This is a genomic window from Flavihumibacter stibioxidans, from assembly GCF_014332695.1.
Taxonomy (GTDB): domain Bacteria; phylum Bacteroidota; class Bacteroidia; order Chitinophagales; family Chitinophagaceae; genus Flavihumibacter; species Flavihumibacter stibioxidans.
On record NZ_MBUA01000023.1, the window covers coordinates 115343 to 173013 of the forward strand.

50 protein-coding genes (2 of these 50 running past the window's edge) are annotated in these 57671 nt (G+C 47.0%); 25 read left to right on the forward strand and 25 right to left on the reverse strand.

Going from position 1 to position 57671, the window contains the following annotated elements:
• From BC349_RS11830 to BC349_RS11855, 6 genes are all read right to left on the reverse strand, one after another.
• Nucleotides 1-800, reverse strand: partial view of a RagB/SusD family nutrient uptake outer membrane protein gene (locus BC349_RS11830; RefSeq protein ID WP_187256976.1) — the 5' portion only. Its footprint begins 565 nt before the window's first position; 800 of the gene's 1365 nt are visible here — the first part of the coding sequence; the start codon lies at nucleotides 798-800; its stop codon lies beyond the left edge, outside the window.
• Nucleotides 801-842: 42 nt separating this feature from the next.
• Complete coding sequence (locus BC349_RS11835) at nucleotides 843-3896, reverse strand: SusC/RagA family TonB-linked outer membrane protein (protein ID WP_222840160.1); 3054 nt, start codon at nucleotides 3894-3896, stop codon at nucleotides 843-845.
• 276 nt (nucleotides 3897-4172) lie between these two features.
• Nucleotides 4173-5039 carry a hypothetical protein gene (locus tag BC349_RS11840; RefSeq protein ID WP_187256978.1) on the reverse strand — a complete coding sequence of 289 codons (867 nt, stop codon included), beginning with the start codon at nucleotides 5037-5039 and terminating at the stop codon, nucleotides 4173-4175.
• A 14-nt stretch (nucleotides 5040-5053) separates the two neighbouring features.
• Nucleotides 5054-6712: a SusD/RagB family nutrient-binding outer membrane lipoprotein gene (locus BC349_RS11845; protein WP_187256979.1), complete on the reverse strand. Its 1659-nt coding sequence runs from the start codon at nucleotides 6710-6712 to the stop codon at nucleotides 5054-5056.
• A 20-nt stretch (nucleotides 6713-6732) separates the two neighbouring features.
• The gene (locus BC349_RS11850; protein WP_187256980.1) at nucleotides 6733-9870 is read right to left on the reverse strand and encodes a SusC/RagA family TonB-linked outer membrane protein; all 3138 of its coding nucleotides are present in this window, start codon (nucleotides 9868-9870) and stop codon (nucleotides 6733-6735) included.
• 318 nt (nucleotides 9871-10188) lie between these two features.
• Nucleotides 10189-10875: a zinc metallopeptidase gene (locus BC349_RS11855; RefSeq protein WP_222840161.1), complete on the reverse strand. Its 687-nt coding sequence runs from the start codon at nucleotides 10873-10875 to the stop codon at nucleotides 10189-10191.
• Between the two features lie 549 nt (nucleotides 10876-11424).
• Between BC349_RS11855 and radA the strand changes: the two genes are divergently transcribed.
• The 6 genes from radA (at nucleotide 11425) to ricT (ending at nucleotide 18384) form a co-directional block, all read left to right on the forward strand.
• A complete protein-coding gene (radA, locus tag BC349_RS11860) occupies nucleotides 11425-12795 on the forward strand; it encodes a DNA repair protein RadA (protein ID WP_187256981.1) in 1371 nt (456 codons plus the stop codon).
• Nucleotides 12796-12848: 53 nt separating this feature from the next.
• The gene (locus BC349_RS11865) at nucleotides 12849-13559 is read left to right on the forward strand and encodes a ComF family protein (protein WP_187256982.1); all 711 of its coding nucleotides are present in this window, start codon (nucleotides 12849-12851) and stop codon (nucleotides 13557-13559) included.
• Nucleotides 13560-13601: 42 nt separating this feature from the next.
• Nucleotides 13602-14999 (forward strand): choice-of-anchor Q domain-containing protein, encoded by a 1398-nt coding sequence (locus tag BC349_RS11870; protein ID WP_187256983.1) that lies wholly within the window; start codon nucleotides 13602-13604, stop codon nucleotides 14997-14999.
• Nucleotides 15000-15038: 39 nt separating this feature from the next.
• Complete coding sequence (locus BC349_RS11875) at nucleotides 15039-15551, forward strand: glutathione peroxidase (RefSeq protein ID WP_187256984.1); 513 nt, start codon at nucleotides 15039-15041, stop codon at nucleotides 15549-15551.
• Nucleotides 15552-15563: 12 nt separating this feature from the next.
• The gene (locus tag BC349_RS11880) at nucleotides 15564-16796 is read left to right on the forward strand and encodes a DNA polymerase III subunit (protein ID WP_187256985.1); all 1233 of its coding nucleotides are present in this window, start codon (nucleotides 15564-15566) and stop codon (nucleotides 16794-16796) included.
• A gap of 136 nt (nucleotides 16797-16932) precedes the next feature.
• A complete protein-coding gene (gene ricT, locus BC349_RS11885; RefSeq protein ID WP_246456929.1) occupies nucleotides 16933-18384 on the forward strand; it encodes a regulatory iron-sulfur-containing complex subunit RicT in 1452 nt (483 codons plus the stop codon).
• Between the two features lie 72 nt (nucleotides 18385-18456).
• On the opposite strand, the gene BC349_RS11890 is transcribed toward ricT, so the two are convergent.
• Nucleotides 18457-19923 (reverse strand): amidohydrolase, encoded by a 1467-nt coding sequence (locus tag BC349_RS11890; RefSeq protein ID WP_222840162.1) that lies wholly within the window; start codon nucleotides 19921-19923, stop codon nucleotides 18457-18459.
• A gap of 33 nt (nucleotides 19924-19956) precedes the next feature.
• Between BC349_RS11890 and BC349_RS11895 the strand changes: the two genes are divergently transcribed.
• Nucleotides 19957-20805, forward strand: coding sequence for an alpha/beta fold hydrolase (locus BC349_RS11895; RefSeq protein WP_187256987.1), 849 nt, complete (start codon nucleotides 19957-19959; stop codon nucleotides 20803-20805).
• A gap of 38 nt (nucleotides 20806-20843) precedes the next feature.
• Here BC349_RS11895 and BC349_RS11900 read toward each other — a convergent pair whose 3' ends face one another.
• The 5 genes from BC349_RS11900 to BC349_RS11920 form a co-directional block, all read right to left on the reverse strand.
• Nucleotides 20844-21638 carry a TIGR00266 family protein gene (locus tag BC349_RS11900; RefSeq protein WP_187256988.1) on the reverse strand — a complete coding sequence of 265 codons (795 nt, stop codon included), beginning with the start codon at nucleotides 21636-21638 and terminating at the stop codon, nucleotides 20844-20846.
• Between the two features lie 60 nt (nucleotides 21639-21698).
• Nucleotides 21699-25319, reverse strand: coding sequence for an efflux RND transporter permease subunit (locus BC349_RS11905; RefSeq protein ID WP_187256989.1), 3621 nt, complete (start codon nucleotides 25317-25319; stop codon nucleotides 21699-21701).
• An 89-nt stretch (nucleotides 25320-25408) separates the two neighbouring features.
• Nucleotides 25409-26566 carry an efflux RND transporter periplasmic adaptor subunit gene (locus tag BC349_RS11910; RefSeq protein WP_187256990.1) on the reverse strand — a complete coding sequence of 386 codons (1158 nt, stop codon included), beginning with the start codon at nucleotides 26564-26566 and terminating at the stop codon, nucleotides 25409-25411.
• 30 nt (nucleotides 26567-26596) lie between these two features.
• The gene (locus BC349_RS11915; RefSeq protein WP_187256991.1) at nucleotides 26597-27958 is read right to left on the reverse strand and encodes a TolC family protein; all 1362 of its coding nucleotides are present in this window, start codon (nucleotides 27956-27958) and stop codon (nucleotides 26597-26599) included.
• 11 nt (nucleotides 27959-27969) lie between these two features.
• Nucleotides 27970-28593: a TetR/AcrR family transcriptional regulator gene (locus BC349_RS11920; RefSeq protein WP_187256992.1), complete on the reverse strand. Its 624-nt coding sequence runs from the start codon at nucleotides 28591-28593 to the stop codon at nucleotides 27970-27972.
• A gap of 195 nt (nucleotides 28594-28788) precedes the next feature.
• Between BC349_RS11920 and BC349_RS11925 the strand changes: the two genes are divergently transcribed.
• The 9 genes from BC349_RS11925 (at nucleotide 28789) to BC349_RS11965 (ending at nucleotide 37123) form a co-directional block, all read left to right on the forward strand.
• On the forward strand, nucleotides 28789-29433 hold the full coding sequence (locus BC349_RS11925) for a DUF502 domain-containing protein (protein WP_187256993.1): 645 nt from the start codon (nucleotides 28789-28791) through the stop codon (nucleotides 29431-29433).
• Between the two features lie 15 nt (nucleotides 29434-29448).
• Nucleotides 29449-30411, forward strand: coding sequence for a zinc dependent phospholipase C family protein (locus tag BC349_RS11930; protein ID WP_187256994.1), 963 nt, complete (start codon nucleotides 29449-29451; stop codon nucleotides 30409-30411).
• Between the two features lie 59 nt (nucleotides 30412-30470).
• On the forward strand, nucleotides 30471-31538 hold the full coding sequence (gene serC, locus BC349_RS11935; protein WP_187256995.1) for a 3-phosphoserine/phosphohydroxythreonine transaminase: 1068 nt from the start codon (nucleotides 30471-30473) through the stop codon (nucleotides 31536-31538).
• Nucleotides 31539-31557: 19 nt separating this feature from the next.
• On the forward strand, nucleotides 31558-32787 hold the full coding sequence (locus BC349_RS11940) for a DUF1015 domain-containing protein (protein WP_187256996.1): 1230 nt from the start codon (nucleotides 31558-31560) through the stop codon (nucleotides 32785-32787).
• Complete coding sequence (locus BC349_RS11945; protein WP_187256997.1) at nucleotides 32787-33809, forward strand: tetratricopeptide repeat protein; 1023 nt, start codon at nucleotides 32787-32789, stop codon at nucleotides 33807-33809. Before BC349_RS11940 ends, BC349_RS11945 begins: the two co-directional genes overlap by 1 nt.
• A 115-nt stretch (nucleotides 33810-33924) precedes the next feature.
• Nucleotides 33925-34569 (forward strand): YceI family protein, encoded by a 645-nt coding sequence (locus tag BC349_RS11950; RefSeq protein WP_187256998.1) that lies wholly within the window; start codon nucleotides 33925-33927, stop codon nucleotides 34567-34569.
• A 121-nt stretch (nucleotides 34570-34690) separates the two neighbouring features.
• Nucleotides 34691-36484, forward strand: a complete 1794-nt coding sequence (locus BC349_RS11955) for an AMP-dependent synthetase/ligase (RefSeq protein ID WP_187256999.1) — start codon at nucleotides 34691-34693, stop codon at nucleotides 36482-36484.
• Between the two features lie 48 nt (nucleotides 36485-36532).
• Entirely contained in the window at nucleotides 36533-36742 is a 210-nt protein-coding gene (locus BC349_RS11960) for a hypothetical protein (RefSeq protein ID WP_187257000.1), read from the forward strand.
• An 18-nt stretch (nucleotides 36743-36760) separates the two neighbouring features.
• On the forward strand, nucleotides 36761-37123 hold the full coding sequence (locus BC349_RS11965) for a YrdB family protein (protein WP_187257001.1): 363 nt from the start codon (nucleotides 36761-36763) through the stop codon (nucleotides 37121-37123).
• Here the strand turns inward: BC349_RS11965 and BC349_RS11970 are convergent, their stop codons facing one another.
• From BC349_RS11970 to BC349_RS11990, 5 genes are all read right to left on the reverse strand, one after another.
• On the reverse strand, nucleotides 37124-37681 hold the full coding sequence (locus BC349_RS11970; RefSeq protein WP_187257002.1) for a PepSY-associated TM helix domain-containing protein: 558 nt from the start codon (nucleotides 37679-37681) through the stop codon (nucleotides 37124-37126).
• Between the two features lie 21 nt (nucleotides 37682-37702).
• Nucleotides 37703-40279 (reverse strand): TonB-dependent receptor domain-containing protein, encoded by a 2577-nt coding sequence (locus BC349_RS11975; RefSeq protein ID WP_187257003.1) that lies wholly within the window; start codon nucleotides 40277-40279, stop codon nucleotides 37703-37705.
• A 110-nt stretch (nucleotides 40280-40389) separates the two neighbouring features.
• Nucleotides 40390-41103, reverse strand: a complete 714-nt coding sequence (locus BC349_RS11980; protein ID WP_187257004.1) for a LytR/AlgR family response regulator transcription factor — start codon at nucleotides 41101-41103, stop codon at nucleotides 40390-40392.
• A complete protein-coding gene (locus BC349_RS11985) occupies nucleotides 41103-42140 on the reverse strand; it encodes a sensor histidine kinase (RefSeq protein WP_187257005.1) in 1038 nt (345 codons plus the stop codon). The genes BC349_RS11980 and BC349_RS11985 overlap by 1 nt, the downstream gene beginning before the upstream one ends.
• Nucleotides 42141-42239: 99 nt before the next feature.
• Nucleotides 42240-43076: a CvfB family protein gene (locus BC349_RS11990; RefSeq protein WP_187257006.1), complete on the reverse strand. Its 837-nt coding sequence runs from the start codon at nucleotides 43074-43076 to the stop codon at nucleotides 42240-42242.
• Between the two features lie 129 nt (nucleotides 43077-43205).
• Here BC349_RS11990 and purU point away from each other — a divergent pair, with 129 nt between their 5' ends.
• Nucleotides 43206-44045: a formyltetrahydrofolate deformylase gene (gene purU / locus BC349_RS11995; RefSeq protein ID WP_187257007.1), complete on the forward strand. Its 840-nt coding sequence runs from the start codon at nucleotides 43206-43208 to the stop codon at nucleotides 44043-44045.
• A 113-nt stretch (nucleotides 44046-44158) separates the two neighbouring features.
• Entirely contained in the window at nucleotides 44159-44641 is a 483-nt protein-coding gene (locus BC349_RS12000; RefSeq protein WP_187257008.1) for a GNAT family N-acetyltransferase, read from the forward strand.
• On the opposite strand, the gene BC349_RS12005 is transcribed toward BC349_RS12000, so the two are convergent.
• Nucleotides 44631-45263, reverse strand: a complete 633-nt coding sequence (locus BC349_RS12005; protein ID WP_187257009.1) for a pseudouridine synthase — start codon at nucleotides 45261-45263, stop codon at nucleotides 44631-44633. The two genes, BC349_RS12000 and BC349_RS12005, sit on opposite strands and share 11 nt — an antisense overlap.
• Before the next feature lie 121 nt (nucleotides 45264-45384).
• Between BC349_RS12005 and BC349_RS12010 the strand changes: the two genes are divergently transcribed.
• The gene (locus BC349_RS12010) at nucleotides 45385-45708 is read left to right on the forward strand and encodes a DUF202 domain-containing protein (protein ID WP_187257010.1); all 324 of its coding nucleotides are present in this window, start codon (nucleotides 45385-45387) and stop codon (nucleotides 45706-45708) included.
• Nucleotides 45705-46751, forward strand: coding sequence for a flavin monoamine oxidase family protein (locus BC349_RS12015; RefSeq protein ID WP_187257011.1), 1047 nt, complete (start codon nucleotides 45705-45707; stop codon nucleotides 46749-46751). Before BC349_RS12010 ends, BC349_RS12015 begins: the two co-directional genes overlap by 4 nt.
• Nucleotides 46752-46759: 8 nt before the next feature.
• On the opposite strand, the gene namA is transcribed toward BC349_RS12015, so the two are convergent.
• On the reverse strand, nucleotides 46760-47824 hold the full coding sequence (gene namA / locus BC349_RS12020) for an NADPH dehydrogenase NamA (RefSeq protein ID WP_187257012.1): 1065 nt from the start codon (nucleotides 47822-47824) through the stop codon (nucleotides 46760-46762).
• Between the two features lie 113 nt (nucleotides 47825-47937).
• On the opposite strand from namA, the gene BC349_RS12025 reads away from it, so the two are divergent.
• Nucleotides 47938-49377, forward strand: coding sequence for a pyruvate kinase (locus BC349_RS12025; protein WP_187257013.1), 1440 nt, complete (start codon nucleotides 47938-47940; stop codon nucleotides 49375-49377).
• A 3-nt stretch (nucleotides 49378-49380) separates the two neighbouring features.
• Here BC349_RS12025 and BC349_RS12030 read toward each other — a convergent pair whose 3' ends face one another.
• Together BC349_RS12030 and BC349_RS12035 are read right to left on the reverse strand one after the other, a co-directional pair.
• Nucleotides 49381-50463: a glycoside hydrolase family protein gene (locus BC349_RS12030; RefSeq protein WP_187257014.1), complete on the reverse strand. Its 1083-nt coding sequence runs from the start codon at nucleotides 50461-50463 to the stop codon at nucleotides 49381-49383.
• A 9-nt stretch (nucleotides 50464-50472) separates the two neighbouring features.
• Nucleotides 50473-51279, reverse strand: coding sequence for a carbohydrate-binding family 9-like protein (locus tag BC349_RS12035; protein ID WP_187257015.1), 807 nt, complete (start codon nucleotides 51277-51279; stop codon nucleotides 50473-50475).
• A 143-nt stretch (nucleotides 51280-51422) separates the two neighbouring features.
• On the opposite strand from BC349_RS12035, the gene BC349_RS12040 reads away from it, so the two are divergent.
• Both BC349_RS12040 and BC349_RS12045 read left to right on the forward strand, forming a co-directional pair.
• Nucleotides 51423-52166 carry a hypothetical protein gene (locus BC349_RS12040; protein ID WP_187257016.1) on the forward strand — a complete coding sequence of 248 codons (744 nt, stop codon included), beginning with the start codon at nucleotides 51423-51425 and terminating at the stop codon, nucleotides 52164-52166.
• 51 nt (nucleotides 52167-52217) lie between these two features.
• Nucleotides 52218-52913: a RibD family protein gene (locus BC349_RS12045; protein ID WP_187257017.1), complete on the forward strand. Its 696-nt coding sequence runs from the start codon at nucleotides 52218-52220 to the stop codon at nucleotides 52911-52913.
• A 63-nt stretch (nucleotides 52914-52976) separates the two neighbouring features.
• On the opposite strand, the gene BC349_RS12050 is transcribed toward BC349_RS12045, so the two are convergent.
• The 3 genes from BC349_RS12050 to BC349_RS12060 form a co-directional block, all read right to left on the reverse strand.
• Nucleotides 52977-53768: a glucose 1-dehydrogenase gene (locus BC349_RS12050; protein WP_187257018.1), complete on the reverse strand. Its 792-nt coding sequence runs from the start codon at nucleotides 53766-53768 to the stop codon at nucleotides 52977-52979.
• 158 nt (nucleotides 53769-53926) lie between these two features.
• Nucleotides 53927-54532 (reverse strand): Crp/Fnr family transcriptional regulator, encoded by a 606-nt coding sequence (locus BC349_RS12055; RefSeq protein ID WP_187257019.1) that lies wholly within the window; start codon nucleotides 54530-54532, stop codon nucleotides 53927-53929.
• Between the two features lie 29 nt (nucleotides 54533-54561).
• The gene (locus tag BC349_RS12060) at nucleotides 54562-54891 is read right to left on the reverse strand and encodes a hypothetical protein (RefSeq protein ID WP_187257020.1); all 330 of its coding nucleotides are present in this window, start codon (nucleotides 54889-54891) and stop codon (nucleotides 54562-54564) included.
• Nucleotides 54892-55376: 485 nt separating this feature from the next.
• Between BC349_RS12060 and BC349_RS12065 the strand changes: the two genes are divergently transcribed.
• Together BC349_RS12065 and BC349_RS12070 are read left to right on the forward strand one after the other, a co-directional pair.
• Nucleotides 55377-55979 (forward strand): TetR/AcrR family transcriptional regulator, encoded by a 603-nt coding sequence (locus BC349_RS12065; RefSeq protein WP_187257021.1) that lies wholly within the window; start codon nucleotides 55377-55379, stop codon nucleotides 55977-55979.
• Between the two features lie 118 nt (nucleotides 55980-56097).
• Nucleotides 56098-56406: a hypothetical protein gene (locus tag BC349_RS12070; RefSeq protein ID WP_187257022.1), complete on the forward strand. Its 309-nt coding sequence runs from the start codon at nucleotides 56098-56100 to the stop codon at nucleotides 56404-56406.
• Nucleotides 56407-56523: 117 nt separating this feature from the next.
• Here the strand turns inward: BC349_RS12070 and BC349_RS12075 are convergent, their stop codons facing one another.
• Nucleotides 56524-57671, reverse strand: the 3' end of a protein-coding gene (locus BC349_RS12075; RefSeq protein WP_187257023.1) for a TonB-dependent receptor. The gene runs 1234 nt beyond the window's last position; the window shows 1148 of its 2382 coding nt (coding positions 1235-2382); the start codon falls outside the window, past its right edge — the gene reads right to left on this strand; its stop codon occupies nucleotides 56524-56526.

Below are 57671 nucleotides of genomic sequence, written 5' to 3' on the forward strand. Positions count from 1 at the left end.
CCTGCGTTGTCGATCATGGTGAACCACAGGTCTCCAAAACTTCCGGTTAATTCATACTCTCCGCTTTCAATCACCCTGTTGGCAGCATCTCTGGCGGCGGTATAATCTCCCTGCATGAGGGCAACCCTTGACAGCATGGCTGCTGCAGCTCCACTGGCGGCATAAATACCATTGGAAGCAGGCAGTAATGATTCGGCCCTGGTAAGGTCTGCCTTGATCTGCTCATACACCTGGGCAACACTGCTTCTGGGAGCATAGCTCTCTGGTGTAACACCTTCAGTACGGGTTAAAATCAGGGGAACTCCGGGATTGGTAGCGTTATCGCCATCACCCCAGGTTTTCGCAAACAGCTTCACCAGCTCAAAATACAGGGACCCCCGGATGAACAAAGCTTCACCTTCTATCCTGTTGCGCTCATCAGCCGAAGTGGTCACTTTGTCCAGTGCTGACAAAACATTATTAACCCGGTTGATGGTGTTATAGGCACCCTGCCAGGTATCCCTTGCAAAACTATTCTGCGTGGTAATCTCAAGGGCATGGATATCTGCCAGACCGGCAAAGGTTCCGGTGAAACGGATGTTCTCCGAATTACCGATTAACTCATTCATCACCTGGATATCGCCCCCATAAAGTGCCTCAGCCTGTAATCCGCCGTATGCACCGATAAGCGTCACCTTTACATCGCCTTCCGTTAACAGCGCATTTTCCTGAGAGATACTCTGGGTCGGACTCAGATCCAGTTTCTTTTCACATGCAGTTAAACCTGTTACTGCAAGTAGTATATATAATATTCTTCGCATAATAAACCAATTGTTTTTTATTAATGAACTGCTTTCACCCGATTACAATCCAATGTTTATACCAAACAGTATAGTCCTTGGCTGGGGAGAAGTATAAAAATCATTTCCCTTGGCAATATTGGAATCAAAATCATCCGCATTCACTTCAGGATCCCAATAAGGATAATTTGTAATTGTCAACAGGTTCTGACCACTTACATAAAAGCGCAGTTTTTCCAGTTTCAACCTCCTGGTTACAGAGGCAGGAAGATTATATCCCAGGCTGATATTCCTGAGCCTGATAAAATCACCGTCAACAATATACCTGCTGCTGATCTGGGCACCATTGTTACGATACAACCTTGCCTGAGGAATACTTGTTTTCTGTCCGGGTGTGGTCCAGGCATTCATCTGGTCGGCAGTCTGGTTATCTTCAAACCTGAAGTTAGCTGAAGAATAACGACCCATACCATAGATGTTGATCTGGTTGCCGGTTACACCGTTAAAGAATACGGAAAGATCGAAGCCTTTGTAGGAGAAGTTATTGGTGATACCAAAAACATAGTCGGGGTTCGGATCACCCACTACCACCCTTGAAGCTTGACCATAACCGCTGGCATTCACAGTTGTTTTATCAATCTGTCCGTTGTTGTCTGTATTCTTGTAGAAGAGGGCGTCACCGTTGTTGGGATCAACACCTGCATATTCCACAGCATAGAATACACCCACAGGCTGGCCTTCCATAACCCTGTTCATACTGCCCACGCCACCTTCAATCACCTGTCCGTCCAGATCATTCACTTTTCCTTTGTTACGGGCAATGTTGATGTTGGTAGACCACTTGAACTTACCGGTGAGGTTCTGTGTATTCAACACAAATTCAACACCCTTGTTTTCCAGTTTACCAACGTTCCTTACCTGGGAAGTGAAACCGGTGGTAGCAGGAATATTCACATTCAACAGCAGGCCGGAAGTATTCTTTACATAATAATCCAGTTCACCGCTAATCCTGTTGTTGAAGAAACCGAAATCAAGACCAATGTCAAATTGCTTGGTTGTTTCCCATTTCAGGTCGGGGTTAGCAATTTGGGAAGGACGCTGTCCGGCAGCACCGGCATAACCGGCATCACCAGTGAAAAGACCCAGTTGAGGGAAGTTGCCGATCTCAGCATTACCTACCACACCATAGCTCGCCCTTAATTTCAGGAAGGAAAGGACATCAACTTTAGACAAAAAGTTTTCATTGGACAATATCCAGCCTACTGATGCAGCAGGGAAATAACCTTCCCTGGAATTCTTACCAAAACGGGAAGAAGCATCCCTTCTCAGACTAAGAGAAAGCAGGTACTTGTCATCATACTTGTAGTTGGCCCTGGCAAAATAAGACAGGAAGGAGAATTGGGACTGGGAAGTGCTGCCACCTGAAATGGTCGCTGCACTCGCAATTTTCTGGTAGGAGTTGGAAGGGAAATCCTTTCCTTCCACCCTGCTGTAATTTGACGTGGCTTTCTGGTATTGCATACCCAGGGTTGCTTCCAGGTTGCTCTTTCCAAATTCCTTCGTATAGGTGAAATAGTTGTTGGTGTTATAGTTGAATACAAAGGCAGTATTGTACTCACCGATACCATTCGGCGCTTCGGTGTTCCTGTTGTTCTCGGAACCCCAGTATCCATCTTCCTGCTGAGCCAGGAGGTCAAGACCAAATTCAGACCTGAAATTCAGGCCCGGCAGGATTTTAGCACTTGCATAGGCATTACTGAAATTCCTGTAACCAGACTGAATATAACGGGCATACTCAATCGCAATAAAGGGGTTGAAATACAGAGCACGATATTCATCACCGGGAGGCGTTCCTGTCAGCAATCCGGTTTCCGGATCATTGAACGGAGTAATGGTTGGAATAGCTGAAGCCTGTACCGGGTTAGAGAAGGCGTTATCGCCGGGAAGACGGCGGGTTGTTGTACGGGACAAACTGCTGGTAAAGCCAACATTCAACCAGTCGTAAGCCTTGTGGTCAATTGTCAGACGGCCGGACAATCTCTTCAGGTTGTTACCAACAACGGTACCGATCTGATCCAGGTACTGCATGGAAGCATAAAACTTTGTCTTATCATTACCACCGCTCAGCTGGATATCAGCCTGGTTGTAGCTGCCTTTCTGGAAGGCCTTATCCTGCCAGTTATAAGTTTTGGTAGAAGAAGCAGAATATTCACCAAAACTATAATAATCCATGAACCAGTCTGCATAGGAAGTCCAGCTATCGGGATCCGCCGGATCAATACCATCAATCTGGTCACGAGCACCTGCAGACCTGTAGAACAATTCAGCATATTGCTGGGCATTCAGGAAATCAACCCTCCTGGTAGCTTCTGCAAAACCAGTCTGGAAGTTGGCTGAAATATTGGTCTTACCTGACTTACCTCTTTTGGTTGTGATGAGTACCACTCCATTGGCAGCCCTTGAACCGTAGATGGCACCAGCGGCAGCATCTTTCAATACCTCCATGGATTCGATATCATTGGGGTTCAGGTCAATCAGGGGGTTCATCGCACCGCCGTAAGAACTCTGGTCATCCGTTGTTACCGGTACACCATCCAATACATATAATGGCTGGCTGCTGGCACTGATAGAAGAGTTACCACGAACCCTTACGGTTACTGCCTGTCCAAGTTTACCGGACTGGCTGTTTACATATACACCCGCTGCCTTACCCTGCAAAGCGGCATCCACACTGGGTAAAGGAAGGTTTTCAAGATCTTTTGCCTTCACGCGGGCGATGTTACCGGTGAGGTCACGCTGGATCTGGGAACCATATCCCACAACCACCACTTCCGAAAGGGCACTCTGTCCCTGGGCCATTGAAACATTCACCGTTTCTGAAACAGCCACTTCCACATCCTTGTACCCCACTGATGTAATCACGAGAGTTGTGGCATTGGCAGGAACAGATAATTTAAACGTTCCATCGACCTCGGTAGAAGTCGAAATGGTGGTTCCTTTCACGGTCACTGTAGCCCCGATTACGGGCTGACCGTCTTTCTGATCTGTAATTTTTCCGGAGATCTGCCGGGTTTGGGCCTGCACTGTCAATGCAGTGAGGAGCAGTAAACTCCACATTAAGCCAGCTAGTTTTTTCTTTGCAGCCATGTTACACTGTTAATTTGTGCCAAAGATATTGGCGGTTAAAGGATCGTTAATTTCTGCCGTGCGGTTACTTCATAAGATTTTACGGTATATTTTAAACATTTATACTAAATCCTGTCAAGTATTTCCTGAAAATTAACCTTTCCCAATACGATAGACAGTAATAATATGGTTTTTGCTGTTCAATCCAAAAGAAAACCCCGGTAAGAATACCAGGGTTTCAATGTACATGAGAAAAGAAAAATCCTTCTATTGCTTTTGCAATTGCAATGGGTAAGTGCCATAATCGGAAGATCCCAGCAAGTGTTGTAGTCTTAGGGTAACTTTTCCGGCACAGGAGAACACGAGTCCGGTACCCTGGCAGGCAAAGTTTTCATATCCGGTTCCATAGCTGCCATATACCTGCTTCGCAACAGTGGCAGCCCCGGTGGCCTGATCGATGGTAATGGTGATGGGGGCTTTACCCGGATTGGCTGCTGCAGGGAAGGCATAGGTCAGGGTCAGGGTTTTGTCGGTTGCAGTCGCTTCAACGGTTGCTCCAACGGAGCCATCCCAGTCATCGCGGGTAATTTTATATGTACCCGCTGCATCTGCTGCAACAAAGGGGCAGATCACACTGGCAGACCAGCGCAAAGCCATATTGTAGTTGGAGTTACCCTCCACATCAGTATTGGTGTTGGCAATGGAAAAACTTCTGCCATCCTTGGTTACCACTTCGTTGAAAAGAGTGTAGGAGTTACCGGGAGCCAGGTCAGTCGGCTGCACACCCAGCGCGGAAGCTATGCTCTTGGCAGAAACCACCAGGGTGGCAACTCCATTGGCCAGTGGAAATTCACCAACCGGCTTCCAGGTGCTTTTGTCGATGGATCCGTTTGTACTTACATACGTGATCACCTTTTCACCCGGATTACCATATTCCTTCACTTCAATGCTAACTGTTGTATTATTCAGGTCGCTGTAGTTGAGGTAGGTATTGATGGATTTATTAAGGGTTACATATGCCCCCGTACCCAGTGTGGTAATGAGCGGTCCTGTTCCTGTTTTCTTTTCGCAGGATGATAACCCCAGGACAAGAACGGCCGCAAGCAGGAATATTATTTTATTGAATATTTTCATCTTGGTATTTTTTCTTATTTAAGATTATCCGGGTTGGTATCCCAAAATACTTTCACACCAACATCCGCTTTCTGATCTGCATTCAGGTTCAGGTTCACATAATCAGCCGGCAACCAGAAGGAACGCATATAAACACCAGGAGAAGTCTGCAGGGTTGGCTGGAGGTTGGATGGAAGGCTGGTACGGCGATAGCTGTTGTATGGTTCCAGGCCATTACCCCAGGATGCCAGGTAGTATTCCTTGATAATTACTTCCAGTCTTTCCTTTGTTGTACTGGCATTGTCGTAGATCTCCAATACCCTGTTCACATAAGCATCGATGGTAGCCTGCGTGGGTATGAAATCAGAACTGATGCTTTGGCCAATGGAAGCAGGATAAGCCAGTACGGTAGCGATGGATTTTTTCACACCTGATTCAAGTAAAGCGCGGGGGTCACCTGTTGTACCAAGTACAAGGGCAGCCTCTGCTTTTACAAAATCAGTGAAGGAAGACATCCAGATGGGTGCGATGCCCATACCCTGTGCGCCATCGTTGATGTTCACCCGAACATTCTGGTTGGCATCAAACTTACCACCGGCAGGATAGATACCATATGCTGTCCGCATGGTTCCATCTGGTGGAATACCACTGTCATCACCATGGTCACGGCCCCAGAAACCGCCGCTGAGCCAGCAATATGGTGCATCGGAAGTTACATAGTGGGCAGGAGGTGCAATACCGGCGCATGGCAGGTTGTCTTCACTCACACCACCCAGGTTGGTTTTCTGGCGGTAGAAATAATAGCGGGTGCGGGGATCACCAAATGTACCCAGCGCTTTTTCCTGGGTCATCGACCACATGAAATAAGTACCGATATAATCGCCGGCGCCGGTTGCAGTGTAATAGGTATTAAACCTGGGATGGCGGCTGTTCGGCGCATCCTGTTTGGTACCATACTTGAAAGTGAAATCTTCAGCATTCGTATCGATCAGATCATTTGCTGCCAGCAGGGCATTGATCTTATCCTTCGCGCCTGCATCCACCAGCCTGGTAGTGATCAGCAGTTTCAGTTTAAGTGTTTTGGCTGCTGTTACCCAGCGGGTTTTGTTGCCGCCATAGAACAGGTCATTACTTGGTGCCGGTGTAGAGGATACCGAACTGCCGATATCAGCAATGGCTTCATCCAGCAGGCCCATACAGGCAGCATACACTGCTGAACCCTGATCCGCTTTGGGATTGGTGTTGGCCGCACCCAGGTTGGCTTCGGAATAGGGTACATCCCCGAACATATCCACCAGTGTGGCCAGTGTATATGCTTTCAGGATCTTTCCTATGCCCACATGAATCAGCCGGTTCTGCGATTGTGCCAGGGTAATCATATTATTGGCATTCTGCAAAACACTGGTGTAGGCAGTACTCCATACACCGTTGAAACTTTGCGGGTTGTATCCGTTGTTATACAGCGGGCCGTAGAATACTTCCTGGCGGGTCAGTTTGCCACCCACAGATGAAGCAGTATTGAATACGGAGGAAACCCCCAGCTGAACCCTGTTCAGGAACAGGTCAACGTTCGCAGCCTCCGGCTGCGGGTTGTTGGGGTTGATGAGCAATTCATCGAATTTGTCTTCCACTTTTGTGCAGGAGGCCAGTGACCCGAGCAGTAAAGCGGAAAAAACTATTTTTTGTACGTTCATTGTAATTCAGTTTGTTTTAATTAAAAGGAAGCACGAAGACTGGCGCCATAACGCTTGGAAGTAGGTCCGGTAAGGAGTTCGAAGCCCATACCGTTTCCTACACCCAGACTGCTGGTTTCAGGATCCACATTGGTATACTTGGGCATGTTGATGCCATTGTACCAGAGGTTCTGACCAGAAATGGTGATGGACAGGCTGCCAAAAGGTGTTTTCTTCAATAGTTTTTCATCCAGGTTGTAAGAAAGAGAAGCTTCTCTCAAACGAATCACACTAGCATCCCACATATTGTTTTCATCAGCACCCAGGTAGTTGTTAAAGAACAGGCTGGTGGCGGAAGATTGAACCGTATTCGGGTTTCCGCTGGCATCAACACCTTCCAGGATAAACATCTGGTAACGGTCAAAATCAGTGTCCTTGGTAACGCCACGTGCCAGCAGGGTAGCTGCTGAACGGCTGTAGATATCACCACCATGGGTATAATCCCACTGCATGCGGAAAGAGAATCCCTTATAACTTAGGGTACTGATACCTGTTAGCTTGTAATCAGGGTTGGGATCACCGATAATGGTAAGATCGTTGTTGATCACATAATCACCGTTTGGTCCGATAACCGGCTTTCCTGATTTTGCATCGCGCTGGTTGGAAGAACCCTGGATGATGTTTACCGGATATCCTTCGATGGCGAAGTTACCCAGGTCGGTGAATCCGCTCAGAACGAGGTTTTCGATCTCATCCGGAAGGTCCAGTACTTTGTTCCTGTTCAAGGTAAGTACTCCATCCAGTTGCCAGTTCCAGTTACGGTTGCGTACAACATTGTAACCCAGTCCGACTTCCACACCCTGGTTTCTTACTTTACCGGCGTTGATGCTGGTAACGTTGAAGCCGGTAGAAGGATCGAGGTCACGGCTGAGGATCTGGTCTTTTGCGATCCTGCTGTAAACTGTGATGTCGAAATTGATCCTGTTGTCAATGATCCTGCCTTCCAGACCCAATTCATATTCTTTCAACAATTCGGGTTTGAGATCAGGGTTCGGCAAACGGGTGCTGAACTGGTTGGTGTTCACCACATTTCCGGAACGGTCAACAAAGGACTGTGAACCGATTACCAATGAAGGCCTGGTATTGTACGGATCAGGGAAACGGGCGCTGGTAGCCAGACCTGCACGGATCTTCAGATAATTCAGGAAATTGCTGTTCTGCAATCCGGCAAATGCTGAAGTTGGAATAAAGGACGCACTCACACTGGGATAAAACAGGGAGCGGTTGGCTTTTTCCAGGGTTGAACTCCAGCCGTTACGGCCACCCAGGTTTACATATAAAAACTGCTTATAGCCAATTGAAGCGTTGGCATAGATACCCATGGACTGGCTCTTTACGAGGTAGTCGAGACCATTGGGGGAATAGTTCACAAAGTTGTCGTGGTCAAACAAACCAAAAACCAGCTGGTTGGTAGAGCGCAGGCCGCTCTGCTGGTAAGTACGCTCCACAGAGTTGATACCCAGGTCCACCGTAAGGTCCCAGTTATCACCCAGATCGGTCAGATAGTTCAGGAAGAAATCGTGGTTCAGTATCTGGTTGCTGGCATTGGTGGTTTGGTGGATACCCAGAGGGAAGCCATCAGCCGCACCTTTGTTTACTGAATAGAACTGGTATTCGCTGTAGTTGTCATATCCGAAACGATAAGAAGCACTCAGTCCCTTCATGATGTCATATTTCAACATCAGGTTACCATAGGTACGCTGCACCTTGCTTCCCACAAATGCGTTGTTAACGGTCCACCTGGGGTTCTGGATATCATTACCACCACGATAATAAACAGATGATCCGTCAATTGGGTTCTGGTAAGGCCAGCCCATGAGGTCAATGTTCCTGGGAGTATAAATGATATCACCAAATACGGAACCGAAATCAGAACCACTACCGAAGGAAGTACCGTTTGGTGGTGTTTTCATATCTGTTTTTACATAGTTGATGGTACCACTCAGGGTAAAATTATTGCTGAGCTTGGCGGTACCACCCATACCAACAGTATTCCTGATCAGGCGGTTGCCTGGGGTGAAGCCCACATCATCCAGGTAGCCGAAGTTGGCATTCAGGGTGGTGTTCTGCGTAGCACCGCTGACGTTCACCGCGGTGGTGCTAACCACTCCATCACGGAAGAAATTCTCCACACTGTTATATGGTTTATAAATTGCTGTTGCCCCTACATATTCCGGGAAAGCAGCATTGAGGGCTGCCCTGGAATAGGGGTGTGCATATTCCTGACCTTCCAGTCGGCCACCCCAGTTACTATAAAAGGCAGCACCAACTGAGTTTTCAAAGCCGGCGCCATAGGAATCCTGGTATTCAGGAAGGTTGGCCACTTTGTTAAGGAAGTAAGATTGGGAAGCTGTTACTTCCATTCCTTTCTTCGGCTTGCGGCCGGAACCGTTTTTAGTGGTCACCAGGATCACCCCGTTACGACCCAGTTCCCCATATAATACGGAAGCACTCAGGCCTTTGAGCACACTGATGTTTTCAATGTTGTTCGGATCCAGATCCAGGAAGCGGCTGGAAGTAGAACTGTTCTGGGTAAACCCGAACTGGTTATTGGTTGCCGCATCAAAGGGAACACCATCCACCACAAATAGCGGTTGTGTTCCGCCGGTCAGGGAACTGATACCCCTGATATTGATATTGGTACCAGAACCGGACAAACCGCTGGTACCTAAAATGTTTACTCCGGGAGCCTTACCATTTAACAGACGGCCAACATCACCATCCGGACGAAGTTCAAGCGCCTTTTTGTCAACGGTTGCCACCGCATATCCAAGGGCTTTCTTTTCCTTTTTAATACCAAGGGCAGTCACAACTACTTCGTTCAATGCCTGGTCGGAAGCCGTCAATGTAATATTAACCGTATTGGTATTGGCAGTTACCTGCATCCGGTCGAAGCCAACACTTGTAAAGGTGAGGACGGCACCTGTTTTTACAGACAGTTTGTAGTTTCCATTGACATCGGTGGAGGTTCCCCGCCTGGAGCCCCTTTCTGTAACTGAAACCCCTGGTATCGGATTACCCTGGGCATCTACTACCCTACCAGAGACTTCCACTGTTTGGGCCATAATGAGCTGTATGCACAGCAACAGAATGCCCGCCAGGAAGATTTTTCTTCTCATGAGCTTTGTGTGTTTTTGGTTATTTAATGAATTCTTGTTCGGGTAACAAGATCCGTTCGTATAAATTTAAAAGTATTTTAACATTTTAACCAAATTCTATCGTAAATAAATTTTTGATGGTATTTATCACATGATTACCCATTAAATTCAAATTTATTTCACAATTATTTGTTAACAAACCGGAAATCCGTCTATTTAAGCAGTTTTTCAACTTATCCTGATTTACCGTTCATCATATTTCACTGCATTCAGATGGTGTACTAAAAGGCATAAAAAAGCCGGTCAGAATCTGACCGGCTTTAATAATTCAGTGAACCCTTAGTCCCTGTCGCGCCCCTGGTAAATCAATATGTATTGAACCAGGGTTACAATGGAGGCTACTGCGGCCACCACATAGGTCATGGCTGCCCATTTCAGCGCATCCTTAGCCTTAGGCTGTTCCTCAGCCGTGGTAATATTGGTGGTTTCCAGCCAGGCAAGGGCCCGCCTGCTGGCATCAAATTCCACTGGAAGCGTAATAAGGGAAAAAAGGGTGGTTACCCCAAACAGGATAATACCCCCCAGCAAAAGATCGGGAAATGTGTTGATCATGAGGATACCAGCCAGCAAAACCCACTGCACCAGGCCTGAACTGACCTGAACAGCTGGAACCAGCTTGGAACGCATGGTCAGCCAGGGATAGGCAGTGGCATGCTGAACGGCATGACCGCATTCATGGGCCGCAACCGCAGCGGCAGCCACATTTCGGCCTTCATAAATATCCGGGCTGAGGGCTACCGTTTTGGTAACCGGGTTATAGTGGTCACTCAGGAAACCATTGGATGGCACCACCTGGACATCATAGATTCCATTCTCACGGAGCATGCGCTCAGCAATCTCCTTACCCGATAACCCCGACCGCATAGGGGTCTGGCTGTACTTTTTGATCCTGCTTTTCAGGGCAAAGGAAACCAGCATGCTGATTCCCACAAAAAGCAACGAAACAAACATAATAGACGGTGTCATAAAATTCTGATTATTAAAGTATATACTTATAACAAAGCTATGACCAAAATGGATTAATGACCCCAATTGACCGTTTTTTTACCCTACCCCGGCCGTTTTGACACCTTTACAAAAAAACCGAAAATTTCCCTGACAATTTAGCGGTTCATCTCTGGGTCACTAAAAATATATAAACTCCATAATATGCTGATTTATAGTTTCTTATATAGAGCCAGAACACCTCTCCAGTCAGTCCGGGCTACCCCTAAAAGTTATTCACAGGACTAAAAAATTATTTTGAAATGTGCCCCATATTCGTAATTTAGTGCAAGAATTTAATGGGTTAGTAAGTAAAGGGTCAGCAGCAATGCTGGCCTTTTTACTTTTCCGGAATCAGCGTTTTCCCGGACCGAAAAAATTATTTTTCAAAACATTCACCATCCTGTTTTTCTGCTTCGGTTTTCTTCTGCGTCCTCCAGCATTTTTCATATCGATGTATTTCCTCTTCTCAATCTCTCCTCTCTTCATATCTAATTCCCTCTGTCTCTCTATCACTCTTACATTTGTCCCATGAGTAAAATAAAATCCTCTTTCTTTTGCCAGCAATGTGGTTATGAAAGTGCAAAATGGCTGGGTAAATGTCCGGCATGTCAACAGTGGAATACTTTTGTGGAAGAGATAAAACAAACAGCAACAAAACAAAATGCCACACCCTGGCAGTCTGATCATAAATCTTCCAAACCTGGCGTAACCCGCCTGCAGGACATTTCAGTTACCAAAGAGAACAGGATCATTACTCCCGATACAGAATTGAACCGCGTGCTCGGTGGCGGGATAGTTGCAGGCAGTATAGTACTGGTTGCCGGCGAACCAGGTATCGGTAAATCCACGTTGTTTCTCCAGATCGGTTTACAACTTCAACAAATCAGGGTACTGTATGTAAGCGGCGAGGAAAGTGAACAACAGATCAGGATGCGAGCCGAACGGCTGGCGTTCAGCAGTGAAGAATTTTATCTCCTTACGGAAACCAACACCCAGCAGATTTTCCAGGAGATCAAAAAACTGAAACCCGACCTGGTAATCATTGATTCCATCCAGACTCTCCATACCTCACACATAGAATCGTCTCCCGGCAGTGTGTCACAAATCCGCGAATGCGCCGCCGAGTTGCAACGTTTTGCCAAGGAATCCAATACACCGGTATTCCTCATCGGCCACATTACAAAAGATGGCGCAATTGCCGGACCAAAAATCCTGGAACACATGGTGGATACCGTATTACAGTTTGAAGGCGACCGCCATTATGCCTACCGCATTCTGCGCACACTCAAAAACCGCTTTGGCAGTACAGCCGAATTGGGGATCTATGAAATGAGTTCTTCCGGTATGAAAGGTGTACTCAACCCCAGCGACATCCTTCTCTCCCATAAGGAAGAACAACTGAGTGGTATCGCAATAGCCGCAACCATAGAAGGCATGCGCCCTTTCCTGATAGAAGTGCAGGCCCTGGTTACTCCATCCGTTTATGGCACACCGCAGCGCACGGTGAGTGGTTTTGACCTCAGGAGATTACAGTTGCTGCTGGCAGTACTGGAAAAGAGAGGCGGATTTCAATTCGGCACCAAAGACGTATTCCTCAATATTGCAGGTGGACTGAAAGTGGAAGACCCGGCGATTGACCTTTCCGTTCTTTGCGCTTTGCTGAGCTCCTATACCGACATACCGGTTCCCCATACGATCTGTTTTGCCGGGGAGGTCGGACTCAGTGGTGAAATCAGGTCTGTCAACCGGATTGAACAAAGAATCGCTGAAGCTGAAAAACTTGGCTTTGAAAAAATCCTGATCTCCCGTTACAACCAGAAAGGTATGGCTAAAACAGGATCGCATATTGAAGTTGTTCCCGTCAGCCGGGTGGAAGATGTGTACAGGTTACTGTTCTGATAAAAGGGTGTAATCACGCTTCCCAGCCTTTGGATGATTGGCTATTTTGTTCAATGGTTAAATCATCCTTCAGGAATATTCTCTCTTCATTCGGTCATCTTGTTTTTCCATACAACTGTGCAGGTTGCGGAACCGATATCCTGGAGCCGGGCGAAGGAATCTGTTCCCAATGTATTTCGCTGCTGCCGGTAACAGGTTACCTGCAACAGGATACCAATGCGGTAGAAGAGATATTCCGGGGCCGCATCCACCTGGAACATGCGGCAGCCTGTTGTTTCTTCACCAAAAAAAGCCGGGTACAACAATTAATGCACCAGGTCAAATACCAGTTCAGAAAAGATGCAGGCAGGCAACTGGGAAGATGGATGGGTTACCAGTTGCTGAAATGCCCCTGGTACCATGAAGCAGATCTGCTGCTGCCCATGCCGCTCCACCACAAACGAAAACTGCAACGGGGTTATAACCAGGCTGAGTTGCTCTGTAATGGCATTTCCGAAATTACAGGGAAGCCATGTTTGCCGGAAACAGTTTACCGGCAATCTGCCACCAGTTCACAGACAAAACAACACAGGGAGGAAAGATGGGATAACATGCGGCAGGCTTTCGGCATCAAAGATGAAAACAGCCTGGTCAACCGGCATGTATTACTGGTGGATGACGTGGTTACCACCGGAGCCACACTCGAGGCAATGGGACGGCAATTGTTGCAGGTACCCGGATTGAAACTCAGCATCTGTTGTTTCGCATATACCCTGCCGCATTAAATAATTTTTCCTGTTGGTAGCGGCTGGATTATTTTTGATCATATGTGGCGTTACCTCTTTTCAATTGTCCTGATCACCATTATTATGGCTTCCTGCAGCAAGGACAACCTGCTGACCAGTGAAGACGCAAGCCTGGGAACAACTGCAGATACGCTTCACTTCGATACTGTCTTTACCAATACCGGTTCCATCACCCAACGGTTCAGGATTATCAACACCAATGACCAGAAGATCAGGCTCAGTTCGGTTAGCCTGTCCGGGGGAAATAATTCCGTTTTCCGTATCAACGTCAACGGAGAAGCCGGTCCGCTTGTTACCGATATTGAAATTGCAGCCAATGACAGTGCGCAGGTATTTGTAAACACCACTGTTCCGCCTAATACCGCCAACCTGCCATTTATTATTAGGGACAGCATCCTGATCGAATGGAATGGTAACAAAAGATGGGTACAACTGGATGCCTGGGGACAAAATGCCCGCTATATCCGTAACGGGAATATCAATATGAATACGGAATGGAATAATGAACTGCCCTATGTGATCATCGGCCCAATGACCATTGCCAAAAATGTGAGGCTGCACATAACCAAAGGCACTCATATATATATGCATTCAGATGCTCCCATACTGGTCGATGGCAGCCTGGTGGTGGATGGCGATACAGCGATGGCCGACCGAGTGGTATTCAAAGGCGACCGGCTGGATGACCCTTACAGGGATTTCCCTGCCGGCTGGCCGGGTATTTATTTTCGCAACAGCAGTAAAGCTAACCGTCTTGATTATGCGATCATTCAAAACGCTTACCAGGGCATGGTGGTGGAAGGTCCGTCAGGATCGGCGACCAGCAAGCTTGTGTTGAATCAATGTATTATTGACAATGCCTGGGACGCGGGCCTGCTGGCAGTGAACAGCTCCATTGAAGCCAACAACTGCCTGATCAGCAATTGCGGTAAAAGTGTACAACTTATATATGGTGGCAATTACCTCTTCCGTCATTGCACCATTGCAGCATACAGCAATTCATGGATGTTACACAAAGACCCTGTTCTATTCCTGAGCGATGGCATCCGGATCAACAATACAGTACAAACCGCACCTATGCAGGCCAGGTTCATCAATTCCATATTCTGGAGTGATGGCGGGACCGTGGAAAACGAAGTAGTGGCGGTGAAGGAAGGAACTGCGTCCTGGCAGGTATCCTTTCATGACGGGATATGGAAGATGAAAAATCCGGGTGAACACATCAGTGCCGTTAACATGCAGTTAAATGCTGACCCGCTTTTTGAATCCACTGCCGGTGCCGTCACCAGTTATAATTTCCGCCTGAAAAGTGGTTCCCCGGCAATAGACAAGGGACAGCCGGTTTCTCTTCCCACCGACCTGGATGGCCGTCCGCGAAACAACGGCTTACCTGATATTGGGGCTTTTGAAAAACAATAATCCCGGATATTTGTAATTCATCCTGAAAACTTAACAAACATGCTCAAAACATTAATGATTTCCATGATACTGGTTGCCACCATGGGCATTTACGATTTCAAACTCAACGGAATCGATGGCAAGCCCCTGGACCTAGCCACATACAGGGGTAAGAAAATGCTGATTGTGAACACAGCCTCCAAATGCGGGTTTACCAAACAATATTCGGACCTGCAGGAACTGCACGAAAAATATGGCAGCAAGATTGCGGTGATCGGTTTCCCTGCCAATAATTTCATGGGACAGGAACCGGGCTCCAACGCGGAGATTGCAGAGTTCTGTAAAAAGAATTTTGGCGTAAGCTTCCCGCTCTCTGAGAAAATCTCCGTAAAAGGCAGCGATATCCATCCTTTATTCAAGTACCTGACGGAGGAAGCGGAGAAAATGGGCATTAAAGATCCCATCAAATGGAATTTCACCAAGTTCCTGGTAGATGAAAATGGCAAACTGCTGGCCGTATTTCCGAGTAAGGTGAAACCAACAGATGAAGCCATTACCAAATACCTGAATTAGTATATTCGCCGCATGGTATTTGCCGAAATTGCAGGACAATCTGAAATAAAAGAAAAATTAACCGAGATGGTTCAGCAGAACAGGCTGAGCCATGCGCTTTTATTCCTGGGAAAGGAAGGCAGCGGAGCATTGCCGCTGGCCCTGGCCTTCGCCCAGTATATCGTATGCGAAAAGGTGTCTGACATGTATTACGGCAATACCGCCACCGCTGCCAGCCCCTCGCTCTTCGGCGACGCCTCCTCCTCTCCCGATACCCCTCCCCCAATGCGCTCTGATGCCTGCGGTATTTGTTCCGCCTGCTTAAAAGCTGCCGCGCTGGTACACCCCGACATACATTTTTCCTACCCGGTAATCCCGAAAAAATCGGGCGACAAACCGGTCAGTACGGATTATGCAACTGAATGGCGGGAATTTGTAAAGCAAATGCCCTATGGCAACCTATACGACTGGCTGCAAAGCATCAATGCGGAGAACAGGCAGGGGAATATCACGGCAGACGAATGTAATGAGATCATCCGCAAGTTAAGCCTGAAGACCTTTGAGAGCAGGCATAAGGTGCTGGTGATGTGGATGCCCGAAATGCTGGGCAAGGAAGGGAACAAATTGCTCAAGCTCATTGAAGAACCGCCACCCAATACGCTGTTCCTGCTGGTTGCGGAAAATGAATCGATGATTCTGCAAACCATTTTATCGCGTTGCCAGCTGGTGAAGATACCTGCCCTCAGCGATGCTGAAATTGCCGATGCGCTACATCAAAGGGCAGGTGTTGCAGTGGAACAGTCCAGGCAGATTGCTGCCATCTGTGAAGGCAATTACCGCGAGGCATTGCAGCATCTGCACCATGCCGGTGACGACTGGCAGCACCTGGTGCGGGAATGGCTCAATGCCATTCTTAAAAATGGTCCTATTTCACTGGTAAAATGGATCGAGGAAGTCAGCAAACAGGGCAGGGAAAAACAGAAGCAGTTCCTGAGGTATTTCAACCACCTGCTGGAGCAGAGTGTAAGGATCAGGATATTGGGAGAGAACAGCGAATGGGCATCGCGCCTGCCGGTTTCGGAAAAGGATTTTATTCTTCGTATCAATAAGATGGCCAACCTGGAACAGCAGGAAGCCATTGTGGAGGAATTGGACAAAGCAGCCTATTATATTGAAAGAAATGCTAATGCGAAAATGCTTTTCCATGCCCTCAGTCTCAAGCTGTTCCATATTCTGCGCGATAAAGCCACGGTAAAGCCATGGTAGTTTTCGCCTATATTTGTAAAATCTAATTAATTCACATTCATTTTATTATCTATATATGGGTTGTAGTAGTTGTGGAACCGGGAAACCGAATGGTTGTAAAAGCAACGGAGGATGTTCCTCCGGCGGTTGCAACCGGATGAATGCCTTCGATTGGTTGCAGAACCTGCCATTTGCCGATACGGAATCTGCCTGTAAGGTGGTGGAAGTATCTTTCAATAACGGAAGCCGGAAGGATTTTTTCAGGAATAATGCCCTGCAGCATTTTGACAAGGGTGAGCAGGTTACGGTAGAGGGTGTAAGCGGTGTGGATGTAGGCGAGATCAACCTTACAGGAGAAATCGTACGCCTCCAGCTGAGGAAAAGGGGTATCAATGAATTTGACCCTGAAATGAAAAAAGTTTTGCGCAGGGCCAACGAACGGGATCTTGAATTGCTGAAAGTCAACAAGGCCCGTGAAGCAGAAGCGGTGATTCGTGCCCGTGCCATCGCCCGCCAGTTGAAACTGGAGATGAAGATCAGCGAAGTGGAGATCCAGGCGGATGGGCGGAAAGCGACCTTCTTTTACATTGCTGATGACCGGGTTGACTTCCGTGAACTGATCAAGATATATGCCAGCGAATTCAAGGTTAAGGTGGAAATGCGCCAGATCGGCGCCCGGCAGGAAGCCGCAAAAGTGGGTGGCATCGGCAGTTGCGGTCGCGAGCTCTGCTGCAGTACATGGTTAACGGATTTCAAAAGTGTTAACACCACGGCGGCACGTTACCAGAACCTGAGCATCAACCAGACCAAGCTCAGCGGCCAATGCGGCCGGCTGAAATGCTGCCTCAATTATGAATTGGATACCTACCTGGATGCTTTGCAGGGTTTCCCAGACAGGGCAGATACCATCAGGGTAGCCAGGGGCACAGCAAACCTGATCAAAAAAGATATTTTCAAGAACCTGATGTGGTATGTGTTGCCGGAAAGCAATAAACAATACCCCCTGACCATTGAAAGGGTTCGAAAGATACAATCCCTCAATGCACAGGGCATCACACCCGATGAACTGGAAGCGGTTGATGTAACCAGCTCCAAACCTAAGGAAGTGGAACCTGAATTTGTGGATGTGGTTGGCCAGATCAGCCTGCGCAGCCTGGAGAAAAATGACCGTCGCCGCAAGCAGCAGCAACAGCAGCAGAGGCAGAAACCGGCTGGACCCAGGGCCGGTGGAGGTCAGCAGCCGGGCAGGGAACCAAGGGAAGCCCGTGAACAACGTGAGCCGCGCGGACAGGTTCCACCACAGGGAGGCCAGGGTGGAAGGCAGGGACAACAACCGAAGCCACAGGGGCAACAGCCTAAACAACAGCAGGGACAGCCAAGGCCACAGGGACAGCAGGGGCAGGGCCGCCAGCAACCAGGCGGAGATCGTCCGCAGGGAAATCGTCCGCAGGGGGAACGCCCGCAGGGTGGTCGTCCGCAGGGTGGAGAAAGGCAACAACGCCCACCCAGGCAGGGAGGGCAGCAAAGACCAGGCGGCCCGGACAGGCAGGGTGGTGAAAGACCAGATTCGGGTGCAAACACTCCCAGGAACGAGGGACCAAAAGAATAAACAATACATTGGAAAAGGCTTCTGACGTTTATGATGACTGAATTGGTAATCGGAAACGTCAGAAGCCTTTTTTTAATCCCGGTAATTCAATGCCGGTGCGCGGTCGCCCAGCAGGGGAATATATTTAAAGCCGGCACCCCGGGATTGGTCAAACTCCAGCTTTGCCTTTTGCAGTTCTGAAGGATTCATTAATAAATCAATAGCGGTCAATGCCATCGTCTTGGCAGCAACCATCATACCCTTGGTACCGATTTCCGTACCCCCGCTGGCAACAGCCTGCCAGCTGTGGGCTGGTGTTCCGGGAACCCATGTAGCTGCCTGCAGTCCAACCGTTGGCACGGTATAGCTTACATCTCCCACATCGGTGGAACCCATCGTTTCACCAGACTCCTTATTGAGCGGTTGTACCTCCCCGGCAGATGCAACTGGTGGTGCTGCAAATCCTAGTCCGGCCTGAATTTTCCTTGCAAAATCCAACTCGTCTGCAGTATAGTTCACCCCGCCCACTTTTACCAGGTTCTGCTGCATCAGATCAGCCAGGGTGTTATTGATCAGCAGGTCGTGGGTTCCCCCAATGATTTCATGGTCAGTGCGGGTACCGGTACCCAGGGCCGCACCATCTGCTGCTTTGGAAATGCGGTCAAAAATCTCCATCACAACGTCCCTTTTGGGGTGTCTTACATAATAATAAACTTCTGCAAAATCCGGGACCACATTGGGAGCTTTGCCACCGCTGGTAATCACATAATGAATCCTTGCATTGGAAGGAACATGTTCCCGCATCATATTCACCATATGGTTCATGGCTTCCACCGCATCCAGAGAGGACCGGCCTTTATCCGGGGCTGCCGCTGCATGCGCGGAGGTCCCGTAAAACCGGAACTTGGCAGATTTATTGGCCAGTGCACCATCTACCCAGGTAGTATTCTGATCAGAAGGGTGCCAGTGGATCACCGCATCCACACCGTTGAACAGACCGGCCCTCACCAGGTACACTTTACCCGAGCCGCCTTCCTCCGCCGGGGTGCCATAGACTTTGATGGTACCCTTCCATTTATTCTGGTCGATCAGCTGTTTCAGTTCGATTCCGGCAGCAACCGAAGCCGTACCAAATAAATTATGCCCGCAACCATGTCCCGAGGCCCTTCCTTCAGCAGGCTTTTTTTCGGGTATAGCTTGTTGTGAGAGACCAGGCAATGCATCATATTCCGCAAGGATGCCGATAACAGGCTGACCGGTTCCGTAAGTTGCCACAAACGCCGTGGGTATGCCCGCCACTCCGCTTTCCACCTGGAATCCTTTATCTTTCAGTGCCTGTTGCAGAAGCGCAGAACTCTTCTGCTCCTTATATCCCAGCTCGGAATAGTCCCATATCCGCAAAGCAATATCTTTATAGTAGCCATATTGCAAATCGAGGTCCTGCTTAGCCTGTTGTTTCCACTTATCGGCAGCGGGTGCCGGTTTTTTTTTCTGGGCCTGGAGATGGGAGGAGCCCAGGATCATCAAAGCGGGTACAAAAAATCTTAACCTGTAAAACATATTGAGGGATTGATTGTACAATTTAAAGTATTTATGAAAAAATCAGTTATTGCCATTTTACTGTTTTTATGCTGCTGGCTGGTATTTGCGCAAAGCTGCCTGACTTTCCGTACCCCGGATAAAAAAGCAATCAGCGGTTTCGCTAAAAAAGGAGTGGAACTCAGGTCGTTTACGGATCGCAATGATGGCAATACGATACATTATGTCCAGACCGGCTCAGATACCATGCCTACCCTCTTATTTATCCATGGCACTCCCGGCAGCTGGACAGCTTTCGAACCCTACCTGCTTGACAGCTCACTAAGGAGTCGTTTCAGGCTGATCAGCATCGACAGGCCCGGATTTGGGTACAGTAATTTCGGGAAGCCGGAAAACCTCGCGGAACAATCCAGGCAGATGGGACCGGTGATACAAAAGTTGAAAAACGGGAAGAAATTCCGCATGCTTGGTCATTCACTCGGGGCACCAATGGCACTGCAATTGCAGCTGGATTATCCCGGGCTGGCAGATGAAATATTCCTGTTAGCAGGAAGTATTGACCCCGCGGCAGAGAAGCCCGAGAGATGGCGCTACCTGGCAGCAAAAACCCCGCTCAACTATTTACTGCCGGGTGCTTTCAGGCCCTCCAACCAGGAGTTGATTTACCTGAAATCGGACTTAAAAAAATTATCGCCGAGGCTGGGTGAAATCAATTGCCCGGTTTATTTTATCCATGGCAGGAAAGACAGTTGGGTTCCTCCTGTCAACGTTGATTTCGGTTTGAAAATGCTGGTCGGCGCACCAATCAGGGATACCACCTGGTTAGGCGGCGGACATTTCATCCCCTGGACCCACTTTGAAGAAATCCGGGAGATACTTCTTTCCATAAAAAATGGTGAATAGCGCCGGCCATTCACCATCCAGGATTCAACATTTTTAGTCTACCATCCATCGCCGTCAAGCACATTGCCCAGTCCACCCAGTATGCCACCTTCTTCCTTCCTGTTGGTGGTTCCATATTGCATGATCCTGCTGGCCAGTCGGCTGATAGGCAGGGTTTGGATCCATACCTTACCTGGTCCGCGAAGGGTTGCGAAGAAGAGACCTTCACCACCGAAAATGGTATTCCGGATACCGCCCACAAACTGGATATCGAAATCTATGGTTTGCGTATAAGCCACTACACAACCGGTGTCAAGTTTCAGCACTTCACCGGGTTGCAGTTCCCTTTCAAAAACGTGACCACCTGCATGAACAAAGGCCATGCCGTCACCCTCCAGCTTTTGCATGATGAACCCTTCCCCGCCAAAAATACCGGTACCGAGTTTGCGTTGCAGGGCAATTCCCACGCTTACTCCCTTGGCAGCGCAGAGGAATGCATCCTTCTGGCAAATTATACGTCCGCCCAATTGCAGCAGGTCAAGTGGAATGATCTTTCCCGGGTAGGGTGAAGCAAAACTCACCCGTTTTTTACCATGTGAAGTATTGGTAAATGCGGTCATAAACAAACTCTCGCCTGTGAGTATGCGCTTTCCGGCACTCATCAGTTTACCAAAAAATCCGCCTGATTGCTGTTGTGAGCCATCACCGAAAATGGTTGCCATCTGGACCCCATCGTCCATCATCATAAAGCTGCCGCTTTCTGCAATGGCAGTTTCGTTCGGATCCAGTTCAACTTCTACGAACTGCATCTCTTCGCCGTGAATGTGATAATCTATTTCGTGGTTACTTCTCATCTGCCAAAATTATGAATTACTAAAAATATTTTTCCATTTCTATATCAATACATTTTCCCATCAGAACCAGCTGCCTGCCCATGCCCTGTATGCCGGATCACTATCATTACCGCGTACTTTTCTCTTTCTCCTGACCACTTTAATTCTCTGTTTGAACATGGTATAAAAAACAAGTATCAGGAATATGAGCGTCAGGGGCGGAATGCCCAGCATACTGATCCATTTGCCGCCAAACTGGTTTCGCATTGGCCTGCGGAGTCTTTCAGCCATCAGGTACATGGCCGGCACAACAACCAGGGTCATAAAGAACGCGAATGTCAGACCAAAGATGATAGTCCATGACAACGGTTTCCAGAATACGGCATTATCACCGCCGAAGAAAATATGCGGATTCAGTTCGGCAAACAGGGTAATGAAATTAATATTAAACCCTACTGCAAGCGGTATCAGGGCAAGAATGGCGGCAAGGGCCGTAAGCAGTACAGGAATAATACGGGTCTTACCGGCAGCAATAACCGCTTCCCTGGTTTTCATACCCCTGGCCCTCAGTTCATCGGCAAACTCGATCACCAGGATACCATTTTTCACTACAATACCTGCAAGGCCGACAATACCGATGCCGGTCATTACTACGCTCACTTCCATGCGGGTAAGTGCAAAACCCAGCAACACGCCAATTACGCTGAAAACGATCTCAGTAAGGATGATCACGGATTTACTGATGGAGTTGAATTGCAACACCAGGATAAACAGGATCAGCATCAGGGCGATGGCCAGTGCCCTGGTCAGGAAGGCGCCGGTTTCAGCCTGTTGTTCCCCTTCACCTGTTTGTTTAATAGTTACCCCTTCCGAAGTCATCCTGAAATTGTCAATATGTTCCTTGATACGCTGGTTCACTTCTGTAGGTGTGAAATTGGACAGCACGTTGGATCGCAGGGTGATCACGCGCTTATGATTCTTTCTCTTCACGCTTCCCAGGGTGCTGGTATAATCCACCGTAACCAGCGAGCTGATCGGAACACGCTTGATCTGGCCACCACTGGCAAAATCACGGAAAACTATACTCATATTCAACAGGTCCACCAGGTTGGTTCTTTGCAGTTCGCTGTTGCGAAGTTGTATCTTGTATTCATCCTCGCCATCCTTGATCTTGGAAATCTCCCGGCCAAACAGGGCAGTTCGGATCTGCATACCCACCTGGGCAGATGAAACCCCTTCGATCAGTGCACGCTCACGGTTAAGTGTAAGCGAAATTTCTGGGTTATTCAGGTCCACGTCCATTTTCAGTTCTTCGACACCGGCCACCTGGATGGAATCAAGGAAGTTCTTGAGTGAAACGGAGGTTTTGATCAAAGCGTCAAAATCCTCTGAGGCGATTTCGATATTAACCGGGGGATCTGTTGGCGGGCCACCCTGTTCCTGGGCTACACTCAGTTCAGCACCGGGAATTCCTTTCACCACATTGCGGATGGAATCCAGGATCGGTTTGGTGGAAACCCCATGGCGTTTCTCGAATTCAACAAAGGATACCTGGATCCTGCCGAGTTCAGGCCTCGTACTCCGATCGCCACTCATCGGGTCGCTGGCGCCAACAGCCACGTTGGAGATCACCGATTCAACGATCGGGTTTTCTTTCCCGTTTTCCATACCCAGGACTTTATATACCCTCTTCTCCAGGGACTGGGTTATAGAATCGGTGTACTCAACTGAAGTTCCGACCGGTAATTTCAGGTACACGTACACGAAGTTGGGGTCGCCGGAAGGGAAGAATACAACAGGCACTTTCCTTGCACCGAAAAACAGGACGGACAGTATCAGTAATATGAATGTGCCCACCAGGATCTTGACTGGTCGCCAGCCATGAAGTGAGTAACGCAGGAGTGTTTCATACCGGGCCATGATCCAGGGCAGTGCCCTGTCCTGGAACCTGGTGATGATGCCCTCCAGGACATACCTGTTCAGGATACCAAGAAGCAGGAAGAACATGACCAGGTTACCCCAGAAATAATACATATTGGTAGCACCGGGAACATCATTTCCCACATTGGCGCCAAGGCCGATAAGCAACAGTGCAACCACCGCTGCTGCCCAGAACCCTTTGCTTTTAAAGAGTGATGGCCTGGGTCCGTGTTTGTCATCGTGGGTCATGAAATCAACCGCGAATACCGGGTTCATGATGAATGCCACCACTAAGGATGCCGTCAGCGTAAAGATCAGCATGGTAGGCAGATAGATCATGAATTTACCAATGATTCCGGGCCAGAAAAGCAGGGGAACAAATGGGGCCAGCGTGGTCAGTGTACCTGCCAGAACAGGAATGAACACTTCACCGGCAGCCATCATGGCGGATTTCTCGGAGTTGAGTTTTCCTTTCCCCTCCACAAAAATCCGGTGGGTATTTTCTATCACCACAATGGCATCATCCACTATAATACCCAGTCCGAATAACAGGGCAAAGAGCACGATAAAGTTCAGGGTTACATGTCCGCCTACGATCAGGTCGGCCGCAGGTAAAAACAGGAAGGCCACAAACATACTCAGTGGAACGCTGAGGGCAACGAAGAAGGCATTCACCACCCCCATAAAAAACATCAGGATGATCAGTACCAGCACGAAGCCAATTACAATGGAGTTGACAAGGTCATTGAATGAAACCCGGGTCGCCTTGCTCTGGTCACCGGTGATCACCAGTTGGAGGTCCTTGGGAAACTGCGTTGTATGCAATTCTTCCACAACCTTTTTCACGTCATCGGATGTTTCGATCAGGTTCTCCCCTGCCCTTTTAATGATGTTCAGGGTAATCACATTCTTTCCGTTCAGGCGGGCATAACTTTCCTTTTCCTTTACGGTATCCTTAATGGTGGCAACATCCTTCAGGTAAATCGGTGCGCCGCTGGTATTCCGGATGATCAGTTTTTCTATATCGAAAGCTGTTTTGAACTGTCCCTTGAGCTGAAGGTTACGTTTCATGTTACCAACCTCCAGCAGGCCACCTGATATATCGAGGTTTTCTCGGGATACTGCATTGGCGATATCATCAAAAGTCACATTGGAAGCCAGCATCCGGGCATTGTCAACATTGATCTGGAATTCCCTTTCAGGTGCTCCCACAAGGTCAACCCGGTTGATCTGGGGAAGTTCCTCCAGTTTATCCTGCAGTTCATCAGCATAGCTTTTCAATCGCTGCAGGTCATAGTCGCCGCTTACGTTTACATACATGATGGGCTGTTCAGAGAAACTTACTTCGAGTACCGTAGGTTCTTCAGTAAGGTCAGTAGGAAGGTCTTTTTTCGCTTTATCCACCGCATCCCTGACTTTCTGGAGCGCCACATCGGTTGATACATCGGTATCAAATTCAACAATGATGGAACTAAAGTCCTGCTGGGAAGTACTCGTGGTTTTTTTGATCTTGGCACCGGTGATGCCCTTGATCTGTTTTTCAATCGGCCTGCTGACAAGGTTTTCAATATCCTTGGGGGAGTTTCCTACATAAATCGTTTGTACATAGATGGTAGGAATGACAATATCGGGAAACTGTTCCTTGGGCAGTGTTATGAACTGAAACACACCTATCACGCTGACGAATATCATCAGCAGGTAAATGGATGTTTTGTTCCGGATGCTCCAGGTGGTAGGCCCGAACTGTTTGAAAGTATGTTTTATTTTATCTAACGCACTCATAACGGGAGATTATGGTAAACCGCAAAAAAGTTTGTGGTTTGCAGGTTGTAGTTTGAGGTGGTGTTCATCATTTCTGGTGGCAGGCGGTTTTATTGCCCGGTGGCGGATACGGTGATGAGCTGGCCGTCGTAGAGGCTCTGGTACCCTTCGGTAATCAGTACATCCCCTCCTTTGAGGCCGTTGTGGATTTCGAGCATTTCGCCATACAGTTCACCAGTGGTCACCGTACGTTTGCGTGCCCTCATCTTTCCATTCTCATTTACTGCCACCAGCACGAATTTGCCCTTTTCATCATTCTGCAGGGTATTAACCGGAATGGTGATGGCATCCGGAACAGTATAGTCTTCTATCCGAACCTTAGCGATCTGGTTGGGACTGATGTTCTTGTCTGAGGGCATTTTCCCCTCTACATAAAACGAGCGGCTGTTCGGATCGATCAGTTTTCCCGATACGCTTACTTTGGTATTGTAGGTCTTGCCGATGTCAGGAAGGGTGACCTGCATCAGGTTGCCCACTTTTACCCTGTCGAGATAGTTTTCGGGAACCTGGGCTACTGTCTTAAGAGTGCTGGTATTAACAATCCTGATCCCGTTTAACGGCGAACCGGTGAAGGTTTCCCCAACCTTGATATTCACCTCATCGGCAATGCCACTGACTTCAGCATACACATTGGTCATGGTCAGCTGTTCATTCAGGATGGACACCTGTCTTTCAGCCTGGTCCACATTATTCTTTGCGGTGATCAGTTGTACTTCTGTACCTATGTTCTGGTCCCACAGGTTTTGCTGGCGCTGGTAGAGGTTTTTCGCGTAAGCCAGTTGAGTTTTGGCAGTCTCGATCTGTTGCCTGATGACTGCATCATCCAGCTTCAGCAGGAGTTTTCCTTTTCCAACCGGGTCGCCTTGTTTTACAAAAATGGCCTTCACCTGTCCACCCATACCACGGGGTGTTACATAAGAAATATTTTCTGCATCGATCTTTCCCTGCAGGTCAATATAATGAGTAAATGGTGCGGTTGCCAGGGTTGTGAGCACCACCAGTTTCGGCTTCTCAACCGGAACCGCATTTGGGTCGAGGCGCATGATCTCTTTTTCCAGCTTGGAGATATCCTCAGCGGTTTTAGCATGCGTTTCTTTCAATTGCTTAAGTTCAGCTTTCTTTTTATCAAGATTGTTGTTACCGGTACCACAGGCAATTGCCATAAGGAGAGTGGAAGCGGTTAACAGTTGTTTTGTGATCGTTTGCATACAATGCTATTTAAATAGTATCAGGTTTGTTTAATAAATTTTTCCAATCGCTTTCAGGTAATCCACCCTGGCGATGGCTGCATCATAAAGGGCACCAAAATAATTGGTTTGCGCGGCCCTCATTTCTGTCTGGGCATTATTGATTTCGGTGTTGGACCCCAGGCCCTGTTCATATTTCTTCTTTGTCTGCTCATATACGGTTTCTGCAAGCGACATGTTCTGGCGCTGTACATCTACGGCAATGGCTGCATCCCGGAAGCGGTTCCTGGCAACTGCCACATCATTGTCAATACTCATTTTCAGCAATTCGATGTCGTATTCGGTCTTACGTACCGCTGACCTTGCCTGTTCGATCTGGGCACGACGACGGAACCCGTCGAATATGGGCATATTGATACGCAGGCCGATAGTACTTAACTGGAACCACCTGCCCCCTGCCTTAACGAAATCAAATTCATTTCGCTGCGCGTTGGTGAAATAGTTGCCAAAAGCATTGAGCGTAGGGATAGCACTCATTTTATAGCGCTTCACATTGTACTCGTTGAGTTTTTTACCGATATCCAGCAACTGGAATTCACGCCTGTCGCGATGCTGGTAAACCGAATCAAGTAAGCCGGTTTTGATACTTGCCTCCGATAATTCATCTGTCAGGACAAGACTGTCGGTAAGTGGCATGCCCATCAGTAATTTCATACCGAGGTAACCATTGTTCAGCTGGGTCCTGATCTTGATGCTGTCGGTTTTCAGGTTGGTAAGTGACACGCTAACTTTGTCAACATCAAGCTTTTCCGCGAATCCGTTTTTATATATCTCACGCGTATCATGCAGCAGTTTTTCAATCCTCACAATATTATCGTGGTACAGATTGATCTGCGCCTGGCCGATCAGCAGCTGGTAATACACTTTGTGTATATTGACCGCGATATTCTCTTCCGTTATTTCTGTGTTCTTACGGGCAAACTCCATAGCCGCATCGCGGGCCTGCAGACCTACAAAGACCTGTCCGTCAAACAAGACCTGGTTCAGTTCAACACCAGCCGTGGCACTGTACTGAAGACCGAATTTAACCGGGATAAAAGTTCCCGGGGCGCCGCCGAAAAACTCACCCGGAACCAGGCTGACCGGAAGTTTGATATTGTCGTTCAGGTTGAATGATCCGGTTAACTGCGGCAGGGCGCCGGCAGTAATTTCACGGTTAACCTGTTGCTGAATGCGGATATCTTCCAGCGATTTTTTAACCTGGTAGCTGTTCTGTTTGGCGAATTCAACTGCCTGTTTCACAGTAAACTGGTGAGTCTTTCTTTCTTCCTGCGCATGGGTGCCGTTCACCAGGCCAATCAGTCCGACGGACATCGAGACCAGGAGGCCCACCCATTTCTGTTTCATTTTCATTTTCAGATTTTTTAGGTCTTTTTTCTTTTTTGTTGATACTTCAGAACCAGCTTATAACCTTTAAGCGTCACAATCCCAAACAGATAATGTTCAATGATCTGGTGTTCTATCTCGGCCAGGCCGACTTTCTGCTTTTGCAGAAATGCAGGATCAATTGGCAGCAACATACTGTCAATACGGAAGCGGGCAATGACGTCGATATTGATTTCGGAACGGTATAATCCTTCCTGTATGCCCCGTTCGAGATTGTTCCGGATGATATTGAAGATGTAATCGTTCTTGTGTTTTTCCAGTTTCCCGTAAGCTGCGGGATGGTATTTTTTAAGGTCGAACAAAACCGCCGGGTTCATGGTACGGAACATCTGTTCCGCCATCTCCATGGCTCTGAACATTTCATCTATGGCATTGGCAGCAGTGGATTTATCGAGGTTGCATTGCGATTCAGACTGGCCTACTTCAAACTGGATGACCGCTCCCACCAGTTCCTCCTTGTCGGCAAAATACTGGTAAATGGTTTTTTTACTGATGCCCAGTACCCCGGCAATATCATCCATGCTAACACTCCTGATGCCGTATTGCATGAATAATTCGCGGCTTTTCGCCAGTATCCTGTCCCTGTTTTCAACCTCTTTCATCAGGCCACAAAACTATGGAAACTATTTCTGTAACAAAAGTTTCCATCATGTTTTTTTGCCATTCGTCACATTCACCCGTCGGGTGGCACCCGACGGGTGAATGCGTGGCAAGCGTTAAAACACCCTAAAATACCGGGTGAAATTATCATGATTGGGAAGGAGGCATTTTAGTAGGTTTGCAGTTGAACTTATTATATGGACAATCAACCGGTTCAATCCGATGGCTGGCGCTGGCAAAAGATATTCCAGTATTTCCTGCAGGGGCTGCTGGTAACCGCACCGGTGGTCATAACCGGCTATCTTATATACTGGTTTGTCAGCTCTATTGACAACCTGGTTCCGATCTTCGAGGTAAAGGATGCCAGTGGGAATATCATCACCCGCAATTACGGGCTTGGTTTTGTGGTGATCATCACTGCGCTTATTGTTATCGGTTACCTCAGCTCAAACTTTATCACCAGAAAGCTTTTCAGCCTCTTTGACTATTGGCTGGAAAGGGCACCCGGCGTAAAATTCATCTATTCTTCCATCAAGGATTTTTTCGAAGCCTTTGCCGGCAACAAGCGGAAATTCAACAAGCCGGTGGCGGTTTCAATCCACCAGGAGGAGGTTTTCCAGATCGGCTTTGTAACAGATGAAGACGCCAGTGAATTTGGTTTCAAAGACTATATCACCGTTTATATTCCATTTTCCTACTCTTTTGCGGGACAAACCTACCTGGTCCCGCGTAACCGGGTGCGCCCCCTGGATCATATCAAAGCCGCAGATGCCATGAAATATGTGGTCTCAGGCGGGGTGGCGGAACCCGAACAGGAAGCCGAAGGACAGCAGAAAAAATAATTGCTGGTTGTTTTTATGATGAAATGGATATTGGTGGCAGCCTGCCTGCTGTCCACCGGGAAACTCTATTGCTGGGGATTTTACGGGCATAAAAAAATCAATGAGTATGCCGTTTACCTGTTACCACCGGAAATGCTGGTACTTTATAAACCAAGGATCGAATACCTGCGGGATCATGCAGTGGACGCGGACAAACGCAGGTATATCCTGAAGGCGGAAGTTCCCAGGCATTTTATAGACATGGACAAATACGGCCGGTTTCCTTTTCAGGAATTGCCGCGAAGGTGGGAGGAAGCCGCGGCAAAATTTACTGAAGACAGCCTTCTGGCCCATGGTGTGTTGCCCTGGCGGATTCAGCAGGTCATGGCCTCACTGACAAAAGCATTCCGTGAAAAGCAGTTTCAGTCGATATTAAAGCTCTCGGCCGACCTGGGCCATTATATCGGTGATGCCCATGTGCCCCTCCATACCAGTTCCAACCACAATGGACAGAAGACCAACCAGCATGGCATCCATGCCTTCTGGGAAAGCCGGCTGCCCGAACTGCTGGCAGATGAGGAATGGGACTTTTACCTGGAAAAGGCCGGTTATATTCAGCACCCGTCGGAATACATATGGTCCATCATCCTGGAAAGTGCCGCCGCGGTGGATTCCGTGCTGTATCTGGAAGCGGCGGCCACGGCAGACACTCATCCCGACAGGAAATATGCATTTGAATGGAGATACCAGCAGGTAATCCGCCAGTACTCCACAGGCTTCAGCAAAAAATACAACCAGCTTCTCAATGGCATGGTGGAAAGAAGGATGCGGCAATCGGTGAGGGCCGTGGCCAGTTTCTGGTACACAGCCTGGGTAAATGCCGGACAGCCCGACCTGTCGGGATACAGGGAAAGCCTGTCACCGGTCCCGGGGCAACTGCTCGACAGCCTGGACTGGTACTGGCGAAACCAGCCTTTAAAGGGTAAGTCCTGTGACTAAGCCTGTGGAGAATTGGTAATTTTTAAGGAACTTGCGGACCAACCAAACTGCAAGCAAAAGTGGTACACAATTTCAATGCAGGCCCATCAATCCTTCCGAAAGAGGTATTTCAACAGGCCAGCGAGGCAATTCTAAACTTCAATAACATGGGCCTGTCCATCCTGGAGATAGGACATCGCACCAATGAATTCCAGGCGGTTATGGACGAAGCGCAATCGCTCGTCAAAGAACTCATGCACCTGGATGATAACAAAGAAGTATTGTTCCTTCACGGAGGAGCTTCCACCCAGTTTTTCCAGGTACCCATGAACCTGCTGGATGAAAGCGCTACTGCCGCCTATCTTGATTGCGGCGTATGGGGAAGCAAGGCTATCAAAGAAGCAAAGCTTTACGGGAATGTGGAGGTAGTAGCATCTTCCAAAGACAGTAACTATACGTATATCCCTAAGGGTTATGATATCGCTGAATCGGCCGTTTATTTCCATTATACCACCAACAACACGGTGGAAGGAACCCAGATGCACGCCATACCGGAAACCAATGTTCCGCTGGTAGCTGACATGAGCAGTGATATCCTGAGTACAGAAATGGACTTCAACCGATTTTCGCTGATCTATGCCGGAGCGCAGAAAAACATTGGTGCAGCAGGCGTAAACCTGGTGATCATTGATAAGGATATTCCCGGCAAAGTAACGCGCAGAATGCCAACCATGATGGATTACAGGGAACACATTAAAAACGGCTCCATGCTGAATACGCCGCCTGTTTTCGCCGTATATGTTTGCATGCTCACCCTGCGCTGGCTGAAGAAAACCGGTGGCGTAAAAGCCATACAGCAGCTTAATGAAAAGAAGGCAAAATTATTATACGATACCATTGACAGCCTGCCAATATTCCATGCACCGGTGGCGAAGGAAGACCGCAGCCTCATGAATGCAGTATTCACGATTGCCGACGCAGACGCGGAGAAGGAATTCCTTTCACTGTGCAAGGCAGCCAATTTATATGGCGTGAAAGGACATCGCTCTGTGGGCGGGTTCAGGGTTAGCATGTACAATGCGCTTCCCTATGAGAGCGTGGTAGTACTAACTGACCTCATGAAAGACTTCGCAAACAAAAAAGGATAACAGCTACATTTTAAATAATATGGCAATCATAAAACCATTCAGGGCATTGCGCCCTTCTGAAGATAAGGCCGCTGCAGTTGCAGCCCCACCCTATGATGTATTGAATTCCGCTGAAGCTGCTGAGCAGACAAAAGGCAATCCCTTCAGTTTTTTACATATCACCAAATCGGAAATCGATCTGCCGGGTATTGCAGACATCCACACACCCGAAGTGTATGAAAAAGCCAAAAGCAACCTGCAGCAATTTATAAAAGACGGAGTTTTACAGCGGGAAGAAAAACCCTGTTATTATATCTATGAACTGGTGATGAACGGTCGTCACCAGACCGGGCTGGTTGCGGTGTCTTCGGTGGATGATTATGAGAACGATGTCATCAAAAAGCACGAATTCACCCGGCCTGAAAAAGAGCAGGACCGTATCAACCATATTCGCACCAGTGGTGCACAAACAGGAAATGTATTCCTGGCATACCGTGATGTAGCGGAAATCAACGCGTTGGTGGAAGACTGGAAAAAATCTGCCCCTGCATATGATTTCATTGCAGAAGACGGCATATCACATCGCATCTGGGTGGTGAATGATGATGCAGCCATCGCACGCATCAGCGAATTGTTTGAGCAGAAAGTGCCGTTCACCTATATTGCTGACGGCCACCACCGCGCGGCTTCAGCAGCCAAAGTGCGCCGTTCCCTGGAATCTGGATTCCATGAGAATGCCAACTATTTCCTGACTACGCTCTTCCCGGCCAACCAGTTGCATATCATGGACTATAACAGGGTGGTAAAAGACCTGAACGGCCATACGGATGCCGACCTGCTCCGTGCCCTGTATGATGATTTCGAGGTGGAGCGCATGCCTGCCGCTTTCTCACCCACAAGGTTACACGAATTCGGGATGTACCTTGACGGACAGTGGTACAAACTGACTTCGAAGGAAGGCACTTATTCCACCGATCCGATCGGTGTACTGGATGTTACCATCCTGTCAGAAAAAGTGCTCGACAAATTACTCGGAATCAAAGACCAGCGCACTGACAAACGGATTGATTTTGTGGGAGGAATCCGGGGCCTGGGCGAACTGGAAAAAAGGGTCAACAGCGGAGAAATGAAACTCGCCTTCAGCCTGCATCCTGTAAGCATTCAACAATTGTTTGATATTGCAGACAGCGGAAATGTGATGCCGCCGAAAAGCACCTGGTTCGAACCCAAACTGAGGGACGGACTGCTGACACATTTAATCTACGAATGATGAATAAACTGAGATCCGGTTTTTGTTTACTCATCCTCCTGTTCTCCGGTACACTGGTACTGGCACAGGAGGATGTTAAAACGCTCCAGACATCTGCCCGGCAATACATGCAACAGGGCGATTACTCCAATGCCACACTGGTTCTGAACAAGGCATTGGGACTCTCACCGGGTAATATGGAGTTACAGAACGACCTGCTTTTCAATTACTACCTGGCGCGTGATTATGGCCGCGCCATGGAGCTTGGCAAACAACTGACAGAGCGAAATGACGCCGACATCAGGAGTTACCAGTTATTAGGCATGACCTATCGCGCCATTGAAGAGATAAAGGAAGCAGAGCGTTTATACAAGACCGGTATAAAGGCATTCCCCGGTAGCGGGGTATTGTACAATGAATACGGCGAGTTGCTGTGGGCAAAGAAAAAATTCCCCGAAGCCGTTGAACAATGGGAAAGCGGGATCAAGGCTGACCCCAATTATTCAGGCAACTATTATAATGCATCCAAACACTATTTCCTGAGCACCGATAAGACCTGGGCACTTATCTATGGCGAAATATTTGTTAACCTGGAGAGCTACAGCCGGAGAACACCTGAAATCAAGCAACTGCTGCTGGATGCCTACAAAAAGTATTATACCAATATCAACAGCCTGCAGGCCCCGGACCAGAAGAATGGATTTGAAATGGCCTTTACCCAGCTGCTGTCAAAAAACGCAGCCACCGTTAGTGAAGGAATAACCACTACATCCCTGACCAAACTCAGGACCCGTTTCATACTTGAATGGTTTGAAAAGGAGCCGGTAAAATTTCCCTTCAGGTTATTTGAATACCATCGCCAACTCCTTAAAGAAGGCTATTTTGATGCCTATAACCAATGGTTGTTCGGGTCGGCCCAGAATCTCCCCGAGTTCCAGCAATGGACCAGCAATCACCAGCAGAATTACGATGGTTTCATCCAGTTCCAGCGCGGACGGGTGTTCAAACTTCCCGCTGACCAGTATTACCGCTTTCCCCGGTAACTAGCCCCCCCTGCTTTCTGCCGAAGGATCCGGGCATTAAGAAAACTTTAATTGATGTTTAAACATTGTTATGGGTTTTTCTCCTATCTTTGCCTTCTAATTGAAACAAATACACATGAAAAAGGCAATTTTTGCAGCAGCTGCGCTGGCAGCACTTACCACAGCTTGTAACACAGCACCTGAGGCTGATTCAGCAACCACTACAGAAAAGCAGGAAGCGGCAGCCGCAACCGGTGCTTCTTTCGGCATCGATACCACCAACAGTTCAGTTCAATGGCTGGGCACCAAGCCAATCGGGCAGCATACCGGAACCTTTAAGGTTTCCAATGGCAATTTCAGCGTGGCTGAAGGAAATATCTCTGCCGGCAGTTTTACCATTGACATCAATTCACTCACCAATATCGACCTGAAGCCGGGTGAAGGCAAGGAAAAACTCGAAGGGCACCTGAAAAGCGCGGATTTCTTTGATGTGGCGAAATACCCCACTGCAAAATTTGAAATCACTGCAGTGGAGCCATTAACCAATGACAGCACTGCCACACATAAGATCAGCGGCAACCTGACCCTTAAAGACAGCACCAAGAACGTTACATTCCCAGCAAAACTGACCATTGCGGAAAACAATGTACAGGCAGCTGCCAGCTTTAATATTGACCGCACCCAGTGGGGACTGTTCTATGGCAATGACCAGAGCCTTGGCGATAGTTTTGTCCGCCCCGAAGTAAACATCACACTGAACATCACTGCCAACAAATTATAAGGAGCTTTTTTCTGGTGATGTTTTGAGTTGGATATAACCGGCAGGCAATCCTGCCGGTTTTTTTATTGAAAGGGTTCCATATATTTGGAAGGTCAACTTAAACCCGAACGATTGATTGCATATGGACCAGCCAACCAGACTTTTTGATTGCCTTCCCCTCCAGTTATCCAGGAATCCGGATGCCGTGATGCTTTCTGCCAAGGAAAACGGGCAATGGCGCGAATTCACCGCAAAAGAAGTGGCTGAAACGGTCAATCATTTAAGTGCAGGATTGCTCAACATGGGCATCAGTTGCGGGGATATGACACCGGAAGGCAGGGATAAAATTGCCATCCTGTCAAAGAACCGCCCTGAATGGGTGATGGTGGACCTTGCCGTGCAGCAGATAGGTGCAATTCTTACCCCTGTTTACCCAACCATTAATGTCAAGGAACTGGAATTTGTACTGAATGATGCGCAGGTTAAAATGGCATTTGTCAATGATGAAGAACTCTATCTTAAACTACTGAGCATTCAGCAGAAGGTTCCCAGCCTGCAGCATATATTCACTTTTGAACATGTGGCCAATGCGGTCCATTGGAAAGATCTCATCCATAACAGCAGTCCTGAAACCATTGACCGGATAACATCCATCAGTGATAAAATCGGTTACGAGGACCTATTCACCATTATTTATACTTCCGGTACCACCGGCACACCCAAGGGGGTGATGCTTTCGCATAAGAATGTATTGAGCAATGTATTAAGCAGCATCGAATCGGCCTTCCTTGAAATCGGGGTGGAAGGCCAGAAAGCCCTGAGTTTCCTGCCGCTGAACCACATTTTTGAAAGGATGGTTACCTATATCTACCTGTTTGCAGGAACATCCATTTATTATGCTGAAAGCCTTGAAACCATTGGGGACAACCTCAAGGAAGTAAAGCCAACCCTGTTCACAACGGTGCCCCGCCTGTTGGAAAAAGTCTACGAGAAGATCATGTTGAAAGGCATGGAACTGACAGGGATCAAAAGAAAACTATTCTTCTGGGCGCATGATCTCGCAGACCGTTTTGAATTGCACAAAAACCAGGGATTCTGGTACAATACCCAACTGGCACTGGCAAACAAACTGGTCTTCAGCAAATGGCGGGAAGGACTTGGCGGTAATATCAAGGCAATTGTCAGCGGAGGAGCCGCCTGCCAGGTGAAACTGATCCGGATCTTTACAGCCGGCCAGATCGTCATTATGGAAGGATATGGACTGACTGAAACCTCACCGGTAATAGCAGTTAACCGTTTTGGTAAGGCCGGGCGCAGATTTGGCACGGTAGGTCCTTTGTTAAAAGGTGTGGAGGTGATGCTTGCTGAAGATGGTGAGATATTAAGCCGCGGACCGCATATTATGATGGGATATTACAAACGCCCTGACCTGACGGCTGAAGTCATGAAAGAAGGCGGCTGGTTTTGCACCGGGGATATCGGCATCTGGGAAGAAAAGAAATTCCTGAAAATCACCGACCGGAAAAAAGAAATGTTTAAAACCAGCGGTGGTAAATATGTCGCTCCCCTGCCCATTGAAAACAAACTGAAGGAGTCTCTTTACATAGAACAGATGATTGTTATCGGCGCAGAGAAAAAATTCGTCGGTGCACTCATCGTGCCTTCATTTGGCAACCTGCGCGACTGGTGCAAGCACAACGGTGTTGAGTATACGACCAATGAAGAGATCATTCATCATCCAAAGGTGATTGCAATGTTCAAGGACCTGGTTGAGAGCTTTAACAAATATTTTAACCAGGTTGAACAGATTAAAAAATTCGAACTGCTGCCGCAGGACTGGTCAATTGATACGGGGGAACTTACCCCCAAACTCAGCCTTAAAAGGAAGGTCATAATGGAAAAATACAAGGACGCTATCGACAGGATATACGCCTGAACCTTGGATTTTACGAAAGGATTTGTATTTTGGGGACAAATTCAACCTATGCTAACCAGAATACTGGCTTCGGCTCTCGTATTGGCGATCTTCACTGTTACAGGATGTACCCACAGGGTTATCGTTGTAAAACACCCCCCTCATCATAAGCGCATTCATCATCCGCATGGCGGATTACCTCCCGGACATGCAAAAAAAGTATATGGCTCCAAGTCTGCCAGGAACCATGCACCCGGACATAAGAAAAAGCATCATTAATCATAGGTCCCGGGAATCATGAGTAATAACCCATTAAACCTGGCAATCAGGTTTCTGCTGGAGTTATATGCCCTCTTCGCTTTTGGAAAATGGGCCTGGGTAACCCATGAAGGGTGGTTAAAATACCTGCTGGTGATTCTCATACCTTTATTGGCTGCTGCTGCCTGGGGAATCTTCAGGGTACCCGGTGATCCCGGTAATGCACCTGTGGCCATTCCCGGCCGGATGCGCCTTGTTCTTGAATCCCTGTTTTTCGGATTGGCAGCATTCCTTTTATACCGGTCAGGTGCAGAAAGGGCGGCCCTGATCTTTACCGCCATTCTTTTAGTGCATTATGTCATTTCTTATGACAGGATAGCCTGGCTGCTGACAAAAAAATAATCAGGAAGAATGTTTGCGCATCTGCTTTGGACCATACCATAACCAGAATCCGGAAACGGAAAAGAGAACAAGCGCCAATCCCATCAGGGTAGTATATATCAATTTGAAAATGCCTGAATTCAAGCCAAGTATTTCATCCATGTAAGTACCGTCGTGAATATGTTCGATAAAATCACCACGGCGTTTCTCTTCCTTCAAAATCGCGCCAGTGGCCAGGTCTACCTGTATGGCATCATACCCGTTGAGGAAAAGCATTTTGGCAATGCCTTTGTCAGGCCTGACATCAATCCGGTCAATTTTATTATTGCCATTGCCTGTCATTCCAATATAATGCTTCATGGCGATCGAATTCAGGCTGTCGAGCGGCAACCAGCTTTTACTGTCCGAAGATGTTCCGGTACTGGTTGTTGCCAGCAGGTATCCGCCTGAATTTTTTTTCCATCCCAGGATGGCTCCGGTCAGACCAACCAGGATGAAGAATATAAAAAGGGCAATACCAGTCAGGCGATGGACCTTCCTGGTAAGCCGTAAAATCTTTGCCTGTGAGGATCTGCTCATCAGGCAAAGATAACCCATCACTTATTCCATTGACTGCATTCCCTCATTCATACTCCTCATATTTTTTCGCTTGAAGAGAGACATATCAACCTTACCGAACCGGTAAGCCAGCGTAAACCTGACCATCTGGGGATCACGCAGCCTGGATACATCCTGCCTGAAATAATCATTATAGGAATATTGCTGCATTTTCCTGGTCCTGAAAATATCATTGAAGCTAAGTGTGGCAGAAACCGCATTATTCTTCAGGAAGCTTTTCTTAATGGCAATATCCACGCCGTAATTTGCTTTGATATAACCTTGTGAAGCACTCATGGCAGACATCATTGGCGGACCAAAGCCGGTACTCTGGTTAACAGGCAGGTTGGTCTTCGACTGGTAGGTAGCACTCAGTTGTATATTAAAGCTTTTCGGCAGTTTAAATGTGTTATTCCATTTACCGAACATACTCCACATATCATCCGTGGCCGTGCCTGATTTTTCTTCAGTATTGATTTTACTGTTGTACAGGTTTATATTGGTTGTCATGTCCCACCATTTGGCAAGTGGATTAACCGAAGTAAGTTCAACACCAAAACTCCTGCTGCTATTGGCATTTATGAATGAATTGACCAGCACTTCCTTTTCAAGGACGTTGTCATATTGCATCTCCTGGTACCTTGTAATCAGGTTATCGGTATACTTGTAATAAGTTGAAGCAAGGAAACTGTGATTACCCGCAAATGTTTTTGAATAGGTCATCTCAAGTGACTGGGTGAATTCCGGTACCAGGTTGGAGTTTCCCCTGGTAATATTCAGGGGATCTGTGTAATCAGTAAATGGAATCAACTGAAAAAAGTTAGGCCGGTTGATCCGCCTGCTGTAACTGAACTGAAGTTGCTGATTGTTTTTCAGCTGCTGGTTGAGGGAAACGGAAGGGAACAGGCTTACCGGGTACTTATTGGTGAACGATTCTCCTGTATTGGTGATTTCACCGTTGTATTCCGAACTCTCCGCACGAAGTCCCACCTGGTATCCAAAACTTTTAATGGTATTGGAAACAGACACATAGGCAGCATACACATTGTCGGAGTTTTTATAATGGGTGCTTGCATTTTCCAACAGTTGAAACTCATTTGTACCCTGGTTGAGCAGGTAGTTATCAATATCCGTAGCGGTATTGCGAAGCTGGGCCCTGACACCTGTTTCAATTTTTGCTTTACCCTTTAATGGCCTCACATAATCAGCCTGGATGGTAATAAACCTGTTCTTACCGGTATTGTCGAGCTTTTGTTCCTGAAAACCGTTGATTTCTTCCTCTTTTGTGGTGAAAAAATCAGTATGGTAAAGAGAGTTGGCGCTGTTTTTTCCTGAGAAAATATTCAGGTCGGCTGTCAGTTCTTCCCCCTCACGTGGAAACAGTTGTTTCAAACCAAGTTGTAATCCCGTTCCGTTAAAAATACGGCTGCCGCTGGTGTTACGTTCCGAGTAACTGCTGGTGGTTCCGCTTTCATACAACGAATCCGTAGTTGTTGCCATAAAATCAGATGGATTCATTTCACCCCTGACCTTTACCCCGCCAATGGAGATGGTCGTCCTGTTGGTGACAAAATAATCAAAGCCTACGCGTCCGAACATGAACTGGCCATTATTCCGGTTATTGGTTGACTGAAAAATGCTGGTTGCCGGAACCTCGGCAAAATTGATCCGGTCGGTGCTTCCGGTACTGCGTCCCTTGTTCTGGTTCACCATGGCATTGGCGGTAAAGTTGAACTTCTGCTGTCTCAGGCTGATATCGCCACCGCCGCTTATTGCGCCGTATTTATCAATTCCGGCCTGAAGGTTACCGTTATACCCGGTTTTTTTATTCTTCTTCAGCACTATATTGAGGATACCGGCATTACCACCCGAAGCATCAAATTTCGCAGAAGGATTGGTAATCACTTCAACGCTTTCAATGGTATTGGCCGGAATCTGGTCAAGTGATAATGTGGTGGGTCTTCCATCCAGGAAGAGTTGTGGCTGGGCATTGCGCATGGTTACATTGCCATCAATGTCCACCTGAACAGATGGTACATTTTTCATAACGTCTATTGCCGTACCACCAGCGCTTACTATATCCTTTTCCACACTGAATATTTTCTTTTCACCATCCATCCTGATCAGGGGCTTGCTCGCGGTAACCGTTACGGTTTCCAACTGAACAATTTCTTTTGTCAGTTTAATATTTCCAAGGTCTTTGGAAAGATTGCCTGCACCTTTCCCGAAACTGATCGCCTGTTCTGCGGGAGTGAAACCAAGTGCTGAAATCTTAAGCTTTAAAGCTCCTCTCAGCGGAATATCCGAAAACCTGAAATCACCGTTTGCCTTGGTGACCCCTCCGGTCAGCAGTACATCCTTCATTTTTTTTGTCAGGGTATCAGGCACGGTACCCATTACCATCACAGATACATCAGCCACAGGTTTTCCGTCGGCGTCCACGATTTTTCCATAGACCTGTCCGGTCATGGATCCTGGAAACATGGTCCCGGCAGGCATACCTGCAGGTGGGTTACCCTGCTGTGCAATGGCAACTGTGGTAACCAGTATAATGTTGAGAAGAAAGAGTAACCGTTTCATTGTTTTGATATTATTCACCAAAACTAACCAGTGCCGGCCGGTTGTTCCGGCAAATGAGACGATCCTCAAAAAAGTTGCGACCTACCTGAAAATTGAGCGAAACGGCAAACTCAGGATTGTTTGCCTGTGATGAGGGAGATGGTATCACGATAGTTTTCACCAACAGGTATTTCCATCGGGCCGATAAAAATACTGTTCTTGCGGATAGCGGTCACCTGGTCCTTTGATACGATAAATGACTTATGCACCCTGATAAAGCGGTCAGCCGGGAGGTCCTCTTCAAGTTGTTTCATACTCATACGTGTAACAACGGGTTTGGAAGAACTTTTAAGGTTGATCCTTACATAATCCTTCAGGGATTCAATCCACAATATATCCGTGTACAATATTTTAAGCAGGCTGTAATCAACATTCACAAAAAAATAGTCGGCACTGTTATTGCCAACTGCCCCCTGCTTTTGTTTCCTGAGATCATGCAGTTCCCTCGCCTTGTTACAGGCTTTTATGAAGCGGTCAAGGGAGACCGGCTTAACGAGATAATCAACCACATCAAGGTCAAATCCTTCGAGGGCATATTTTTCATAAGCAGTGATCAGTATAAACAAAGGCTTACTGGCAAGACTCCTGATAAATTGAAGGCCTGTAAGCCCCGGCATCTGGATATCCAGGAATACAAGGTCAACAGGTTGTTCCTCCATGATACGCATGGCTTCCAATGGATTTTCGCAGGCCGCCACCAACTGGAGGAATGGCAGTTTGGAAATATTATCCTCCAGCAATTCAAGGGCAAGAGGTTCATCGTCTATGGCAATACATTTCAGCATCAGGATAGTATTATGTTCAGTGTAACTGTAAACCAGCCGTCCTTTTTATCTACATCCAGGCTATGGTTCTTTCCATATAAAAGGTTCAGCCTTCTTTTGACATTGGCCAGCCCTATTCCGGAAGTTTTATCCTTGATTTCAAAACTCTCTTCGCTGTACCTGTTGCGGACATTGAATTGCAGCCGGTTGTTTTTTGCGCTCAGTACAATATCGATGCCGGCATTTTCCACCAGTCCGGTTCCATGCTTGAAGGCATTCTCCACAAAAGGAATCAGCAGCATGGGTTCTATTTCATAACTGCGATCCACATCCGAAAAGTCGGAATGGATGAAAATGTTTTTACTGATGCGCTGTTTTTGCAGGTCAATATAACTTTCGAGGTATTCGATTTCCTTTTCCAGTGAAACCTTTTCTCCTTCCACATCGTAGAGCATATACCGCATCAGTGAGGAGAGTTTGATCAGGGAGGGTTCCAGGAGGTCGGATTTTTTTCTTGCCAGCGCCACCATATTATTGAGCACATTGAACATAAAATGAGGGCTCACCTGCGAGCGCAGCAGGCTGAGTTCGGTTTTCAGGTTTTCGTTTTCCTTTTCATCGGCCAGTTTATCTGCCCTGATCCTGTCTATACCCATCCTGATGGCCGTACTGGTGGCCAGCGTAAAGATGAAAATAAAAAATGTAACGAGAATATGTATGCGCATGCTGAAATGATCGGAGTCCCGCAGCCATATGGAATTTATCCAGCCGATAGCCAGGTAGATAATGAACAACAGTACCAGTGTCAGGACATAGGCAGGAAATTTTCTTTTATACAGAACCCGTGGAATAAAGACCATGGCATTCAGGTAAAAAAGCAATACCCAGAAGAGGTTATTGACTACATAAAATAAGGATACCCCGGAAGATGACTCCGGTTTTCCGGCAGGCTGGTGCTGGCCCGGCCTTAACAGGAAGGGAAGGGAAAACAGCAATATCCAGGCTACCACCTGCAACAATACCATTAACCATTTCCTGCTGAACAGGTTCTTTGACATGAACGAAAATTAATTCATTTGGCCTGAAAGAAGCCATGAGGGCAGAAAAATGCGCCGAATGGGGAAAAACCTGAGACAAACAGGCCTGTTGTCAATCGACTATTCCGGCTTAGCCAGTTCAATGCCATGTTCCTTTATATTGATCAGGCGTTGTTTATAAAGGGTTCCCAGTGCCATTTTGAAGGTTTTCTTGCTCATTGCGAATTGCGCATAGATATCATCCGGATCGGACTTGTCGTGGTAGGGCAGGAAACCGCCGCTTGCCTGCAGCATATCAAGAATCTTACCTGCTTCACCGCCAATCCGCTGGTAGCCTGGCTCGCCAAGTGCCACATCAATTTTATTCTCTTCCCGGATGGCCTTGATGAATCCTTTTGTCCGGTCACCAACCTGGATATTCCTGTAGATTTCGTTGAAGTGAAGCACACCGGTGTGCCTGCCATTGATGATTACCGTATACCCGATGTCGGTGCGACGGTAAACAATGAGGTCAACCACATCTTTTTCTTTAACGGTGAGTTCGTCATTACTCAGGAAGGGCTCTATTTTTTCAGTAGCCGCTACCCTTCCTGTCTGTTCATCAATATATATTTTAACAATATAGGTACCACCCGTGCGCATCGCCATTAACTGCTTGGACTTGGGCACAAAGATGTCCTTCATGAGTCCCCAGTCGAGGAAGGCTCCCTGCTTGGTAACAGAAACCGCTTTCAATGGTACGATGTCACCCACCACCCCGAAAGGTTCCTGCGTGGTTGCTATCAGGCGATCCTCCGAGTCGTGGTAAATAAATACCCTGACCTCGTCACCGGGCTTGAGACCGGCAGGAACGAATCTCTTTGGAAGTAAAATGCCCTCCTTCCCATCGTCCAGAAAAACGCCGAAATCAACTGCACGCAGTACTTTTAAGGTATTGTATTGACCTACCTGGATCATAAAATGCTTAGTATTTAATTCACGGCAAAGGTAACGCAAATAAGCCCCGGGACTTATTTATGTAAAAATCCAAAGAAATAATCCTAAATACCTTTCTGCCGGGTAAATTCGTGTTACTGAATTAGAACCATGGAAAAAAATCATGTGATCAGGATCAAATGCAGGGACCGGAAAGGTTTGATAGCCGGCATTTCAGGTGCAATGTTCAAACATGGCCACAATATCCTTGTGATGAAAGAGTTCGTGGAAACAGAAACAGAAACCTTTTTTGCCCGCCTTGAGATTTCCGGAGATCTTAACGCCGACCTGATATATTTTGAACTGGCCGCCCTCCTGCCTGAAGGCGCGGAAATAAATATCATTCCCCGCCAGAAAAAAAACATAGTCATCCTGGTTACAAAGGAGCATCATTGCCTCAGCGATCTGCTCATTCGTTATTACTTTAATGAACTGCACGCCAATGTGCAGGCTGTTATTGGGAATTACAACAGCCTGCAACCATTTACCCAAAAGTTTCACATCCCCTTTCACCTGGTAAGCCATGAACATATTACCAGGGAACAATTCGAAAGGAACATACTGGACATACTGGAACAATACAAACCCGATTACCTGGTGCTCGCGAAATTCATGCGTATTCTGTCACCCGAATTTGTTACCAGGTATAACGAAAGGATCATTAATATCCACCACTCCTTTCTTCCGGCATTTATCGGCGCCAATCCATATAAAAAAGCATATGAGCGTGGTGTTAAACTCATCGGGGCAACAGCACATATTGTAAACAATGACCTTGATGAAGGTCCGATCATCACACAACAGATCATTCCCGTAAAACACGATGATGACCTGCGTGATATGATAGAAGCCGGACATGAAGTGGAGAAGGCTGTACTGGCGGAAGCGCTGAAAATGGTCCTGGAAGACCGGATATTTGTGTCCGGCAACAAGACAATTATTTTCTCCTGATTAACCCTGTTTTCTTTTAACCGGCCCGGCTCCAACACCGCATCCGGACGGAATCAGGGAACAACCTGATGAATGGCAGGGAAATCCGGAAAACTAAACTGAATTTTGTACCCATGGCTATCATCCTTCCCTTTTTAGAAAAATACTCGTCAGGTGTGAGGGAACTTATTCTTCCCATCCAGCAAATTGAATTTGGTGTGCCGGTTACCATTGAAGACCAGCCCGATTTGTTAGAGATCAATAATTTTTACCAGCGCGGTAAAGGAAACTTCTGGGTTGCCATTGAAGGAGAACAGGTTGTTGGAACAATAGGCCTGATCGATATCGGCCATCATTCCTTAGCACTCAGAAAAATGTTTGTGCATGCCGCCTACAGGGGAAAAACTTCAGGTATCGGTAAACAATTGCTGGACACGGCATTGGAATGGTCCCGGAATAACGGGATCCGTAAAATTTACCTCGGAACTGTAGAGCAACTGGTTGCCGCAAGGCGTTTCTATGAAAAAAACGGATTCATTGAAGTGGCTAAAAATTCACTTCCGGACTATTTCCCAAGAATGGAAGTGGATACCAGGTTTTACATGATCAGCCTGTAACCTGCTCTGTGGGCAGCTTTAACAAAGAGAAGAAATCTGCTTCGGACAATTCTTTCAGTTGACCGGGAAGCAGGTCCCCTAATTCAAGGTCTTCGATAGAAATCCTTATCAGTCGCAACACTTTATGTCCCGATTCGTAGCACATTTTCCTGACCTGCCTGAACTTGCCTTCCGTTAATGTAATGGTGATCCAGGAATTCCGGATGGATGGATGCAGGATATAACCACCCGCGGGATCAAAAAGATCCGCTGGTTTTTCAACCCTTTTTACCTGGCAGGGTCTGGTGTTGTAAAAGCCCCCACCCTTGCCCTTGATTTCAAGACCTGCACGCATCTTTTCGATGGTCGCTTCAGAAATAACCTCCCGCACCTGCACCAGGTAGGTCCGGTTGTGCATCACCTCACCCTGGAAAAGCAGGCGGGTTATTTTTTTATTGGTGGTAAGTAATAATAAACCTTCCGAATCACCGTCAAGCCTGCCAATGGCATGTGTACCCTCCGGAAAGCTGAATTCAAGGTCTGACAACAATTGTACATTATCCGGACTCACAAACTGTGAGACCATTCCATATGGCTTATTCAGCACAAAATAGCGGTGTGGCAATATCGGATTGGATTCCATGCATCAAAAGTAATCTTTCCCTTACTAACAGGAGCTATTGGCGGCAACCACCCATTCAGCCGACGCAACCGAATAAAGCGATTTGAATTAACTTTACCTCATACCGAAACCAAATATGGAAATGGACGTAAAAACCGAAAACAATTTAAACAAGGACCTGATATTGCGTGAACGGCTGGCCCTGGAGCGTACCATTATGACCAACAATACCACGCTCCTGGCATTTATCAGAACCTCGCTATATTTTGCGATAGCCGGGCTTACACTGAACAATCTCTTGTCCATCAGGTATGGATCGGTCATTGAGGCTACCTGTTGGTCTTTATCCGTGATCATATTATCCGTCGGTATCAAAAACTACTTTGTCCAGAAGAAAAAAATTAAAGACAGCGAAAAACATATCGGTGATTATAAACTGGAATGGGAAGGGGGTAAAAAGAAATGAAGAATATTCTGATTGCAGGGGCCGGCCTCAGCGGATTAACCCTGGCCTGGAGGCTGCGAAACAAGGGATATGAAGTGAATATCCTGGAAGCTGCTGACAAAGCCGGAGGTCGTATACAAACCGTAACATTGAATGGCGACACACCGGTGGAAATGGGTGCCACCTGGTTTGGCGAAAAGCATGTGAACCTGCTGTCACTGCTGGGGGAGCTGGGCATCGGGAAATTCCAGCAATACGATACCGGGATCGCCCTGTTTGAATCAATGAGTTTTGTTCCTGCCCAGCACTTTGATATCCCGCCTGCGGAAGAACCCACTTTTCGCATCCAGGGAGGCACATCAACCATCATCCATACACTTCTTGAAAAAATCGGGAGTGAACGCCTATTCCTGAATACCGCCGTTAAAAGAATTGAGGAACAGGATGGAAATCTTGTAGCCTGGGATAACCATCACCGTGAGTGGAAAGCCGATGCAGTTGTATTAACCATTCCTCCGCGCCTGCTTGTTAATACCGTAAGCTTCTCTCCGGAATTGCCCGGGCAACTGTCAGGCATCATGCAGTCAACCCATACATGGATGAGTGAGTCCGTCAAATTCGGCCTGGCATTTGAAACGCCTTACTGGCGAAACAACGGGTATTCCGGAACAGTGTACAGCCAGGCGGGCCCGGTGGTTGAAATGTACGACCACTGCAGTTTTAAGGGAGATGCTTATGCGCTGAAGGGATTTTTAAGCGGATCGGTGCAACACCTGGATGAAGCGGAAAGAAAGCAACAGGTAATGGACCAGTTAAAAAAATTATTTGGTAACAATGTACCCATGAATGGAGACTATATTGACAGGATCTGGAGCAGGGAAAAATTTGTTCACTATCCATATGACGGGTATATCATCCCACACCAGAATAACGGGCACTCCATATACCGGCAGGCATTTATGAACGGGAAACTATGGATAGCGGGAACAGAAACCGCGCCAGCATTTCCGGGTTATATGGATGGTGCCGTTACAGCCGCAAATTCTATTGCCGGCCGGCTTTAAGCTGGTTTCTACCGGGGTTTAGCCCTCAGGTACTGATCGGGCCATTTGACATCCACGCCCAGTTCATGCGCAGCCATCAGGGGGAAATAAGGGTTTCGTAATATTTCCCTGGCCAGGAAGACCAGGTCTGCATGCCCGTCCTCCAAAACAGCTACAGCCTGTTGCGCATCAGTAATCAAACCAACAGCGCCAGTCATGATACCGGTTTTACGTACGGCGGAAGCAAGGTGCACCTGGTAACCCGGAGCCAATGGAATTTGCGCATGAAAAACATTTCCCCCGGAAGAGCAATCAACCAGGTCAATTCCCCTTTCCTTTAACTTGCCCGCGAGTTTAACCGAATCATCAACAGACCATCCATCCGTTGTCCATTCTGTGGCTGAAATGCGCACCAGTAATGGCAATTCCGGCGGCCAGACAGTTTTTATGGCATCGATCACTTCGATCAGCAGTCTTGTCCGATTTTCAAAAGAACCGCCATATTTATCTTTCCGGTGATTGCTGAGCGGGGAAAGGAATTCATTCAGCAGATACCCATGCGCCGCATGAATTTCAAGCACCCTGAAACCAGCCAGCAGCGCGCGTTTTGCAGCAGCAGTAAAATCAGCGGCCACTTTTGCGATATCACGTTCATCCATAGCTGCAGGAGCCAGTTCATCTTCCTTGAATGCAATGGCGCTCGGTGCCACCGTTAGCCAGCCACCAGCTTCCGGAGGAATTTGCGTACCACCCAGCCAGGGCACCGTATGAGAAGCCTTTCTTCCTGCATGGGCCAACTGGATGCCACAAACGGAGCCCTGCTGATGGACAAAATCAACAATGCGCTTCAAACCCGGGATATGGTCATCACTCCAGATACCCAGGTCACCGGGAGTAATCCTTCCTTCCGGTGAAACCGCATTGGCCTCCATAATGATCAACCCCGCCCCGCCTACAGCCCTGCTGCCAAGATGCACCAGGTGCCAGTCATTGGCATAACCATTCTCGGCTGAATACTGGCACATGGGCGATACCACGATCCTGTTCTTCAGGGTTACGGATTTGATGCTGAGAGGCGTAAATAGCACTGACATATTTTGCCTTTTGAACATTAAAGGTATATATGATTTCCGACAGAAATAATGTTGACCGATGTCATTGACTGGAACAGCCTTTAATAGCATATTTGAAGTTTAATTGAACAGCCATGTCAAACGATCTCGAATTACTTGCCTCAGAACTTAACCGGATTGATGAATTTATGGTCAGGGCAGAACATGATTTCCATAACCAGCTCGAAAAAGTGCATCCTGCCCAGTATAAAAACGCCGTCAACCTGCTTCATTACCTGGCTCTCAGAAGCCAGGATATCAGGGAACTGCAGGACGCGCTTCATGCGGCAGGGCTCTCCTCCATGGCCAGCTCTGAAAGCCATATCAGGGGGCAGTTGCTGGCCATTGCTCAACGCCTTGGGTTGCAGAAAGAAATCCCGGAAAATGTTTTCAGCTATGAAACCAGCAAACAATCCTTTGCGAGGAAATCGGCTGAGCTGTTCGGAAAGAAAGAATCAGATGCCGTTCCCTATATCATGGTCACCTTTGAAAGCAGCCTTGCAGATGATTATGAAAAAGTGAAGAACCTGCTGCAATCGGGAATGAATGTGGCGCGGATTAATTGCGCCCATGATGATGAAAGTGCCTGGTTCAGGATGATCCAGCATGTGAAGCGCGCTTCAAAAATAACCGGACTCGATTGTAAAATTTACATGGATCTCGCGGGACCGAAAATCCGGACCATCATCAGGGACAAAGGCAAACTGGAAGTAAAAGAAGGGGAAGCGATATTCCTGACGGACGAGGAACATTTGCAGGACGGAAAACAAACCGTTGGCTGCACGGTTCCGGGCATTACTGACCAGTTGACGGTGGGTGATACGGTATTGTTTGATGATGGACTGATTGAAGCAAGGGTGGAGAAAATAGAAGCAGAAAGAGCAAGGCTTATGGTACTCAGGGTATCTTCCAAAAAACCCTTTATCAAAAATGAGAAGGGCATCAATTTTCCGGAGACATCCCTTTCCATGCCGGCCCTTACCGAATATGATATCAAATGCCTGCCATTCATATCCAAACACGCTGACATTGTAGGATATTCTTTTGTCCGACATACCACCGACCTGTTGCAATTGCAGGAGGCATTGGGCAGGAATAAAAAATTATCCCTTGTCATCAAAATTGAAACACCGGAAGCCGTTAAAAACCTGCCCTCACTTTTGTTTTGCGGTATGCGTGAGGAGAACATCGGTGTGATGATCGCGCGCGGGGACCTGGCGGTGGAAATCGGTTTTGAAAGGATGAGTGAGATCCAGGAAGAGATCCTCTGGATCTGTGAAGCGGCGCACGTTCCGGTGATCTGGGCCACCCAGGTACTGGAGAACCTGAACAAATCAGGGGTTGCCACCCGGTCTGAAATAACCGATGCAGCCCATGCAGCCATGGCCGATTGCGTAATGATCAATAAAGGCACCCATATCATCAGGACCATGGAAACCCTGAAGGATATCCTGATGAGAAGCGGTGGCCATCATGCCAAAAAAAGATACACTTTCAGGCCCCTCGCCATTGCCACCAGGTTTATGACCCGCTGACAATCAGCGGCCGCCTGCCTGTTTGAGTGTCAACAGGACTTCCGGAGTGATGTTTCCGAATAGGGATATGCCTGCCGCACCATTATTCAACGCATTGCTGATGCCCTGGTGCAGCTCATCCATGTTCTCAAAATCAGGCAGGAAAAGCCCCGCGTACAAGGGGAATTTCCCTGAAAGGAAATGCACCCCTTCCTGCACAGCATCACCTATCCATTTCAGGTCTTCCTGGTAGAACTTATGGTAGATCATCGGGAAGACTGCGTCGAGGTTCCAGTTGGTCCAGTCCTGGCGAACAATCCTGCGCGCCACTTCGGGGGTTGGAAAAACTGCAGCGCTTATCCATTTACGTTGTTTTTTAGTTGTCTCCGCCAATTCGTTCACCACATTGTTGATGGCATTATATCGAAACAGGCGCCAGGACAACACTGCATCGGGATAGGGCAGCTCAAGCGGATCCTTGCCGGAGATTTTTTTGTATTTATCACGGCAGGTCTGGCAATAACAGAAATCAAAAGCAGGCAATTCCTTTTGTTGCACCAGGTTATACTTTTGCCATAGATTCAGCGGCAGTATCACATCGCAGAACCTGATATAATCAAGGTGAAGGCCATCGATATAATCTTTTGAGAGAATCTGTTCAGCTTCCTTTTTCAGGTATTCCAGCACTTCCGGTTTGGAGGGACAAAGCCACCGGTAGTATCCCACATAAGGCGGTTGATCAATGCAGGATTTACCCTCCCTGGAAACAGCGTACCAATCGGGGTGTTTTTCCATGAGCTCCTTCACCCCCTTATTCATGGTCCAGTTCCAGCGATGGGCTTCCAGTTGCTGTTTTTTGGCTGCACGGAAATGTTTCTCACTGTCTGCTTCAAATAAAACGCCGCGGATACCTGCATCCTTGTAGGCTGCATAACGTTTGTTCAATTCTTCAACAGTATCCCTGGCATCCGGGTTCACCCAAACCCAATGCTTTGCTTCCTTTTTTGAAACGGAATGTCCTGTTCCGGATGCCTTTAAAACAGATGGCAATAAAGGTGCTGCTGCTGTCAAAACACTGTTCCGGATGAATTTTCTCCTGTTATTCATGTTCGATGATTAATCTATAAAATGTATGATCCCCCAATATTGCGGCTGGTGCATATCTATCAAACCCTGGGGTGACCAAACCCAATTGTTTTCATTCAGGAATTTTCCATCCCTGGTTTTTCTTTTGCGATAGGATTTTCCATCCATATCCAGCGTCCATTGAACGCGGGAAAAATTGATCCGCCAGTGGAGACCGGTTTTCGGATGGCTGATGCGTCCCGGTCTTTCAAGATCTTTATAGGGGATGGCCATTTCCACCATCCAGCCTGTATCCCTGTCGCGGTTATCATTCAGGGTTCCCTTCAGTGCAACGGCGCTTTGCAAGCGGACTGAATTCCATTGCAGCTCCGCATGACCACCCTTTTTATAGGGCTTATTCATAAACAGGTCCATCACGGTACCCAGGGCATTTATTTCGTATTCAAAGTATTGTTGCTGATCGTTATTGGGGTCCAGGAAAACTTCAAAATCATGGTCCCGGTAAATGATGGCATCCCTGGCGGTGAGTGTTCCCCAGAGATGTGGTTCTTCCATCTCAGCCAGTATGTAGAGGTGATTTTCATCCCACAACATTTTCACCTTTGTTTTATACAGCGGCTGGGGTCTTTTACTGCCTTCAATATCTACAAAGAAGGAGGACCATGCTGCATGATCCCAGGCCGGATCTGTTTTACCGTCAATCTTCAACGGTGAAGCCGCTTTTCTCACATCATACCGCAATGGCAGTGAAGCAACCGGATGCACCTGCGCCGCAAGTTCCGGCGACAGTCCCAGGATCAAAAATAGAATCTTCAGTTGTTTCATATATCCTGTCATGAAACATAAATTTAGCGCAACAACCCTATGGCCAGTACTTTAAATTTACCCGATAAAAACTACCGTTCATCAAATTTTAAATAATTCTGCATAAGAGCCTGCAACATTCCGGGGTGCATACCACTCAATCTGGAAAAAGAAAAATGAAAGTTATCGGTGCCTGGCTCGCTTTAATACTGCTCCTAAGTTTTGTTTCATGCAGAAAGGACCATGAGGTGGTTATACCTCCCCAAAAGGGCCTTATATCAGTAAATTTAGCTGAGCAGTACCTGGGTGCAGCGCAGGTGGATTCAGCCATTGCGACCTGGACAGTTGGGGAGGAAAAAAACCAGGTCCGTATGCTGGTAAGAAATGACTCGTTGATTGCGGAACTGGGACAGTTCCGGGAAGGTAATGGAACGCTAATCATTCAGGTTTTTTCCAATAAAAAATTCGGCAATCAATATAAATCACACTGGCTCTTTCAGACAACCACCCAAATTAACAGGAAAAAGGACCTGGGATTTGAGGGGCCAGCCAGCTTTTTCGATACCAGTTGGAAACCGCGTGTTGATTTGACTGATGCGATCGGGCATCGCGCAATCCTCGGAATGCGGCCGGATGATGCTTATTTTAAAATTGTGGGTGTAGGTCCGGAGGTAAAGTCCCTGACAGTTGACAAGAGTTACTGGAAAACAACCGGAGGAGTTCAGCTGGCAGGACAAGGAATCTGGAAATGCAGGAATGCCTGTACCGACAGTTCGGGCAATGTTGAAAATGATGAGTACTTTAAAATGATGCCGGACCGCATGAAAAATGCCCCATGGAATCATATTTCCCTGATCGTATTGTATGAAACAAATCCGACCGGAATGGGCTGGCTGCTTACCCTGGAGTTTGAGCCCTGATGGTATGCCGGCCACACTACCCGTATTGAATTGATTTGTAACTTTCCGGGCATGAAACCATACGTCATATGCCATTCGCTGGGTTCTGTTGACGGAAAGATCAAACAGAACATCTGGGGTTATAAGGACCACCACAAATATTTTGAAGAGCCTGCAGCAAAGATCAAAGCCGATGCCTGGCTGGTAGGAAGGGTGACCATGCAGGAATTCTCCAGCAAGAAAAAACACACCCTCAAAAAAGGAAGGGTCAATATTCCAAAAGAAGATTTTGTCGGACAGTATTCCACCAAAACCTTCGCGGTAGTCATTGATCCTTCGGGAAAATGTTTATGGGATACCAATATGGTCTCCACGGAGCATGTTATAGAAGTACTGACAAAAAAGGTTTCCACAGCCTACCTGGATCACCTGCGAAGTAAGAATGTCTCCTATATTTTTGGGGGGGAAGAATCGCTGGACCTGGAGCTGGTACTGGAAAAGCTAAATACACTCTTTGGCATCAAACGGGTACGCATAGACGGAGGTGGCCATGTAAACGGATCCTTCCTGAAAGCCGGGCTGATTGATGAATTCAGTTTCGTGCTCGCTCCAATTGCAGATGGAACAACTGGCTCACTGACCGTATTTGAAGTGGAGGAAGGTTACGGAAAAAGAAAAGCCACCAGGTTGAAGCTGAAATCGGTTAAGAAGATCTTTGACGATTTTCTCTGGATCAGGTATATGGTGGATAAAAATAAAAGGTCTTAGCAATAATAACCCCGGATGGATTTTCCGGGGTTATTTATTCAAGACGACTGATTCGTACAATACTTACACATTTCCATACACATTGGACTGCCCGCCGTCAATGGCGATCGTTTGTCCGTTTACGTAAGACGCATCTTCACTCAGGAGAAAAGCCACCACTTTGGCCACTTCCACCGGCAATCCAAGTCTTTTAGTGGGATTAGCCTTTGCATATTCAGCTTCTGCCTTTTTAGGATCAACCGGATCAATTTGGCGGAAAGCCTCAGCTACCATTGGTGTAAGGATAGCACCGGGTGCAATGGCGTTTGTATTGATACCATCCCTTCCATATTCCAGGGCGGCATTCTTGGTCATTCCCGAAACTGCGTGTTTGCTGGCAACATAAGGTGTCTGGTTAAGGACGCCGCGGATACCACCAACGCTGGCAACGTTTACGATTTTTCCGTATTTCTGTTTTTGCATAACGGGAATAACATAACGCATGCCATAGTAAACACCCATCAGGTTGATATCGATCACTTTTTTAAAAATGTCTACATTATATTCTGTGATGGAAGCCTGTCTTCCTTCAATGCCGGCATTGTTGTAAAACCCGTCGATGCGTCTGAATTGCTGAACGGTTGCATCCACGAATTTTTTTACAGCTGTTTCCTGCGACACATCTGCAAGGGTGGTAATCAGCTCCAGTTCGGGATGAGCTTTCAGCAATTGTTGCCTGGCAGATTCCAGGGCTTCGGCGTTAAAATCCACGAGGGACAGTTTTGCACCCTGCTGGGCAAACTCCTCAGCAGCGGCCAGGCCAAGTCCCATGGCGGCTCCTGTAATCAGTATTACTTTTCCGTTTAAGTTGCTCATGATTTGATGTTTTATATGATCAGACAAATTTTCCCGCCAGGCCCATAACATTGCCCATTATCGGGGCAGTATTCCAGTCAACCAGCGGAGCTATTTCAACTGGTTAAAGTTCCAACATTTATCTATTCATCTGCTTAACCCATGTTTATAAATCTTCATCAGTTTCCGGAAAGATGTCTACGGATGCGACTGAGTGACGGAGCTTTGATGCCAAGGTAGGAAGCTATCAGGTATTGGGGTATCCTGTTTACCAGTCCGGGATTTTGGCGGGCAAATTCCTTGTAACAGGTTTCGGAGTCGGTACTGATTGTTTTCGCCAGCCGGTTCTGTACTTCAATAAACGATTGTTGGGTAAGCATCCGGATAAACTTTTCAATTACCGCGATGGAACAGGCTTTTTCATAATTGCCTTTGTCCAGTTTCAGCAAGGTAAGCGGTTCAAGGGCTGCTACTCCAAATTGAGTGGGGCCGCCGGATAAAAACCCATAGAGGTCGCCGGTCCAGTTACCTTCTATTGAAAATTGTACAGCATGCCTGGCGCCATACCTATCGGTAAAATAAGTATAACAGGCACCATGCACCACAAAATAGATCTGACCGGTTCTTTTGCGCTCTTCCACAAGCAGTTCCCCTTTTCGGAAAGTGGAACTATCCATGAGTTCAAAAAACTTCTGAACCTCGCCGGCTGAAACCTGTTGATGTATGGTAGTGCCGATATTCTGTTTCAGCAGCTTCAGCATATTTTCACTGTTACCTATTTCCATATAAACCGGCAGATTGCTGCCCGCAGGATTTACTCCAATACGTAATACAAACCGATGAATGCAATGGTGATGGCGATAGACGTTAACCCGTAAAGAATAGCACCATACAGTTCAGGCACAGGGTTTAAAATGCTCAAAATGCAACTGATAAATCCGATCATTGAACCAATGCCCATAAAGATGAAACCAGTAAACTGCCTTTTGGCATATTTCACTTTTTTAAATTCCTTTAAGTGGATGGCAATGGATTCTTCGTCATGGCCAAGCGCCACCAGATGTTCCTGTATTGTATCAATATTTAATTTGTCAGCAATCCATTGCTGGATGGTGGCCGTATTAACGGAAGGGCTGAAAGACATGGCAAACGTTTTAAATTGTCCCTTTTCGGAGGGAAACCAGGTTATCAAGATAGGGTATTTTTTACTTTTTTTCTGGTGTTTTTTGGGGTTATTATATAGTCTAACATTAATCAAGTTCTTCGGAACCGGTAAGACAGCAATACCGGCGGAAGTGTACCGAACAGAATAGGGCAGATGCAAAAACAAAGGCAAACCTTCAAACTTTGTAATGCCGGAAACAAAAATTGCGGGATCTATTCCGGTGAATATATCCCACCTCCGGTAGTTCATGGAAGATATCCCCCACACGGCCTAAGGCGATGCCAGCAGCAGTTGCCTTTGTTCGGTGGATATTTCAGCAAAACTCACAACTTTATTCCGGAGCAATATGACTTATAAAATTCAAAGGGATTTTAGTACCCAAAATGCTGCTGTTCATAAAGGCCTGCTTTTGAAAACAAAATTTTTATATACCGTTTGGTATTTTTTGTATCCTTGTACAGAGCATGGATAAAATAACTTCAAAATCGGAACGGACAAAGCAGTTCATTATGGAACGTACGGCCCCCGTATTCAATGAAAAGGGATATGCGGGAACGTCGTTAAGTGACTTAACAAATGCAACGGGGTTAACTAAAGGTAGCATTTACGGAAATTTTGAAAATAAGGACGAGGTTGCCCTTGCCGCATTTGATTACAACTTTAGTTGCATAACGAGTTATATTAGGGAAAGAGTTTCAGCGACTGATAATTCTATCGAACGCTTACTGGTGTATCCAACTGTTTACCGTGGCTTTATGAAAATTCCATTTTTAAAAGCAGGTTGTCCAATCTTAAATACTTCCACAGAAGCAGACGACACTCATCCGAAATTGAAAGAACGAGCAGCAAACGCATTAGCATTGTGGAAAGCATCCGTTGAAAACCAGGTCAAAAGAGGTATTCAAAGAAACGAAATTAAGCCCGACACCGACCCAAGAGAATTTGCAATCATTTTACTGTCGCTGATAGAAGGAGCAATCATGCAAGCGAAGGTTACAGGAAAAATAGCGGAATTAAAAATTGCCATGAACTATTTGGAAAAACTCATTCAAGGACTAAAAGCGTAATATTATCTTAAGCACAAATGCACCTTCTGGCAGATTTTGACAGCATGCAATGAATGATGTTATTATCATAAACCATTGGCTATGGTCAACCACAAGCTGATACTTATCAATCTCCTGAATGGTTTATGACTTCGCCACCAGCTGCAATTTCAAAATCATTGAATCAGGCAGGCCCGTCTGTTATCGATACGATTGTTATAAAATTAACAAAGCCTATGTTGATGTGAGTGTAGATAAACAAAAAATCCCCGGAATCTCTGAAAACAAAATCAATATCTGCGACGCTGCGGTCATTTGTAACGGTGGTGCTGGAGGAACAGCAATGATTATTCAGAATATATACAACGTCATGTTTTTAATGCTTAAGAATGATTATGGAGCCATCTCTGGCTATGGGATGATTCAGCGAAAGGAGGATGCGGAATAAATGATAGCCATGTGTGCAGAACTTGTGTTAATGCCGAACTCCTTGTCAGCGTATGCAGACCAGAGCCGAACTTTGTGAAATAAGATTAATTCAAAACTGAATCTTCAGGAACTTTACCTAATTGTCTAACAGGTCGTCATTATTAATCTTCTTTTGACCTATGTATCTATTAGTAGCCTTCCCAAAGTTGAAAGTTATTGAAATGCCATACGACCGAAGGTCCAGGTAGTTTTTAAATGTTTGTCGATACCCTTTGACCATTATGGCAGCCCTTCTGATAGAATTGTCATATAGAAAATCGTTCATATTAAGGGAAAAATGAAGTCGATTATTGAAAAGCCGTTTTGAGAGTGTAAACTGAGTTGACGATTCTGCCGGTGTAATTCCCTGAAGTAAAACACCTCCGCTACGGAAAGAGTAAGAAGCGCTGGCAACGATTTTCTTGGGAAGACTACAGAAAACTGTAAAATCTCCGCTCACTATCCAACCGCTATTACTTAATTCTTGGTTTTTCAAGCCTGAATGCGTTACCTGGATATTTGAAGATAGTCTTATTTTTTTGACAGAGGCAATGGACAGACTGGATGTAAGTCCGTAATCTAATCCTTTACCTAAATTAACAAAAGTAGTAATCGTAGTATCTCCGCCTAGTCCTTCAAATACTGCTTGAATTAGATCACTTCTTTTTGTCGAAAATATTGAGAGATCCCAGTTGTTAACCTTTTTAAAGGGGCCGCTCACACTAAACGAGAAGTGATCAGACTTTTCAGGTAACAAATTAGGGTTGCCTATGCGAATATTCAAAGGATCCCTGTTGTCTCGAAAAGGATCTAAATAGTAAATACCAGGGCGCTTAAATCTTCTGGAATAGACCAGACGAATGATCCCTGATTTAATTCTCCGGCTCAGGGTTATGCTAGGTAATAGATTTGCATAGCTGCGATAAACCGTTTTGGATGCAATGTTCTGAAAGTAAATATTATCTCTAGTGTATTCAGCTCGTACTCCGGGCTGAATTATATAGATTTTCGTTAGTGGAACGTGCATCAGATAGTAACCGGAAAGAAGTCTGGTATTGCCATCTAGATTCGGTTGTGTTGAAAGATTACCTGAAGGGACATAACCGTTTGTAGTGCTATCGTAGGAAAAGTATTCGTTCATTGCATTGTAGTCCCGCAAAAGGTATTTGATCCCATATTCTAGTCTGAGTTTTTGTCCGGCAGGGTGTACCATACCAGCCTGAAAGGAATATTCATCAAAATGCG

Excerpts from the sequence above, each read along its gene's own strand:
- BC349_RS11980 (WP_187257004.1), bottom strand. The coding sequence starts at position 41,103 with ATGCTGAAATGTATTGCCATAGACGATGAACCTCTTGCCCTTGAATTG.
- namA (WP_187257012.1), bottom strand. The coding sequence starts at position 47,824 with ATGTCAGTGCTATTTACGCCTCTCAGCATCAAATCCGTAACCCTGAAG.
- ricT (WP_246456929.1), top strand. The coding sequence starts at position 16,933 with ATGAATGCCTTCGATTGGTTGCAGAACCTGCCATTTGCCGATACGGAA.
- BC349_RS12000 (WP_187257008.1), top strand. The coding sequence starts at position 44,159 with ATGGCTATCATCCTTCCCTTTTTAGAAAAATACTCGTCAGGTGTGAGG.
- BC349_RS12065 (WP_187257021.1), top strand. The coding sequence starts at position 55,377 with ATGGATAAAATAACTTCAAAATCGGAACGGACAAAGCAGTTCATTATG.
- BC349_RS11835 (WP_222840160.1), bottom strand. The coding sequence starts at position 3,896 with ATGTGGAGTTTACTGCTCCTCACTGCATTGACAGTGCAGGCCCAAACC.
- BC349_RS11890 (WP_222840162.1), bottom strand. The coding sequence starts at position 19,923 with ATGTTTTACAGGTTAAGATTTTTTGTACCCGCTTTGATGATCCTGGGC.
- BC349_RS11960 (WP_187257000.1), top strand. The coding sequence starts at position 36,533 with ATGCTAACCAGAATACTGGCTTCGGCTCTCGTATTGGCGATCTTCACT.
- BC349_RS11850 (WP_187256980.1), bottom strand. The coding sequence starts at position 9,870 with ATGAGAAGAAAAATCTTCCTGGCGGGCATTCTGTTGCTGTGCATACAG.
- BC349_RS11865 (WP_187256982.1), top strand. The coding sequence starts at position 12,849 with ATGGTTAAATCATCCTTCAGGAATATTCTCTCTTCATTCGGTCATCTT.
- BC349_RS11970 (WP_187257002.1), bottom strand. The coding sequence starts at position 37,681 with ATGAGCAGATCCTCACAGGCAAAGATTTTACGGCTTACCAGGAAGGTC.
- BC349_RS11965 (WP_187257001.1), top strand. The coding sequence starts at position 36,761 with ATGAGTAATAACCCATTAAACCTGGCAATCAGGTTTCTGCTGGAGTTA.
- radA (WP_187256981.1), top strand. The coding sequence starts at position 11,425 with ATGAGTAAAATAAAATCCTCTTTCTTTTGCCAGCAATGTGGTTATGAA.
- BC349_RS12040 (WP_187257016.1), top strand. The coding sequence starts at position 51,423 with ATGAAAGTTATCGGTGCCTGGCTCGCTTTAATACTGCTCCTAAGTTTT.
- BC349_RS11855 (WP_222840161.1), bottom strand. The coding sequence starts at position 10,875 with ATGACACCGTCTATTATGTTTGTTTCGTTGCTTTTTGTGGGAATCAGC.
- BC349_RS12010 (WP_187257010.1), top strand. The coding sequence starts at position 45,385 with ATGGACGTAAAAACCGAAAACAATTTAAACAAGGACCTGATATTGCGT.
- BC349_RS12070 (WP_187257022.1), top strand. The coding sequence starts at position 56,098 with ATGGTTTATGACTTCGCCACCAGCTGCAATTTCAAAATCATTGAATCA.
- BC349_RS11910 (WP_187256990.1), bottom strand. The coding sequence starts at position 26,566 with ATGCAAACGATCACAAAACAACTGTTAACCGCTTCCACTCTCCTTATG.
- BC349_RS11845 (WP_187256979.1), bottom strand. The coding sequence starts at position 6,712 with ATGAACGTACAAAAAATAGTTTTTTCCGCTTTACTGCTCGGGTCACTG.
- BC349_RS11895 (WP_187256987.1), top strand. The coding sequence starts at position 19,957 with ATGAAAAAATCAGTTATTGCCATTTTACTGTTTTTATGCTGCTGGCTG.
- BC349_RS11920 (WP_187256992.1), bottom strand. The coding sequence starts at position 28,593 with ATGAAAGAGGTTGAAAACAGGGACAGGATACTGGCGAAAAGCCGCGAA.
- BC349_RS12015 (WP_187257011.1), top strand. The coding sequence starts at position 45,705 with ATGAAGAATATTCTGATTGCAGGGGCCGGCCTCAGCGGATTAACCCTG.
- BC349_RS11840 (WP_187256978.1), bottom strand. The coding sequence starts at position 5,039 with ATGAAAATATTCAATAAAATAATATTCCTGCTTGCGGCCGTTCTTGTC.
- BC349_RS11905 (WP_187256989.1), bottom strand. The coding sequence starts at position 25,319 with ATGAGTGCGTTAGATAAAATAAAACATACTTTCAAACAGTTCGGGCCT.
- BC349_RS11950 (WP_187256998.1), top strand. The coding sequence starts at position 33,925 with ATGAAAAAGGCAATTTTTGCAGCAGCTGCGCTGGCAGCACTTACCACA.
- BC349_RS11875 (WP_187256984.1), top strand. The coding sequence starts at position 15,039 with ATGCTCAAAACATTAATGATTTCCATGATACTGGTTGCCACCATGGGC.
- BC349_RS12035 (WP_187257015.1), bottom strand. The coding sequence starts at position 51,279 with ATGACAGGATATATGAAACAACTGAAGATTCTATTTTTGATCCTGGGA.
- BC349_RS11900 (WP_187256988.1), bottom strand. The coding sequence starts at position 21,638 with ATGAGAAGTAACCACGAAATAGATTATCACATTCACGGCGAAGAGATG.
- BC349_RS12025 (WP_187257013.1), top strand. The coding sequence starts at position 47,938 with ATGTCAAACGATCTCGAATTACTTGCCTCAGAACTTAACCGGATTGAT.
- BC349_RS11940 (WP_187256996.1), top strand. The coding sequence starts at position 31,558 with ATGGCAATCATAAAACCATTCAGGGCATTGCGCCCTTCTGAAGATAAG.
- purU (WP_187257007.1), top strand. The coding sequence starts at position 43,206 with ATGGAAAAAAATCATGTGATCAGGATCAAATGCAGGGACCGGAAAGGT.
- BC349_RS11945 (WP_187256997.1), top strand. The coding sequence starts at position 32,787 with ATGAATAAACTGAGATCCGGTTTTTGTTTACTCATCCTCCTGTTCTCC.
- BC349_RS11930 (WP_187256994.1), top strand. The coding sequence starts at position 29,449 with ATGATGAAATGGATATTGGTGGCAGCCTGCCTGCTGTCCACCGGGAAA.
- BC349_RS12060 (WP_187257020.1), bottom strand. The coding sequence starts at position 54,891 with ATGTCTTTCAGCCCTTCCGTTAATACGGCCACCATCCAGCAATGGATT.
- BC349_RS12050 (WP_187257018.1), bottom strand. The coding sequence starts at position 53,768 with ATGAGCAACTTAAACGGAAAAGTAATACTGATTACAGGAGCCGCCATG.
- BC349_RS11955 (WP_187256999.1), top strand. The coding sequence starts at position 34,691 with ATGGACCAGCCAACCAGACTTTTTGATTGCCTTCCCCTCCAGTTATCC.
- BC349_RS11975 (WP_187257003.1), bottom strand. The coding sequence starts at position 40,279 with ATGAAACGGTTACTCTTTCTTCTCAACATTATACTGGTTACCACAGTT.
- BC349_RS11985 (WP_187257005.1), bottom strand. The coding sequence starts at position 42,140 with ATGTCAAAGAACCTGTTCAGCAGGAAATGGTTAATGGTATTGTTGCAG.
- BC349_RS11990 (WP_187257006.1), bottom strand. The coding sequence starts at position 43,076 with ATGATCCAGGTAGGTCAATACAATACCTTAAAAGTACTGCGTGCAGTT.
- BC349_RS12005 (WP_187257009.1), bottom strand. The coding sequence starts at position 45,263 with ATGGAATCCAATCCGATATTGCCACACCGCTATTTTGTGCTGAATAAG.
- BC349_RS11925 (WP_187256993.1), top strand. The coding sequence starts at position 28,789 with ATGGACAATCAACCGGTTCAATCCGATGGCTGGCGCTGGCAAAAGATA.
- BC349_RS12055 (WP_187257019.1), bottom strand. The coding sequence starts at position 54,532 with ATGGAAATAGGTAACAGTGAAAATATGCTGAAGCTGCTGAAACAGAAT.
- BC349_RS11870 (WP_187256983.1), top strand. The coding sequence starts at position 13,602 with ATGTGGCGTTACCTCTTTTCAATTGTCCTGATCACCATTATTATGGCT.
- BC349_RS11915 (WP_187256991.1), bottom strand. The coding sequence starts at position 27,958 with ATGAAAATGAAACAGAAATGGGTGGGCCTCCTGGTCTCGATGTCCGTC.
- BC349_RS12045 (WP_187257017.1), top strand. The coding sequence starts at position 52,218 with ATGAAACCATACGTCATATGCCATTCGCTGGGTTCTGTTGACGGAAAG.
- BC349_RS11880 (WP_187256985.1), top strand. The coding sequence starts at position 15,564 with ATGGTATTTGCCGAAATTGCAGGACAATCTGAAATAAAAGAAAAATTA.
- BC349_RS12030 (WP_187257014.1), bottom strand. The coding sequence starts at position 50,463 with ATGAATAACAGGAGAAAATTCATCCGGAACAGTGTTTTGACAGCAGCA.